Genomic DNA, 56,209 nt, shown 5'->3' with positions numbered 1-56,209 from the left:
TGCACCGGGCCGATTTCTGCCACACGGCCGGCATACATCACCGCGACCCGGTCACAGGTCTCTGCGATCACGCCCATGTCATGGGTGATCAGCATCACCGCAGCACCGCGGGTGCGGCAGATGTTTTTGAGCAGGCTGATGATCTGCGCCTGGATCGATACGTCCAGCGCGGTGGTGGGCTCGTCGGCGACGATCAGCTTGGGCTCGGCCGCCAGCGCCAGCGCAATCACCACGCGCTGGCGCATGCCGCCGGAGAACTGGTGCGGAAAGTGGTCAATCCGCTCTTCGGCTGCCGGAATGCCGGTGTCCTTGAGCAGCTGGATCGCGCGCTGGCGCGCCTCCGCCGCCGAAAGCTGGAGGTGGGTCTGGATGGTCTCAATCAGCTGGCGGCCCACGGTGTAGAGCGGGTTCAGCGACGTGAGCGGATCCTGGAAGATCGCGCCGATGCGGCGGCCCCGGATGTGGCGCATCTTGTCGGCAGACAGATTGTCGATGCGCTCGCCTTCGAGCACGATCTCGCCCGAGGCCACATGGCCTGGCGGCTCAAGCAGGCCGATGATGGACGCGCCGGTCAGCGACTTGCCCGCGCCCGATTCGCCGACCACGCCCAGGATCTCGCCGGGGGCGATGGAAAAGGAGATGTTGTCCAGCGCCCGCAGCACACCATGGCGATTGGGAAACTCGACCACCAGATTTTTAACTTCCAACAATGACATCGTGGTTGTTCCTTGTTCGTCTTGTGTCCGCACCATCAACGCAGGCGCGGGTTGAGCGCATCGCGCAGCCAGTCGCCCAGCAGGTTGACCGACAGCGCAATCAGCACCAGCATCAGGCCCGGGAAGATCGTGATCCACCACTCACCGGAGAACAGGTAGTCATTGCCCACGCGGATCAGAGTGCCCAGCGATGGCGAGGTGGGCGGTGCGCCCACGCCCAGGAAGGACAGGGTCGCCTCGGTGATGATGGCCGTCGCCACCTGGATGGTGGCCAGCACCATGACGGGGCCCAGCACATTGGGCAGCACATGCTTGACCATGATGCGCAGCGGCGCTACGCCGGTAACGCGGGCGGCCTGCACATATTCCTTGTTGCGCTCCACCATCGTGGAGCCGCGCACCGTGCGCGCATACTGCACCCAGCCGGTCAGCGAGATCGAGAGGATCAGCACGCCAAAGGCCAGCGATTCGTTGGCATTGGGAAACACCGCGCGGCCGACACCAGCGATCAGCAAGGCCACCAGAATGGCTGGGAAGGACAGCATCACATCGCACAGGCGCATCAGCACCGAATCGATCCAGCCGCCCTTGAAGCCTGCAAGCAGGCCCAGGCCCACGCCAACCACCACGGACAAGGCCACCGAGGCCAGGCCGACGATCAGCGAAATGCGCGCGCCATACATCAGCGCCGACAGAATGTCGCGGCCCTGGTCGTCGGTGCCCAGAATGTACTTCCAGCCACCCTCTTCGCTCCAGACCGGCGGAATGCGCGCATCGCTCAGCTCCAGGGTGGTCAGGTCAAAGGGGTTGTGGGGCGCCACCCAGCCGGCAAACAGCGCGCAGAACACGCATACCGCCGCAATGAGCGCCGCCACAATGGCTGTGGGCGAGTTGCGAAAGCTGTAGCCCACATCGCTGTCCATCCAGCGCCTGATTCGGTTTTTCATCGTCATCTTCTCTCTCTAATCGCTGGCCGCTGCAGCGCAGCGGCCCGGGCATTTACTTCTTCACCGTCATCCACTTGAAGGGCATGAAGCCATCGGCCATCTGCACCAGCTCCACGTTCTTGCTGACACCCCAGTTCATGAACTGCTGGTGCAGCGGCAGGTAGCCCACGTCGTCGGCTACGGTCTGCAGCGCTTCATGGATCGCCTGGTTGCGCTTGGCCGTATCGGTCTCGGACTGCACCTGGCGGGTCAGCGCATCGACCTTGGGGTTGCAGTAGTTGCCGTAGTTGAACGCGCCCGCACCCTTGCCGTCATTGCAGTTCATCAGGGCCAGCAGCGGGTTGTGTGCGTCGTAGGTTGATGGCGTCCAGCCGAGGATGTAGAAGGCGGTTTCATGGCGCATGATGCGCGGAAAATAGGTGCCCTTGGTCTCGGCATTGAGCTGCACCTTGATGCCGATCTTGGCCAGATTGGCAGACACGGCCTGGCAGATGCGGCTGTCGTTGATGTAGCGGTCGTTCGAGCAGTTCAAGGTCAGCGAAAAGCCATCCGGGTAGCCCGCCTCGGTCAGCAGCTTCTTGGCGGCGGCAGGATCGTAGGGCAGGCGCTTGATGTCTTCGGCGTAGCCATTGACGCCCTTGCCGATCAAGGTGGCCAGATTGCCCGATGCCCCGCGCATCACCTGCTTGTGCAGGCCTTCGATATCGATGGCCTGGTAGAAGGCCTGGCGCACGCGCTTGTCCTTGAACGGGTTCTTGCCCTTGACGCTGGCGTTCAGCAGTTCATCGCGCTTCTGGTCCATGCCCATGAAGATGGCGCGCAGCTCCGGCCCGGACACCACGCGGGTGCTGCCCGTGTTGGCCACGCGGTCCAGATCCTGCACCGGCACCGGATCGATCACATCGACCTGGCCCGACAGCAGCGCCGCCACGCGGGTGGCATCGTTGGCCACAGGCGTGTAGACGACTTCCTGCACATTGCCGTCGATCTTGTCCCAGTAGTTGGCGCTGCGGTTGAAGACGGTGCGCACATTGGGCTGGCGCTCGCGCACGCGGTACGGCCCGGTGCCATTGGCCTTGAACGATGCCGTGTTCTCGATGCCCTTGCGGCGGTCCACCGGATTGACGGCATTGTTGGCCTCGGACCAGGCCTTGCTCATGATGTAGACCTGCGAGATCATGCTCGGCAGGATCGGGGCTGGATCCTTGGTCTCGATATCGACCGTGTAGTCGTCGACCTTGCGGGTCTCCTTGATCGGATTGGTGTAGGACTTCATGTCCGAGCCCTCGAGCTGCGTGCGCATCATCGAGAACACCACATCATCGGCCGTGAACGGCGTGCCATCATGGAACTGCACCCCCTTGCGCAAGGTAAAGCGCCAGACCGTGGGCGAGGTCTGCTCCCATTGGGTGGCCAGCACCGGGCGCAGGCTCAGATCCTTGTTGCGGCCGGCCAGCGGCTCGTAGACATTGCCGGTCACGCTCAGCTGTACCGTCTCGTTGAAGGAATGCGGGTCCATGGACAGCGCATCGCCCTGGGAACCGATGCGCACGGTCTGCGCGCCGGCGGAAACATAGGCGGCAGCCAACATCGATACCAACAAGGTCTTGCTCATCGTGTGCTTCATGTTTTCCCCTTTTTGTGAAATCCGGCTCTGGAGGAGCCGGGTGCCGAGGCCTCAGCCCAATGCAAGCGGCATGCCACGCTCGACGATGCCGGCATGCAGCGCTGCCCCCAGTGGCAGCACATCGTCATTGAAGTCATAGCGGTTGTTGTGCAGTGGGATGATGTCGTCACCGACGGCCTGTCCCAGGCGCAGATAGGCCCCCAGCTTTTGCTGCAGCATGAAGGAGAAGTCCTCGGCGCCCATGCTCGGGTCCATGTCGCGCACCACCAGCGCTTCGCCGACCAGCTCGGAGGCGACATCACCGGCAAAGAGGGCCTCTTCAGGCGTATTGATGGTGGCGGGGTACGAGCGCTCGTACTGCAGCTGCGCGTTCACGCCAAAGGCCAGGCCCAGCGCCTGGCACAGCTCGCCCAGCCGGCGCTCGACCATGTTCTGCACATCGGGGTTGAAAGTGCGCACCGTGCCCACCAGGGTCGAGGAGCCCGGCGTCACGCTGAACGCAGCCAGGTCACCGGATTGCACTGCACAGATGCTGATGACGGCAGAATCGATCGCGCGCACATTGCGCGAGACGATGGACTGGATCGCGGTGATCAGGTGGGCCGACGCCAGCACCACATCGTTGGTCTGGTAGGGGTGCGCGCCATGCCCGCCCTTGCCGGTGATATTGATCTGGATGCGGTCGGCCGCCGCCATCATTGCGCCCGGGTTGATGCCGATCATGCCCTGGCGCATCGCCGGCCAGTTGTGCATCGCATAGACCGAATCGACCGGAAAGCGCTCGAACAGGCCGTCCTGGATCATTTCGCGCGCACCGGCATAACCTTCCTCGCCCGGTTGGAAGATCAGCACGGCGGTGCCGTCAAAGTTGCGGGTCTCGGCCAGGTAGCGGGCCGCGCCCACCAGCATCGCCGTGTGGCCGTCATGGCCGCAGGCATGCATCAGCCCCTGCTTGCCCGAACGCCAGCTGCAGTTGCCCTGCTCGGTGATCGGCAGCGCATCCATGTCGGCCCGCAGGCCGATCATGCGGCCGCTGCCGTGCTTGTGGCCACGGATCACACCGACCACGCCGGTCTTGCCGATGCCCTGGTGGATCTCGTCCACGCCGCAGAGGCGCAAGGCCTCGCTCACGCGGGCAGCGGTGTATTTTTCTTCGAAACCCAGCTCCGGGTTGGCATGCAGGTCACGGCGGAAGGCCGTCAGCTCCGGATGGATCTGGGCGAGGTGAGAAAAAGCGCGCGAGCTCGCGCTGTAAGGCAGACGTGGCATCTCAGTGCCCTCCCGATTTCTCGACGCGCAGGCGCGGGTCGACAGCGAAATACAACAGATCGACCACGAGGTTGATCACGACAAAAATCAGCGCAATCAGGCACAGGTAGGCGGCCATGACGGGGATATCGGCAAAGGTGACCGCCTGGATGAACAGCAGTCCCATGCCGGGCCACTGGAACACGGTCTCGGTGATGATCGCGAAGGCAATCAGGCCGCCCAGCTGCAGACCGGTGATGGTCATCACCGGCACCAGCGTGTTCTTCAGTGCGTGGCCAAAGTAGATGGTGCGGTTGCTCAGACCCCGGGCCTTGGCAAACTTGATGTAGTCGGTGCGCAGCACCTCCAGCATCTCGGCACGCACCAGGCGCATGATCAACGTGAGCTGGAACACCGCCAACGTGATGGCCGGCAGGATGATGTGGTGCCAGCCCTTGGCGCTCAGCAGGCCGGTGCTCCAAAAGCCCAGCTGCATCGTCGTGCCACGGCCAAAGCTCGGGAACCAGCCCAGGTGCACCGAGAAGATCAGGATCAGCAAGATGCCGATCAGGAAGGTGGGCAAGGACACGCCCAGCAGGGACAAAGTCATGAACACCTGGCTCATGAAACTGCCACGGCGCAGCGCCGCATACACGCCCATCGGCACGCCGATGACCAGGGCCAGCAACGCGGCGACCATGGCTAGTTCAAAGGTCGCCGGGAAGCGCTCGGCAATCAGTGAGGAGACCTTGGCACCCTGGCGCAGGCTGATGCCGAACTCGCCCTGGGCGGCATTCACCAGAAAGTGCCAGAACTGCACGAAAAAGGGTTTGTCCAGCCCCAGTGCGCTGCGCAACTCGGCAATTTGCTGGGGGGTGGCATCCTGGCCCAGCAGGAAGGTGACCGGGTCACCGACATACTGGAACAACATGAAGGAGATGAACGCCACGGCGATCATCACGATCACCGCCTGTATCAATCGGCGCAATATGAATGCAAACATGGCTGACTCTCATCGTGACAAACAGAGGGAAGGTGCCCAGGACCCTTTGCAAAACGCTCCGCCATGGTCTGAACGCAGGCCCGGGCGAGCCGCTGGCGTCTCGTCCCGATCGGTGTCCATCCCGTTTTGGCGAGGGCTCTGCAGAGGATCCCCAGCACCCGTGTTGTCTGCCTATTCTTCTTTCGCTTTTTATGGAACAGCCTGCCACCCTATCGGGCGGCAGGCCTGCAAACGGCTCGCCGCTGGTCAGCGGACTGTCACCAGCTTGATGTCGACCCGGTTGTCAGCACGGTGCACCAGGTCGATGTTCTTCTTCATCGCCCAGGGGATCACCTGGTCATACAGTGGCAGGTGGGAGACCGTGTCGTTGGACAGCTGCAAGCCCTCGGTCAGCATGCGGGTGCGCACGGGCTGGTCGGTTTCCGTTTTGACGCGATCGACCAGGTAGTCCATGCGTTCATTGCTGTAGCGGCCGACATTGTAGTTTCCGTCGCCGCCCTTGCCGACGGTGCGCACCAGCGACTGCAGGCTGTAGAGCGAATCGAAGGTAGGCACGCCCCAGCCCAGCATGTAGATGCTCGCTTCGTTGCGCTGGATCATCGGGAAGTAGGTGACCATCGGCAAGGTGCGCAGCTTGGCCTTGACCCCTACCTTGGCCCACATCGCGGTGACCGCCTGGCAGATCGCCTCGTCGCTGATATAGCGGTTGTTGGGGCAGGCAAAGTCCACCTCAAAACCATCGGGGTAACCCGCTTGAACCAGCAGCTTCTTGGCGGCCTCCTGGTCATAGGGCAGACGCTGACCGACTGCCTCGGTCCAGCCGTTGACCTGAGGCGCCACCAGGGTGCCGGTGGGCTTGCCCAGGCCACGCAGGATGGTCTTGGTGATCGCCTGGATATCGATGGACTGGTACAGCGCCTGGCGCACCTTCTGGTCCTTGAGCGGGTTCTTGCCTTTGACGTTCGACCCGGGCAGCTCGTCACGGAACTGGTCCATGCCGAAGAAAATCGTACGGTTCTCCAGGCCTTCGAGGATCTTCAGATCCGGGCTGGCGCGCAGGCGGTTCAGGTCCTGGGGTGTGGGATCGAGCACCATGTCCACTTCACCCGACAGCAGCGCCGCCATGCGGGTGGGCGCCGACTTGATCGGGGTATAGGTGATCGAAGTCACATTGCCCGGCATCTGTCCCCACCAGTTGGGGTTCTTCTTGAGCACCATGCGTACATCGGGCTGCCAGGATTCGAGGATGAAAGGCCCCGTGCCCATCGCATTGCGGTGGGCAAAATTCTCGTCGGACTTCTTGATGTCCATCGGTTCAGTGGACTTGTTCTTCTCGGACCAGGCCTTGCTCATCATGCGCAGCTCGGTCATCTGGCGCAGCAGCACCGGGTTGGGGTCCACCATGAAGATGTCGATGGTCGCGTCATCGACCTTGACGACCTTCTCGATGCCCTGCACAAAGGGGCCATAGTTCGAGGTCTTGGCCATCGCACGCGTGATCGAGAACACCGCATCATCGGCGGTGAAGCTCGATCCGTCCTGGAACTTCACGCCCTGGCGCAACGCAAAGCGCATCTGCTTGGGGGTGACTTCTTTCCACGAGGTAGCCAGCAGCGGCTCGACCTGAAAGGTCTTGCTGTTATAGGTGACCAGGGTCTCGTAGACGTAAGGGTGAATGGCGTTGTGCAGGCCATTGTTTTGCGCATGGATATCCCAGCTGGCGACGTCGGCCTGGCTGGCCCATTTGAAGGGCTTGGCCTGGGCCACGCCAGCTGACAAAACGGTGGCTACCGCTATCGCAACCAGAGCAAGAGAAGGCTGTTTCATAAGTCCTCGCAGAATAGTAGTGCCCCACTATGCCGCAAGGAACCGATCTTCCGCATGGTGCTTCCCCCAAGCAGGGGATATTCCCGAGTTCGGCTTATTTCTGCTAGGTGACCGGCAAAAGCAGGTGTTTTGTCGGGCAAAACACGGCTTCTTCTGGCAAAACTGAAAATGCCTGCACAGCAGGGCGATGAGCGACGCCAACGCAGGCTGCTGGTGGAACGCGGTACAACGGCATCTTGGGGGCTATCAACAGCGATACAGCGTGCGGCCTGTAGGAAGGCTGCAACAAGGCACCTGGCAGTTCCTTCTCAACGTTGGCAGAAAGGAACAAAACCCAGGATCAAGCGCCAATCCGACGCCTTGCGCCCAGCCCCAGCGCGCTGCGGGGGCATTCAAGCTGCAGCGGCGAGCACCATTGATGCTGCCGCAACGATGGCGGTGCGCGGCCTTGGCCAGTGCCGGGCGCGTGGCTCGCGCAGGCATAAAAAAAGCCCGTCTTTCGACGGGCTTTTTGCTTTTCAGGTTGAGTAGCTAGGAAACCCTAGCCATTCATTAGAAAGCGTGACGCACACCAACGGTGATAGCGTTTTGGTTCTTGCCAGCGCGGGCTGGGTCGATGCCCAGGCCGTTAGCCGACAGGCTCATGGTTTCGCTCTTCTGGTTCTTCAGGAAAGCGTAGGTGCCGTACAGAGCGGTGCGCTTCGACAGGTTGTGGACATAGCCCAGCGACAGCTGGTGAGCCTTGCCTTCGATTTCCTTGTTGTCGTAGTAGTTGTAAGCCAGACGTGCTTCGCCAGCAGCGCCGACAGCAGCCGTTGCGCCCAGACCAGCGGACTGGAACTTAGCCTTGCTGCCACCACCCACTGGGGTGCTTTGCACTTGACGGATCAGACCCGACAGCTTGAAAGCGCCGAAGTTGTAAGCAGCGCCCAGACCCAGGCTTTGTGCCTTTTCGTAGCTGGTCGTTGGGTCGTTTTGCTGGTCGAAACCAATGCCGGCGCTCAGAGGGCCGTTGTTGTAAGCAGCGGTCACGCCAACATAACGCTTAGCGGAGCTGTCACCAGCGGTTTCGCCGAAGCCGTAGTTCACGCCAGCGGTGAAGCCGGAGATGTTAGGCGTGTAGTACGAAACCATGTTGCCCACGCGAACTGGGTCGCCGAAGCCGTAGGTGCCGTTGCCGAAGCTGAAGTTTTGGCCGATACCAACTTGGCCGAACACGTCGTAGCCGGAAACCACGTTGTAAGCGCTGGTCAGTTCACGACCCAGACGCACTTCACCGAAGTTGCCGATCAGGGACACGGTGGAACGACGCTTGAACTCGAAGCCAGGACCTGCAGCGCCGCCGCCGGAAGCGGTACCGCTGTCGTTCTGGATTGCGCCTTCCAGCCAGAAACCAGCCTTCAGACCGCCACCCAGATCTTCCACGCCGCGGAAGCCCAGACGGCTGGTGGCGTTACCGGAGTTGGTCAGACCGTAGTTGCTTTCGCCACCGCTGGTCTTAGCGTAGGTCACGCCAGCATCAACGATACCGAACAGGGTCACGGAAGATTGAGCCATTGCGGCGCCGGAAGCGGCCAGCACTGCCAAGGCAACAAGAGATTTTTTCATTGCGAGTTACTCCAAGGTTTAACAGACGGCGCTGGTACGGGGGGGTTGATGTCAGCCTCACGGTTCTGCACAACTTCTACCTGCTCCCGCGCCAACCTCCTAGTGTGGAAGTTCTCTCTATTTCAACAGACCGCAGGCGGTTGCGCAAACAAATTCCCCCACTTGAGGACCTATTCGCTGTAAATCGTTGCTTGAGTGCAACGTTTAACGAATGTCAGCCGCCGTCCAATTTTTCGACAAAAAATTTGCTGCAAAACAAGCCGTTTCAGAGGAGATTCGCCATGTTTGCAGCGGGGTGTATTCTACTGGTTAGCATGACACCCTATGCAAGAACGACTCCTTTGCGCAGCAGATACTGCGCTGCGCACCCTGTTTGCAACACCCCGTGCGGCCACCCCTTCGCCTGCCACGGGCATGGACGAGCCCGATCTCAGTTCTGAGGAGAAGAAGCTCTCCGCTTCCTATATGCGTGTCAACCATGTGGGCGAGGTCTGCGCACAGGCGCTCTACACCGCCCAGGCCATGGTCACCCGCGACGCGCATCTGCGCGAACACCTGCTGGACGCCGCCCAGGAAGAAATGGACCACCTGGCCTGGACCCATCAGCGCCTGCAGGATCTGGGCGAGCGCCCCAGCCTGCTCAACCCGCTGTGGTTTGCCGGCGCTTTCGTGATTGGCACCGTGGCCGCCACGGTCAGCGACCGCGCTAGCCTGGGTTTTGTCGAAGAGACCGAGAACCAGGTGTCCTTGCACCTGCAATCGCACCTGGAGCTGTTGCCCGCACACGACGCACCTTCGCGCGCCGTCGTCAGCCAGATGAAAGCCGACGAAGAACGCCATGCCGCCGCGGCGGTGGACGCCGGCGCCCTGCCCGTGCCCCTGCCCGCCCGGATGCTGATGAAGATCGCCTCCAAGGTGATGACGGTGACGGCGCACCATATATAGACAAGGATGGAAGGCCGCCTCTGAGGCGGCCGGCAAGCATTCTTAAGCCAACCAGTCAGGCTGCTGCGCCAGCAGCCAGGCATGCACATGGCCCCGCAAGGCCATGGCATTGGTCAGACAGCTGTCTACCGCTGCCTGGGTCACCAAGTCTCCTGAGTAGTCCGTCAAATTGCGCTGCTTGCGCAAGGCGTCCAGCGGCCAGATCTTCTGACTGGGCCACTGCACAGTAAGCGCGAGCGTCTGGATGGCGGTCTGGTGGTGGCCGGGTTTGCTGGTCAGTGGGCGGTAGCCATTGGCAATCAGGCCCAGCATGGCCAACTGCATGATAGCCTTATAGGCAGCATCAAACTGGTTTTCTTCGCTTAAGCCGGTGAGGTGTGCGTCGGCAATGTTGCGGTCGGCCGCAGCGAGCAAAGACCGCACTTGCTGCGCATTGGGCTCGACGGTCTCAAGACTGATGCCGACCAAGTTTTGCAAGCTCATCGTCGCTCCCCATCACAAAGATCTTGGGTTTGGACAGCACATCGCGCATGAACGCCTCCTGGGAGCGCGCTGCGAACTCTTGCTGGTCCAGCACGTGCGGATTGATCTCTCTGCCCAACTCGGCTTGAAGCGGCCACAGCAACTGCACCGCCTCGTCAAATCCTAGTTGACCGACCAGCATCAGGTCAATGTCGCTGCCCGCAGTCTCTTTTCCGCGCGCCACAGAACCATAGATAAAGGCCACATCGATCTTGTCTGCAACAGGCGCCAGGGCGGTTGCCAACACATCGGCCACGCCTGATGTCTTGCGCAAGATACTGGCCAGCTCTGTAAAAACAGGGCAGCCCTTGTCTGCGCGGTACAGCTGTTGGTTGCCCCGTTTTTCTCGTTGCAACAAGCCCACCGACGTGAGCTTGCCAAGTTCTCGGGTGATGGTGCCCGCCGGAAGCCCCGTGCGTCTGGCAATTTCTCGCCCGTGCAGCTGCGTATCAGGGTGCAGCAGCAACAGCCCCAGGACACGTCGCCGGTACTCCGGCAGCAGCAAGGCAATCAAAGATTGATTCATATAAGGCGTCAATTGTCGCCTTTTTTGCATCGAACTACAAGGCCAGTTGACATCCTGCACAGCTGCCCCAGGGCATTGCGGAATGTCAACACCCCTGCTTAGCCTTCCACCAGGTCAAACCCCGTGGTGATCTCGGCCGTCTTGCCAAGCATGATGCTGGCCGAGCAGTATTTCTCGTGGCTCATCGCGATCGCACGTTCCACGGCCGCTGGCGGAATGCCCTTGCCGGTGACGGTGAACTGCATATGGATCTTGGTGAACACCTTAGGCTCGGTGTCGGCGCGCTCGGCCTTCAGGGCCACGGTGCAGTTTTTCACATCGTGGCGGCCGCGCTTGAGGATCAGCACCACGTCATAGGCCGTGCAGCCGCCGGTGCCGGCCAGCAGCAGCTCCATCGGGCGGGCTGCGAAGTTCTGGCCGCCGTTGGCCGGGTTGGCCGCGTCGGGCGCGCCATCCATGGCCACCACATGGCCGCTGCCGGTTTCCGCCACAAAGCCCATTCCCGAGCGGGCGCCGCTCGCACCCGTCCATGTCACCGTGCATTCCATTGCATCTCTCCAAAAATCAGACGCCACAAGTGTGGCAGATCTGCCCTAACCCCTGCTATTTGTTGCTGTCTATCAACAGCATTGGAGAAAAAAATGGTTGCGGGCATTATTTTGCTGCATCGCAGCAGAAACATCGCTATACTTGGACCCATCTGCTGCTCCACAGCCAGGCGATGCCAAAACTGCTGGATGTAGCTTGCAAGTTGTCTCCTCCACCTCTCAAATGGTGGTTTCAAGCCCCTGATTCACATCAGGGGCTTTTTTTCTGCCCGTCGCTGGCGCAAATCCACTGCCGGTCCGCTCCAGTGAACGCCAGCGGTTATAGTGCAGCGGTCTTTCGATCACCTGATGCCCGCCACCCCCGCCCATGCCGCCACCCGCGCATGTCTTGCGGGCTGGCGCATCAACCAGGCGCGCCATCCGCATGCGCTACCTTCTCGTTGCCTCATTTCTCTAGCGTGCATCCCTATGCCCACCAAGACTGCTGCCGCGCTGACGCCGGCCGATTACCTGAAGAAAATTCTCACTGCGCGTGTCTATGACGTGGCCATTGAATCCAGCCTGGACTCGGCCAAGAACCTCAGCCGCCGCCTGCACAACAAGGTGCTGCTCAAGCGCGAAGACCAGCAGCCGGTATTCAGCTTCAAGCTGCGGGGTGCCTATAACAAGATGGCCCATCTGACGGCCGAACAGCTCAAGGCGGGTGTCATTTGCGCCTCGGCAGGCAACCATGCCCAGGGTGTGGCGCTGTCGGCCAGCCGCATGGGCACCCGTGCCGTCATTGTGATGCCGACCACCACGCCGCAGGTCAAGGTCGATGCCGTCAAGGGCCTGGGGGGCGAGGTGGTGCTGATGGGCGAGAGCTTCAGCGATGCCTACGAGCACTCGTTGACGCTGCAAAAGGAACAAGGCCTGACTTTTGTCCATCCTTTCGACGACCCCGACGTGATCGCCGGCCAGGGCACGATCGCGATGGAGATCATGCGCCAGGTGCAGAAAATCGGCTCCTCGCCGCTGAACGCCGTCTTTGTCGCGATTGGCGGCGGCGGCCTGATCGCCGGGGTGGCCAACTACATCAAGGCCGTACGGCCCGAGATCAAGGTCATCGGCGTGCAGATGAACGATTCGGACGCGATGATCCAGTCGGCCCGCGAAGGCAAGCGCGTGGCACTGAACGATGTGGGCCTGTTTGCCGATGGCACTGCCGTCAAGCTGGTGGGCGAGGAGACCTTCCGCGTTGCCCATGGCCTAGTCGATGAATACATCACGGTCGACACCGATGCCGTCTGTGCTGCGATCAAGGACATCTTTGTCGACACCCGCTCCATCGTCGAGCCCTCCGGCGCACTGGCCGTGGCCGGCATCAAGCAGTATGTGGCCAGGAACAAGACCAAGGGCGAGACGTATGCCGCGATCCTGAGCGGCGCCAACATGAACTTCGACCGCCTGCGCTTTGTCGCCGAGCGCGCCGATGTGGGCGAGGAAAAGGAAGCGCTGTTTGCCGTCACCATTCCGGAGGAGCGCGGCAGCTTCAAGCGTTTCTGCGAAGTCATTGGCAACCTGCCCGGTGGCGCACGCAGCGTGACCGAATTCAACTACCGCATCAGCGATGACCGGCGCGCCCATGTCTTTGTTGGCATTTCGACCAACAGCAAGGGCGAGTCGGAAAAGATCTGCCGCAACTTCCAGAAAAACGGCTTTGAAGCGCTGGACCTGACCTTTGACGAGCTGGCCAAGGAGCATGTGCGCCATATGGTCGGCGGGCGCTCGCAGCTCGCGCAGGATGAGCGCCTGCTGCGCTTCATCTTCCCCGAGCGGCCCGGCGCACTGTTCAAGTTCCTGAGCCTGATGGCCCCGAACTGGAACATCTCGCTGTTCCACTACCGCAACCAGGGTGCAGACTACGGGCGCATCCTTGTCGGCATGCAGGTGCCCAAGGAAGATTCGCACAGCTTTGAGCAGTTCCTGAACAACCTGGGCTACCCCTGGATCGAAGAGACCCAGAACCCGGCCTACCGCTTGTTCCTGCAGGCGTAAAACCGAACGAGCCCAGCCGCAGCATGCAAGCCTTGCGCCATTTTCTGTTGGCGGTGCAGTTTTTCACCCGCATTCCCATCACCGGCAAGCTGGGCGACTGGGTGGGTTACAGCCCCGAGATGCTGCGCGCCAGCGCCGGCCATTTCCCCGGCGTGGGCTGGATCGTGGGCCTGGTGGCCGCCGGTGTGCTGGCCGCCAGCAGCTTGCTGCTGCCGTCTGGCAACGGCTACAGCCCACTGGTCGCTGCCGTGCTCAGCACCTTGGCCACCGTGCTGCTCACCGGCTGCTTCCATGAGGATGGTTTGAGCGATGTGGTCGATGGCCTGGGCGGCAGCCACCAGCGTGAGCGCGCGCTGGAGATCATGAAGGACTCGCGCATCGGTGCCTATGGCGCGATGGCCATGGTGCTGGCCGTGCTCAGCAAGACCGCCCTCATCGCGCTGCTCGCCAGCCACAGCCTGTCCTTGGCCATGGCGAGCTTGGTGGCCGCCCATGTCATCGCCCGCCTCTGGCCCATGTTTGTGGTGCGCAGCCTGCCCCATGTGGGCGACAGCGCCTCGTCCAAAAGCAAGCCGCTGGCGGCCTTTATCAGCCGCAAAGGCCTGGCTTGCTGTGTAGCCTGGTCCTTGCCCGCCGCCCTGCTGCTGGGCCTGGCCCAAGGCTGGGTGGTGCTGCTGCTGGCGCTGGTGCTCAGCGCCGCCGCTGCGCTGTGGATGCGCCAGTGGCTGCAGCGCCGCCTGCAAGGCTTCACCGGCGACGGCCTGGGCGCTGCCGAGCAGGTCAGCGAAATCGCGTTCTACCTGGGTGCAGCGCTGTCGCTGGGCCCTGCCGGCAGTTGGCTGGCCCAGGCGCTGGCATGAGCGCGCTGTGGCTGCAGCGCCATGCCCAGCCGCTGGTGGCGCCGGGCGTTTGCTACGGCCGCACGGACATGGCGGCTGACGACAAGGCCACCGCCGCCGCCGCACAAGCGCTGCAAAGCGCCTGGACGGCCGAGGCGCTGCCGGCCGGCACCGTCTGGCACTCCCCGCTGCAGCGCTGCACGCAGCTGGCCGCCGCCTTGCAGACGCAGGCACCGGCATTCCAGCTGCGCGCCTGCAACGATCTGGCAGAAATGGACTTTGGCGCCTGGGAAGGCCAGCGCTGGGATGGCATTGCCCGCGAGGAGATGCAGGCCTGGACGGCCGACTTCATGGCCTATCCGCCAGGCGGCGGCGAATCGCTGGCCACGATGATGGCGCGCATCACGCGTGCGCTGGATGCCGCGCGCCAGCAGGCGCGGGAAACCGGCCAGCCCGTTCTCTGGATCAGCCACGCTGGTGTCGCACAATGCGCGCATTGGCTGCTGACCAGGGGCCAACGGCTGCCGCTGGCCAAGGACTGGCCCTCGGTCAAACTCGCTTATGGGGAATGGCTCCGATTGCCGCTGTTCGGCGATCTGTAAGAACCCTCAGCCGCCCAACAAACTTTTACGTAAAGCGCCCGCGATCAGTCGCGCAGCGAACCCGTGCTGCGGTCCACATTCGCCGCTGTGGCCGGCACAGGCGCTGGCACAGAAGCAGCCGCTTGCGGGGCCGCAGCCACGGTATTGGGTGCGGTAGCCGGGACCGGCGCAGCCACGGCATCCACCGGGCGCAACGCAGGCAGGTTGATGGTGACAGCGGCCGGGCCATCGACACCAGCGCCCAGGCTCACGGCGCGCGGGGCATCACTGCGCAGCGCCTGCAGCACCAGGCCATCGGCAACGGTCGCGCCCACACGGAACACCTTGGCAGGCTGGTCATCCACGGCGATGACGGCAGCGCCCCCGCCGCTGTCCTTGCCCACCATCACACCCAGCAGACGCCAACGGGTGGGGGCAGCGGGCGCCGCAACGGGAGCGCCATCCTGCACACCCAAGAGGCGCGCCATCGCGGCGCCATCGACCTGCACCGGGGCAGGCCCACCGGCCTGGGGGGCCGACAGCACCTGGCCCGGCGCCGACAGCTTGAGCCCCCAGAACACCGCCAATGCCGCAGCGCCAGCCCACAAAAGGCCGGCCGCCAACCGAGGAGACCAGGGGTTGCGTGATAGTGTCACCATTCGCAGATTATGATGCACCCAGATGTCAGTTTCACCACTTTGCCCCCTGAGACCTGAGAGCATGATGTTTTCCTTACGTCCGCAGTCTGCTGCACGCCGCATCCAAGCCAACCTCCAGCGCGGCTTTACCCTGATCGAGCTGATGGTGGTGCTGGTCATCATCGGCGTGCTGGCCGCGCTGATCGTGCCTAATGTGATTGGCGCTGCCGACGAGGCACGCGTGACCGCCGCGCGCACCGATATCACCAACATCAGCGGCGCGCTCAAGCGCTACCGGCTGGACAACCAGCGCTACCCCACCGCCGAGCAAGGCCTGGCTGCGCTGATCAACCGCCCCACCTCCGGCCCCGCGCCGATGAACTGGAAACCCTATCTGGAAAAGCTGCCCAATGACCCCTGGGGCCACCCCTACCAGTACCTGAACCCTGGCGTCAAAGGCGAGGTCGATGTGATGAGCTTTGGCGCCGATGGCCAGGCCGGCGGTGAAGGCAACAATGCCGACATCGGCAGCTGGCAATAAGCCTGCCTGATTCCTGCTTTCTGCCCTTTCCCGCTGCCCCGCTCTCCGGCCTCCATGCCCCGCCCCCTTCCACACCCCTTCCAGCCGCGCCGCCAGCGCGGCTTTACCTTGATGGAGCTGCTGGTCGTCATCACGTTGATGGCGCTGGCCAGCGCCGGCGTGGTGTTTGCGATGGGCGACAACAGCCAGGACCAGCTTCAGCGCGAAGGCCAGCGCCTGGCCGCGCAGCTGGAGGCCGCCCGGGCCCAGTCCCGCGCCAGCGGCCAGCCAGTGCGCTGGCGGGCCGACAGCCAGGGCTTTGTGATCGAAGGCCTGCAAGGCGGCACCCGCCAGGGCGCCTGGCTGCACCTGCCGGTGGCAGTGCGCAGCAGTGGCGATATCATCCTGGGGCCCGAGGCACTGATCGGCCCCCAGACGGTGGTGCTGGCCTACCCCAACCGCAGCGCGGGCAGTATTGCCGTGGCCACCGATGGGGTGCGCCCCTTTGCGCTGCAGGCCCCCTGAACCCTTTCCCGACAAGCACCGCGTGCGCAGCAAGTCCTCGCCCCACTCCGGCTTCACCCTGATCGAGGTGCTGGTCGCGCTCGCCATTGTCGCGATCGCCTTGCTCGCCGGCGGCAAGGCGATGAACGCGCTGACCCAGACCGCAGGGCGCCAAAGCGATGTGATGCTCGCGCAGATCTGCGCCGAAAACCAGCTGATCGCCGCGCGCCTCTCCCAGCAACTGCCCGGGCTGGGCACCACCAGCGTGGCCTGCGAGCAGGCTGGCCGCCTGTTCGATGTGCGCGTGGGCGTGTTTGCCACGCCGAACCCGGATTTCCGCCGCATCGATGCCCATGTGTTCTCCGGTGGCGCACCTTTGCTGCGCCTCAGCACCATTGTGGGGAGGTACTGATGCAGCGCGTCCCCCGAATCAGCCAGCAGCGCAGCCAGGGCTTTACCCTGATCGAGCTGCTGATCGCCATCTCCATCCTGGCCGTGATGACCATTGCCAGCTGGCGCGGCATCGATGGCATGGTGCGCGCCCAGCAGCAGGCCCGCGATTACAGCGAAGAGGTGATGGTGGTGCAGGCTGCACTGTCGCAGTGGAACACCGACCTCCATGGCATCGAGCGCGTCTCCAGCACCACCCCGTTGGACTGGGATGGCCGCGTGCTGCGGCTCACGCGCCGCAGCAGCGACATCAACGAGCAAGGCCTGCGCGTCGTCAGCTGGGCCCAGCGCCGCCTGGGCAACCGCGACTACTGGGTGCGCTGGCAATCCTCGCCAGTGCGTGATCTGCAGCAATGGCAGCAGGCCTGGGACATGGCCGCCCATGCCGTCACCAACAGCGCCATCACCAACAATTCCGGCGACGGCGGCCCGCAGCAAACCGTGCTGATGCCCATCAGCGGCTGGCAGCTGCTGTATTTCCGGGGCAACAGCTGGAGCAACCCGCTGTCCAGCCAGGGCGCCAATCCCCAGACCGATGCCAACAACCCCACGACGGTGGCGCTGCCCGATGGCATCCGCCTGCGCCTGGAGCTGCCTGCACCGGGCGCGCTGTCGGGCGTCATCACCAACGACTGGGTCAACCCCATCGTGTCGGGCAACAAATCATGAAGCCGCTCCGCATCCCCGCTCGCGGCCAGCGCGGTGCAGCACTGCTGGCCGCCATGCTCACCGTCACCCTGGTGGCCACCATTGCCGCCAGTGCCGTCTGGCAGCAATGGCGCAATCTGGAGGTCGAAGGCGCCGAGCGCACCCGCGTGCAGGCCGCCTGGTTGCTGCTGGGCGGTCTGGATTTTTCTCGCCAGGTGCTGCGCCAGGATGCGCGCGTGGGCGGCCCTGATTCGCTGTCCGAGCCCTGGTCGGTGCCGCTGGCCGAAGCACGGCTTTCCACCTTTTTGCAGGCCTCCAACAACCAGAGCAATGCCGATGACAGCAGCATCGATGCCGCGCAGGCCTTTCTGTCGGGCGCAATTGTCGATGCCCAGGCGCGCCTCAACATCCGCAACCTCGTCTCCAACAACCAGATCAATACCGTTGCGCTGCGCCAGTTCCAGCGCCTGTTCGAGCGCCTGGGTCTGCCCGGTGCCGAGCTGACCGTCCTCAGCCAGCAGGCGCTGGCCGCGCTGCGCAGCGAGGGCAAGGCCGCCAATGCGCCGCTGCTGCCCCGCACCTACAAGGAGCTGGCCTGGTGGGGCCTGTCGCCGTCCACCCTGACCCAGCTGGAGCCCTATGTGGTGCTGCTGCCCCAGGAGAGCAGGGTCAACGTCAATACCGCCTCGGCCACCGTCATCTGGGCCGCCGTGGAGGGCCTGGATTTTGCAACGGCCCAGCAAATCACCCAGATGCGGCTGAACAAGGCTTTCGAGAGCACCGCCGAGCTGCAGCAGCGCTTCAGCAGCAACACCGCGCTCACCAATGCCAACGCACTGCTCGATGTCAAATCGGTGTATTTCGAAGTCTGGGCGCGCCTGCGCTTTGACGACCTGGTGGTGCAGGAGAAATCCCTGGTCTACCGCCAGGGGCTGAATGTAACGACGGTGGTGCGCGAGCGCGGTGCCGCGCTGGCCACCAGCCTGATGGGCGATGGCAGCGGCAACCCGGTGGCGGCGCGCTAACAGAAACATGATGACAAACGTATTGCAGTTTGGTGAAGCCGAGCCCTCTACAATGCAGCGCACAACACGCTCATGAGTACCTTACTGATTTCACTGCCGCCGGCCGCTGGGCCGGACACGGCGCCCAGCGCAGCCGGAAGCTATAGCTACGCCCTGTCTCCGGATGGCGTGGCCATCAGCCAGCAAGGCAGCACCACCGCCGGCCTGCTGCCCCAACCTGGCCGCGCCGGTGAGGTGGTGGCCGTGGTACCGGCGGCCTTGCTGTCGTGGCAACGGGTCAGCCTGCCCCAAGGCGTGGGCCCGGGCTCGCCCCGGCTGCGTGCCGTACTCGAGGGCCTGCTCGAAGAGCGCCTGCTGGACGACCCGGCCCAATTGCACTTCGCGTTGCAACCCGATACCCGTGCCACCGGCCAGGGCGAACCGATCTGGGTTGCCTGCTGCCCACGCCAGTGGCTGCGCGAGCACTTGCAGGTGCTCGAAGCCGCAGGCCGCGCCGTAGCCCGCGTGGTGCCCAGCCATGCGCCAGGCGAGCCGTCGCCCGATGGCGCGCAGCTCCTGGTCACCGGCAGCCCTGAGCTGGCGCAGGCCGTGGTCTATGGCACCGGCAGCGCCGATGCGGTGCTGGTGCTGCCCGTCTCGCGCGAGAGCGCAGCACTGCTGCCCTCGCTCGGCCCCGACAGCATTGTGCATGCCGAGCCGGCCGTGGTCAGCACCGCCGAGCACTGGCTGCAGCGCCCGGTGCAGCTCTACAGCCCTGCACAGACCATGCGCGATGCTGCACGCAGCGACTGGGACCTGGCGCAGCTCGAATTTGCCAACAGTGGGCGCAACCGCCTGCAACGGCGCCTGGGCAGCGGCCTCAATGATGTGCTCCATGCCCCGGCATGGCGCCCGGCGCGCTGGGCCGTGCTGGCGCTGGTGGTGCTCAGCCTGGTGGGCGCCAATATCTGGGCCTGGCAAGAGCGCCAGCAGTTGCAGGCCAAGGCCGCACTGGTGCGCAGCACCTTGACCCAGGCCTTCCCCAACGTGCAAGTCGTGGTCGATGCGCCCGTGCAGATGGCACGCGAAGTCGCCAACCTGCGCCAGGCCTCGGGCGGCTTGTCGCCGTCAGACGCCGAACCGCTGCTGGCCGCTGCCGGCCAGGCGCTGTCCAGCCTGCCCGCAGGTACGGTGCCGAGCACGGTCGAATACAGTGGCGGCGAGCTGCGCCTGCGCGGCCTGCCCACCGATGGCTTTGATGCCTTCCGCCAGAAACTGCAAGCCCAGGGCCTGCAGGCCCAGATGCAAAACGACCAGTGGGTCATCCGCGCGCAGGCCCAGCCATGAAGAAACACTCCTCCCGCCCGCCGGCATCTGCAGCGGCCTCGTCCTCCGCAGCCCAACTGCTGCGCCAACGCTGGCGCGCGCTGGATGCGCGTGAGCGCCGGGGCGTCAGCCTGGCCGCTGGCGTGGTGCTGATCGCGCTCCTGTGGTGGCTGGCCATTGCGCCGGTGCTGCAGACCTGGCACAGCGCGCCCGCCGCACATGCGCAGCTGGACCAGCAGCTCGCCCGCATGCAGGCCTTGCAGGCCGAAGCGCGCCAGCTGCAATCGGCCACTACGATCACCGCCACGCAGGCACGCCAGCAGCTCGAAGCCTCGCTCACGCAGCAGCTGGGCACCAGCGCCAAACTGACGGTGCTCGGCGAGCGCGTGACGGTCACGTTGAGCCGCGCCTCGGCCGCCTCCACCCAGCGCTGGCTGGGCCAGGTGCGGGCCAATGCGCATGCGATTGCCACCGAGCTGCGCCTGACCCGCGACGAGCCGGCCAAGGGCGCAGGCCCCGCTGCCGCGCCCACCTGGTCGGGCAACATCGTCTTGCAGTTGCCGGCCCAGTAAGCGGCACACAGCGCATGGCCCGGCAACGCTTGAACCCCACCCTGCCCCACGGCAGCGCCCGTGCGCCCTGGCGCTGGGCAGTATTGGGCGCCTGCACGGGCGGCCTGGCCGCGCTGGTGCTGTTTGCGCCCGCACACTGGTTGGCGCAAGGCCTGGCCTGGGCCAGCCAGGGCCAGTTGCAGCTACGCGAGCCGCGTGGCACGGTCTGGAACGGTTCCGCCCAGTGGGTGTTGACCGGCGGACAGGCCAGCCGCGACCAGATGGCCCTGCCCGGCCGGGTGGACTGGGCATTGCGCCCCGGCCTGCGGGGCCTGAACATGCGCTGGAATGCCAGCTGCTGCATGGCCGCGCCCCTGCCCATCCGCATCCAGCCCCATTGGGGCGGTGCCAAGGTGCAACTGGGCGCGCATGAAAGCCGCTGGCCGGCATCGCTGCTGGTGGGTCTGGGTACGCCCTGGAACACCCTCCAGCCCCAAGGCCAGCTGCTGCTCAAAACCCATGATCTGTCGCTGGCACTCAATGCCGGGCGCCTGCAGGTCGAAGGCGGCGCCGATCTCGATGTGATGGCGGTGACCTCCCGCCTGTCGACGATACAGCCGCTGGGCAGCTACCGCCTGCAACTGCAAGGCGGTGACAGCACCAGCTTGCAGCTGACCACCCTGGATGGCGCGCTCCAGCTCAAAGGCCAGGGCCAATGGGTGGGCCAGCGCCTGCGTTTTCAGGGGGAAGCCTGGGCCGCCGAAGGGCGCGAGGCGGCTCTCGCAAATCTATTGACTATGATCGGGCAGCGCAGCGGAAGCCGCGTGCTGCTCTCGGTTGGTTGAACATATGATGCATTACCACTCTCCCATTTATCGATTTGCGCTGCACTCCATTGCGGCGAGCGTCCTTTTAATGGGCGGCAATGGCGCGGCGCTTGCGCAGACGGCTGTCAACGCCGGCACTGCCAGCATTCGCCCCGGCGAGCCGGTGACCCTGAACTTTGCCAATGCCGACATCGAGTCCATCGCGCGCACGATGGCCACCATCACCGGCAAGAGCGTGGTGGTGGACCCGCGCATCAAGGGCACGATGAACCTGGTGACCGACAAACCCGTCTCGCCCCAGGCTGCGTTCGAGCAGTTCCTCGCCGCCTTGCGGCTGCAGAACTACACCGTGGTCGAGGCCGCAGGCCTCTACAAGGTGGTGCCCGAGGCCGATGCCAAGCTCCAGGGCGGCACGGTGCGCATCACCCAGGGCGGCGCCGGCGGGCAGGTGCCCGGTGGCGGCCAGATCGTCACCCAGATCTTCAAGCTCAATTTCGAGAGCGCCAACAACCTGGTGCCGGTGCTGCGTCCGCTGATCAGCCCCAATAACACCATCAATGTGAACCCGGGCAACAACTCCCTGGTCATCACCGACTACGCCGACAACCTGCAGCGCCTCTCGCGCATCATCGCGTCGATGGATGTGGCCAACGCCAGCGATGTGGAAGTGGTGCCGCTCGAGCATGCGGTGGCTACCGACATCGTGCCCATGCTGCAGCGCCTGCTGGAAGGCGGCCAGACCGTGTCCGCCAGCGGCACGGCCACTGCCGGCGCAGCCCCGGGCGCCGCGCAGACCGACAACGCCTACCGCACCTCGGTGCTGGCCGACCCGCGCACCAACAGCATCCTGCTGCGCGCGGCCAACCCGGCACGCCTGTCGCAGGCCAAGATGCTGATCGGCAAGCTCGACAGCCCCAGCCGGGGCGCCAACGCCTCGGGCAACATCCATGTGGTCTACCTGCGCAATGCCGATGCCACCGCGCTGGCGACGACCTTGCGCGCCGCACTGGCCGGCCAGGACGGCAACAGTGCAAGCCCCTCCACCAACCTGTCGAGCAGCGGCAGCAGCGGTGGGCTCAGCACCAACACGCGCAGCGGCCTCACCTCGCTCGGTGGCAGCACCAGCGGCACACTGGGCAACAGCGCCAGCAACAGCAGCGCTGGTGGCCTGGGCTCGGGCGCGCGCCTGGGCACGGGCACCTCACTGGGCACCTCGGGCGACAGCGGCAGCGCCACCGGCGGCATCATCCAGGCCGACACGGCCACCAACTCGCTGATCATCACCGCGCCCGAGCCGCTGTACCGCCAGATCCGCTCGGTCATCGACCAGCTCGACAGCCGCCGCGCCCAGGTGCTGGTCGAGAGCCTGATCGTCGAAGTCAGCGCCGAGAAGGCTGCGCAGTTTGGCGTGCAGTGGCAAAGCCTGCTGGGCCAGGGCAACAACGTGGTCGGCGTCATCGGCAACAACTTCACCGTGGGCGGGGCCAACCTGTTCAACCTGGCCGCCGGCATTGCCAACGGCACCTACAGCACCCTGCCCAGCGCCGGCATGAATGCCGGTATCGCCTTCAAGCACAACGGCGAGTATGTGCTGGGCGCGCTGGCCAACCTGCTGCAGACCAATGCCGATGGCAATGTGCTGGCCACCCCCAACCTGCTGACCCTGGACAACCAGGAAGCGCAGATCCTGGTCGGCCAGAACGTGCCCTTCGTCACCGGCTCCTACGCCAACAGCACGGGCAGCAGCACCGTCAACCCCTTCACCACGGTGGAGCGCAAGGACGTGGGCCTGACCCTGCGCGTGCGCCCGCAAATCAATGCCAACGGCACCGTCAAGCTGACGATCTACCAAGAAACCTCCAACGTGCTTGACGGCACGACCACCAATGCCAATGGCCCCACCACCAACAAGCGCTCGATCGAATCGACCGTGCTGGTGGACGACGGCTCGGTGATCGTGATCGGCGGCCTGCTGCAAGACCAGTACTCCGGCTCGGTGCAGAAAGTGCCTTACCTGGGCGATATCCCCGGCATTGGCGCGCTGTTCCGCAGTGACACCCGCTCGCGCAAGAAGACCAACCTGATGGTCTTCCTGCGCCCCGTGGTGATGCGCGATGCCGCCGCCACCCAGCAGGTCAGCATGGACCGCTACGAGCTGATGCGCGGCGCGCAGATTGCCGCCCAGCCCGAGCAAAGCACGCGCGTGCCGATCAACGATTCGTCCATCATCACGCCGATGGGCCAGCAGACCTCGGGCACGCCACTGGGCTACTCCGAAACACCGGTGATCGAGTCCCGCCCGCTGACCGTGACGCCGCAAGGCATGCGCTTCGAGCCCTGATAGCGCGCACAGAGAGCCGAACCCATGCGCCACCCCCTGCCCTATGCCTTTGCGCGCAGCAGCCAGCTGCTGCTGGAAGAAGATGCCGGCCAGCACCTGCTGTGGCACGGCGCGCAGCCCCAGGGCTCCGCGCTGTCCGAGGTGCTGCGCAAGTACCCCGTGCAGCACCTGGCCCAGCTGGACGATGCCGAACTGGCCCAGCGCATCAGCGCCGCCTATTCGCACAGCGAATCGAATGCCGCCACCGTGATCAGCGAGGTGGAAGAAGGCACCGACCTCTCGCGCATGATGCAGGACATCCCCGCCGTCGAGGACTTGCTCGAATCGGCTGGCGATGCACCCATCATCCGCATGCTCAACGCGCTGCTCACGCAGGCAGCGCGCGACGGCGCCTCGGACATCCACATCGAGCCCTATGAGCGCCATTCCAGTGTGCGCTTTCGCATCGATGGCTCGCTGCGCGAAGTGGTGCAACCCCACCGCGCGCTGCATGCGGCGCTGATCTCGCGCCTCAAGATCATGGCCGATCTGGACATCTCGGAAAAACGCCTGCCCCAGGACGGCCGCATCAGCCTGCGCCTGGGCACCCGCGCCATCGATGTGCGGGTCTCCACCCTGCCCAGCGCCCATGGCGAGCGCGCCGTGCTGCGTCTGCTCGACAAGAGCGAATCCAAGCTCAGCCTGGGCTCGGTCGGCATGCAGGGCGAAACGCTGGCGCGCTTTGAAAAACTGGTGGCCCAGCCGCACGGCATCGTGCTGGTGACCGGCCCCACCGGCTCGGGCAAGACCACCACCTTGTATGCGGCGCTCAGCGGGCTCGATGCCAGCCAGGGCAACATCATGACGGTGGAAGACCCTATCGAGTACGAGCTGTCGGGCATCGGCCAGACCCAGGTCAACCCCAAGATCGACCTGACCTTTGCCAAGGCGCTGCGCGCCATCCTGCGCCAGGACCCGGACATCATCATGATTGGTGAAATCCGCGATTTCGAAACCGCGCAGATCGCCATCCAAGCCTCGCTGACCGGTCACCTGGTATTGGCCACTTTGCACACCAACGATGCGACAAGCGCCATCACCCGCCTGACCGACATGGGCGTCGAGCCGTTTCTGCTGTCCTCCTCGCTGCTGGGCGTGCTGGCCCAGCGCCTGGTGCGCCGCATCGACGACAGCGACCCCAGCGGCTACCGGGGCCGCACCGGCATCTTTGAGCTGCTGGTGGTGGACGAGGCCATCCGCGCCCAGATCCACGCCCAGGCACCCGAGTCCGAGATCCGCAACCAGGCGATGGCCAACGGCATGCACCTGATGCGCGAGGACGGCGAGCGCCTGGTGCGCGAAGGCATCACCAGCGCAGAAGAAGTCGTGCGCGTCACCCGCGATTGACAACGCCCCTCCCCATACCCTGGCGGCGCCGACCGCGCCAACGGGTATTGGCGATTTGACACAATCGCCCCATGTTGGAATCGCTCAATACCCTCGTCGCGCCCTACGGCGGCATGTTGTTTCTCTGGCTCACCGTGCTGGCCATCGCCAGCCTGGCTGCGCTGCGCCATTTTCAGCCGCGCATGTCCACCGCGCAGCTGCGCCGGCTGATGCGCATCGCTGGCCTGATGGCGCTGGTGATCTCATGGTTTGCGATGCAGCAAGGCGAGCACTACCTGGCGACGGCGCTGCTGGTGCTGCTCTGGGGAATTCTGGTGGGGATCAGCTGCGCGCGGGCGATTCGGCAGCGTTGAATTCAGGCAGCTTTTGCGCCGCCTCGGTCTGACTAAAACAAGGCTCCGGCCTACGCATTTCCCCCATACCCACAGTCAGCAAAGGATATTTGCCTAGGCAAGAATGTCCGCATGACTGAGACGAAAACACCCCCCGCGCTTTCGATGTTGGACCTGGTGGCTGTGCGCGAAGGCGGCACCGTTGCCCAGGCTTTGCAACTGGCCGTGCGCACGGCGCAGCATGTCGAGTCGCTCGGCTTTACGCGCTACTGGATGGCCGAACACCACAATATGCCGGGCATTGCGAGCTCGTCCACGGCCGTGCTGATCGGCCATGTGGCGGGGGAGACCCAGCACATCCGTGTGGGCTCGGGCGGCATCATGCTGCCCAACCATGCACCGCTGGTGGTGGCCGAGGCCTTTGGCACCCTGGCCGAGCTCTACCCGGGCCGTATTGACCTGGGCCTGGGCCGCGCGCCGGGCACCGATGGCATGACGATGCGGGCACTGCGCCGAGACCGGGTCGAAACCGAAGAGGATTTCCCCCGCGATGTGATGGAGCTGCAGCGCTTGCTGGGCCCCGCCCAGCCTGGGCAAAAGCTGGTGGCCACGCCGGGTGCTGGCACTAATGTGCCGCTGTGGTTGCTGGGATCGAGCCTGTTCTCGGCCCAGTTGGCCGCGCACCTGGGCCTGCCCTATGCCTTTGCCTCGCACTTTGCGCCGCGCATGCTGCAGCAGGCCGTGCAGCTGTACCGCGACCTGTTCAAGCCCTCGGCCACCCTGGACAAGCCCTATGTGATCGTCGGCGCGCCGGTGATTGCAGCGCCTACCGACAGCGAGGCCGAGTTCCTCGCCAGCAGCACCTACCAGCGCGTGCTGGGCATTGTGACCGGCAAGCGCGGTCTGCTGCCGCCACCGGTTGAAGGCTTTATGGACAGCCTGAACATGGCCGAGCGCCAGGCGATCGAAGGCTTTTTGGCCGTGGCCTCCATTGGCGGGCCCGAGCGGGTGCAGCAGCGTCTGAAGGTGCTGGCCCAGCACACCGGGGCCGACGAGCTGATGCTGGTTTGCGATGTCTATGATGGCGATTTGCGTCTGCGCTCGCTCGATATTGCCACGCAGGCCTTGCGTGCAGGCTACGCCGCCTAAGCAGCGGCTTAACCTGCGCCTTTCGCCCTGATCAGCGCCCTTTTTTCAGCAAAAGCGGCGCCGGTCCCGCCTCACCCAGGCTATGCTTGCGCCATGTCTGCTCCCTCTAGAACCACCCTGCCAGCGGCACTGACGGCCTGCACCCTGCTGGCCGGCTGCCTGCAGCAGCCCCCCGACGATCCACCGCCACCCACGCCCCAGGCCCAGGAGGCCGCGCCGGCCATGGCCCCGGCTGCAGCGGCCGGCCAGCCCCCAACCAGCGCCGGCAACGAAGACCCCGCGCTGGCGGCGCACATGCAAACGCCCGAGTTCCGCCGCGAATACCGCACCAAGCAAGAGCAATTGCAAACCGAGGCCGACGTTCAGGAGAAGGCTCCCTGGCTGGGCAGCACCGGGTTGACGGAGGCCCAGGAGCGCTCCGTGCCGCGCTATGTGCGCATGGAACTGGGCCAGTCGCTGGCCAGCGCCGACCCGGTGCTGGCGGAGGATTTGCAGTACATCGGCCACTTTGCCGAGCTGGACGGCACCGTCTACTACTGGCGCATTCCCGACAAGGCCCATGCCCATGGCGACACCCATGCCGGCCCGGCCTATGTCTACATCCGCAAGGACACGGCGGGCGTGTTCTACACCGACTGGGGCAACCGCACGCCACCGGGCTAGATCGCGCAGCTGTACAGCCGTGGCCAGGAATAACGTCTATTCCACCTGCGCCCGCAGGCTGGTTTGATAATGGCCAGCGGAGACCTACCGCATGAGCCACACCCCATCCCCAGCGCTGGCCGATCCCCGGCGCGATCCCCAGCAGTTTCTTCTGGACCTGTACCAGCGCGCGGTGCAGCGCGCCCAGCCGCTGCACAGCATGTCGCAGTACCTGCCGCCACCGCCCAAAGGCCGCACCGTGGTGCTGGGCGCCGGCAAGGCGGGCGGCTCGATGGCGCAGGCGCTCGAGGCCCTGTGGCCCCAGGATGCACCACTGTCGGGCCTGGTCGTCACCCGCTACGGGCATATTCCGCCCCGCCCGCCTGGGCTGGCCCAGCGCCTGGAAGTAGTCGAAGCCGCACATCCGGTACCCGATGCCGCCGGCTTGGCCGCGGCTGAACGCATACTGGCGCTGACCCAAGGCCTGACCGCCGATGACCTGGTGCTCTGCCTGGTCTCGGGCGGCGGCTCCGCCCTGCTGACCTTGCCCGCCGAGGGCATGGACCTGCAGGACAAGCAGCGCATCAACCAGGCTTTGCTGGAGAGCGGTGCGGCCATTGGCGAGATGAACTGCGTGCGCAAGCACCTCTCGCGCATCAAGGGCGGGCGCCTGGCTGCTGCCTGCTACCCCGCCAAGGTGGTGACCCTGACCATCAGCGATGTGCCTGGCGACGACCCCTCGGTCATCGCCAGCGGCCCCACGGTGCCCGATGCCTCGACCTGCGCCGAGGCACTGGCGATTCTGAACCGCTACCAGATCCCGCTGCCCGACAGTCTGCGTGCCGCGCTGGAAGATGGCGCGCTGGAGACGCCCAAGCCCGGCGATCCACGCTTTGCCAGCCACGAGGTGCATTTGATCGCCACGCCCCAGCAATCGCTGGATGCGGCGGCCGAAGCCGCCGTTGCCGCCGGTATTGCCGCCCATGTGCTGTCCGACGAGATCGAGGGCGAATCGCGCGAGATCGGCAAGATGCATGCAGCGCTGGCACGCGCCGTGGCCCGCCATGGCAGCCCCTTTGCCAAACCTTGCGTCATCCTGTCCGGAGGCGAGACCACGGTCACCATCCGACCGCGTCAGCCCTGCGCGGCCAAGGGGCGCGGTGGACGCGCTGGCGAATTCTGCATGGGCCTCGCACAGGCGCTGCAAGGCCAGGGCGGTGTCTGGGCGCTGGCGGCCGATACCGACGGCATCGATGGCGTCGAAGACAATGCCGGCGCGCGCGTGGCGCCCGACACATTGCAGCGCGCCGCTGCGCTGCAGCTGCGCCTGAGCGACCACCTGGACCGCAACGATGCCTATGGCTTTTTCGAGGCGCTGGGCGACCTGGTGGTGACCGGGCCGACGCACACCAACGTCAACGATTTTCGCGCCATTCTGATTCTGTGATCCGGGCTGCCAGGCTGGGCGGACGCTCCGCGCCTAGCCGCCTTGGGGCAGGTTCTCCCACCAGGCGGCATCAAAGCTGCCCTGCAGGAACGCGATAAAGGACTGCACCTTTTGTGGCACCAGGCGCGGCGAGGGGTAGACGGCGTGGATCTCCTGCTCCGGCAGGCGGCAGGTCTTGAGCACCTCGACCACGCGGCCCGCCTTCAGCGACTCATGCGCCACATAGCGCGGCAGCGCGGCGACGCCCATGTGCGAGCGCGCCGCAGCCAGCAAGGCCGAGAGGTTGTTGGAGCGCAGCCGCCCGGTGACCGGCACGGAAACGGACTCGCCACTGGCATTGCGCAGCCGCCAGACATCATTGCCCTGCACACTGCTGTAGATCAGCGCCGAATGCTCTTTCAGTTCCGACGGCTTTCGGGGCGTGCCGTGCTTGCGCAGGTAGGCGGGCGAGGCCACCAGCACCCAGGGATTGACCCCCAGCATGCGCGCGCCCAGCGATGAATCGGCCAGCTTGCCCAGGCGCAGCGCCACATCGATGCCCTGGGCCACCAGGTCGGTGTAGCGGTCTTCAAAGCTCAGGTCCACCTGCACCTGCGGGTTGTGCTGCATGAACTCCATCGCCAGCGGAATCAGCACGCGCCGCCCAAACGCCACCGAGCTGCCAATGCGCAGCTGGCCCTGCACCTGCGTCTGCCGCACCTGCACCACATTGTCGGCATCGGCCACATCGCTGACGATGCGCTTGCATTTCTCGTAGTACAGCGCGCCCGCTTCGGTCAGGCTCACGCCGCGCGTATTGCGGTTGAGCAGGCGCACTTTGAGCCGCGCCTCCATCGCTGCGACCTGCTTGGTCACCGTGGGCTGGGTCGATGAAAACTCCTGCGCCACCTTGGTGAAGCTGCCCGTTTCCACCACGCGCACGAACATGTGCATGGCATCGAGTCGGTCCATGGTTGTGTCTCCTGGGATAGCTGCGGCCCCGCAGGCCGCATGTCACATGCGGGGCGCTTTTTTGAACAGGTTCATAGCACCTCTGCGCCCGATGATGCGGCATGCAGCGCACCGCCGTCCATTCCTGGCTGGAATAAATTTTATGGTCCGCCTGCGCCTTCCGGCAAACGCCCGCCTTCCCTACAGTCGATCCCAGCTGTAAAGGAGACCCCATGGCCAAAATGAAAGCGATCGAAGCCGCCGTCCGCGTGCTGGAAAAAGAAGGTGTGAGCGTCACATTCGGCGTTCCCGGCGCTGCCATCAACCCGCTGTACGCGGCGATGAAGGAGCATGGCGGCATCGGCCATATCCTCGCCCGCCATGTCGAAGGTGCCAGCCACATGGCCGAGGGTTATACCCGCGCTGTGGCAGGCCATATCGGCGTCTGCATCGGCACCAGCGGGCCGGCCGGCACCGACATGATCACCGGGCTGTACTCGGCCAGCGCCGATTCGATCCCGATCCTGTGCATCACCGGCCAGGCGCCGCGCGCCCGGTTGCACAAGGAAGACTTCCAGGCCGTGGACATTGCCTCCATCGCCAAGACCGTGACCAAGTGGGCGGCCACCGTGCTGGAGCCCGCCCAGGTGCCCGGCGCCTTCCAGCAGGCCTTCCACCTGATGCGCTCCGGCCGCCCCGGCCCGGTGCTGATTGACCTGCCCATCGATGTGCAGCTGGCCGAGATCGAGTTCGACATCGACACCTACGAGCCTCTGCCCGTCTACAAGCCCGCCGCCACGCGCAAGCAGGCAGAGAAGGCCATCGCGATGCTCAATGCCGCCGAGCGCCCGTTGATCGTCAGCGGCGGCGGCGTCATCAATGCCGATGCCGCAGACCTGCTGGTGGAACTGGCCGAGACCCTCGATCTGCCGGTGATCCCCACGTTGATGGGCTGGGGCAGCATCCCCGATGACCACCCGTTGATGGCCGGCATGTGCGGCCTGCAGACCAGCCACCGCTATGGCAACGCCAGCATGCTGGCCTCGGATTTTGTGCTGGGCATCGGCAACCGCTGGGCCAACCGCCATACCGGCTCGGTCGATGTCTATACCAAGGGCCGCAAGTTCATCCATGTCGATATCGAGCCTACCCAGATCGGCCGCGTGTTTGCGCCTGACTTCGGCATCGTCTCGGATGCGAAGGCCGCGCTGGAGCAGTTCGTTGCTGTCGCCAAGGACTGGAAGGCCGCAGGCAAGCTGCGCGACCGCAGCGCCTGGGTGGCCGACTGCCAGGGCCGCAAGAACAGCATCGACTACCTGCGCAAGACCCACTTCGACAACGTGCCGATGAAGCCCCAGCGCGTCTACCAGTGCATGAACCAGACCCTGGACCGCGACACCACCTATGTCTCCACCATCGGCCTGTCGCAGATTGCCGGGGCGCAGTTTCTGCATGTCTACAAGCCGCGCCACTGGATCAACTGCGGCCAGGCCGGCCCCTTGGGCTGGACCACGCCGGCCGCGCTGGGCGTGCGCGTGGCCGATCCGCAGCGCAAGATCGTCGCGCTGTCGGGCGACTACGACTTCCAGTTCATGATCGAGGAGCTGGCCGTGGGCGCGCAGTTCAAGCTGCCCTACATCCATGTGCTGGTCAACAACAGCTACCTGGGCCTGATCCGCCAGGCGCAACGCGCCTTCAGCATCGACTACTGCGTGCAGCTCGCCTTTGACAACATCAACATGGACGCCGGCGAGGCCGCGCGCGGCTATGGCGTGGACCACATCAAGGTGGTCGAAGGCCTGGGCTGCAAGGCCATCCGCGTGCACCGCCCCGAAGACTTTGCGCCCGCGATGGAGCAGGCCGAGGCCTGGATGGCCGAGCACCGCACGCCGGTCGTCATCGAATGCATTCTGGAGCGGGTGACCAATATCGCGATGGGCACCGAGATCGACAACGTCGTCGAGTTCGAAGGCCTGGCCACCGGCAAGGCCGATGTCCCCAGCGCCCTCGCGATGCTGGATTGAAGAGCCCCTCGTTTTTTAACCGGAGTTTTGCCATGCCCCGTTTTGCTGCCAACCTCAGCATGCTGTTTACCGAAGTGCCCTTTCTCGACCGCTTCGAGCGCGCCGCCCAGGCCGGCTTTGAGGCCGAGGAGTTTCTGTTTCCCTATGCCCATAGCGTCGATGAGATCCAGCAGCGGCTCGATGCGACGGGCCTGCAGATTGTGTTGCACAACCTGCCTGCGGGCGATTGGGAGGCCGGCGAGCGCGGCATTGCCTGCGATCCCCGGCGGGTGGATGAATTCCGCGCCGGCGTTGCCAAGGCCGTCACCTATGCCCATGCGCTGGGCGTGCCCCAGCTCAACTGCCTGGCCGGCAAGGCGCCCGCCGGTGTGGATGCCGCCACCCTGCGCCGCACCCTGGTCGACAACCTGCGCTTTGCCGCAGCGGCGCTGAAGATGGCCAACCTGCGCCTGCTGGTCGAGCCCATCAATGCCTTCGACATTCCCGGCTTTTATCTCAACCGCACCGACCAGGCGCTGGCCATTCTGGACGAAGTAGGCGCCGCCAACGCCTTTGTGCAGTACGACATCTACCATGCCCAGCGCAGCGAAGGCGAGCTGGCCGCCACCCTGCAAAAGCACCTGGCCCGCATCGGCCATGTGCAGCTGGCCGACAACCCGGGCCGCCACGAGCCGGGCACCGGCGAGATTCACTACCCCTATCTGTTCGCGCACCTGGACCGCATCGGCTACAGCGGCTGGGTGGGCTGCGAATACAAGCCCGCGCAAAGCACCGAGGCGGGCCTGCACTGGCTGCAGACCGTGGCAGGCCAGAAGCGCGCGGCGGCCACCGCCTGATCGCCCCGGGACTGACACCCACACATCGATAAAAACCAAGGAGATTTCCGCATGCATGCAACGCCACTCAAACTGGGCTTTATCGGCCTGGGCATCATGGGCGCGCCCATGTGCAGCCACCTGATCGCCGCCGGCCACCAACTGTTCATCAACACGCGCGGCAAGGTGCCCGCCGCCATCGCCGAGAGCAGCGCCACCCAATGCACATCGGTGCGCGGTGTGGCCGAGCGGGCCGACATCGTCTTTGTGATGGTGCCCGACACGCCCGACGTCGAGCAAGTGCTGTTTGCGGCTGATGGCCTGGCCGCCGGCCTCAAGGGCAGCAGCGGCAAGATTGTGGTCGATATGTCGTCCATCTCGCCGGTAGCGACCAAGGACTTTGCCAAGCGCATCACGGCACTGGGCGCGCAGTACCTGGATGCGCCGGTATCGGGCGGCGAGGTCGGGGCCAGGAATGCCACCCTGTCCATCATGGTCGGAGGCCCGGAGGCAGCCTTCGAGCGGGTCAAGCCGCTGTTCGAGACCCTGGGCAAGAACATCACCCTGGTAGGAGGCCATGGCGACGGCCAGACCGCCAAGGTGGCCAACCAGATCATCGTGGCGCTGAACATCGAGGCGGTGGCCGAGGCGCTGCTGTTTGCATCGCGTGCCGGTGCCGATCCGGCCCGGGTGCGCCAGGCGCTGCTGGGCGGCTTTGCATCGTCCAGGATTCTGGAAGTGCATGCCGAGCGCATGATCCAGCGTACGTTTGATCCGGGCTTCCGCATCGCGCTGCACCAAAAGGACCTGAACCTGGCGCTGTCCAGCGCGCGCCAGCTCGGCGTGTCACTGCCCAACACCGCCCAGGCGCAGGAGCTGTTCAACAGCTGCGTGGCCCATGGCGGTGCGGGCTGGGACCATTCCGGCCTGGTACGTGCGCTGGAGATCCAGGCCAATTTCGAGATCGGGCAAAAAGCGCCGGGCTGAGCCAGCCGCAGGCCCGGCAGACCGGCTATGCTTGCGCGATGTCCCGCCCTGCCCGCCTGCTCCGCCTGCTCGATCTGTTGCGCCGCGCCCGCCAGCCCCAAACCGGCCCGGCGCTGGCCCAGACCCTGGAGGTGAGCCTGCGCACCCTCTACCGCGATATCGCCAGCCTGCGCGAGCAAGGCGCGGCCATTGAGGGCGATCCGGGCATTGGCTTTGAGATGCGGCCCGGCTTTTTGCTGCCGCCGCTGATGTTCAATGCCGATGAGCTCGAAGCCTTGCTGCTGGGCGCGCGCTGGGCCAGCCTGCAGGCCGACCCGCAACTGGCCAGTGCCGCCAGCGCCGCGATGGACCGCATCCGCAGCGCCTTGCCGCTGGAGCTGCGCATCGCAGTCGATACCAGCGGCCTGATGGTGCCCAACATGCAGCCCAACCCCCAACCCGAGCCCTGGCAGACCGCGCTGCGCCGCGCGATCCGTGCCGAGCACAAGGTGGTGCTGCACTATAAGGACCAGCACGGCTGCCTGACCGAGCGCCTGGTCTGGCCGTTTGCCATGGCCTATTTCGACCGCAGCCGGGTGGTCTCTGCCTGGTGCGAGCTGCGCCAGGGCTTTCGCCATTTTCGGGCCGACCGGGTGCATGCGATGCAGGAGCTGCAGGAGCGCTACCCGCAAAGCCGGCACCGCCTCATCCAGCGGTGGCTGGCGGAGACGGGCTATACGTTGGAAGGCTGGTCCTGAGCGCCTGCGCCCGGATCGGAAACAGGTGCCCGGCACGGACCTGCGCCCCATGTCAGCTGCTGACAGTTTCTGTCAGCCCCCCTGTCTAACCTGCAGGGCATGGCGATCTTGCCAAGCCCTGAAAGGAACACGACATGACCCCCCACAACGCCCCGCTGCGCTTTTTCTACCACCCCCAGTCCCGCGCCCGTATCGTGCGCTGGATGCTGGAAGAGTGCGGCGCCGTCTATGAACCGGTGCGGCTGGAGTTTGGCGGCACGATGAAGGCGCCCTGCTATCTGGCGCTCAACCCCATGGGCAAGGTGCCGGCGCTGCAGCATGGCAACACGGTGGTGAGCGAGACCGGCGCGATCCTGGCCTACCTGGCCGACCTCTACCCCGAAAAAAAGCTGGCACCGGCGCTGGACAGCCCCGAGCGCGGCAGCTACTACCGCTGGCTGTTCTTTGTCGCCGGACCGGTCGAGGCCGTGTCCACTGCCAAGGCGGAGGGCTGGCTGCAGAACCAGACCGAGCGCCAGGCGCTGTCGGCCGGCTATGGCCGGTTTGACGATGTGCTGCGCAGCCTGCAGCTGGCGGTGACCGGCAAGCGCTATGCCTGTGGCGACCACTTCACCGCGGCCGATCTGTACCTGGCCAGCTACATCGGCTGGAGCATGCAGGAAGGCACCCTGCCAAGCCTGCCCGCCTTCCAGGACTACGCGCTGCCGCTGCTGCAGCGCCCGGCTGCCCAGCGTGCCGATGCGCTCGATGGCCCCGTGCAGATGCCCGGCGCAGCGGCTGCCTGATCGGGCCGCTGCCATCGGCATGCCATGTGGATCAGGCACAATAGCCCGGGGTGGCCGTGGCGCCACCTTGTTATATCCACCAGTCCATGCCCGCTTTTTCGTACGAAGTTCTTGACGCCCAGGGCCAGACCCGCAAGGGCATGATCGAAGCCGACAGCGCCAAGGCGGCACGCAGCCTGCTGCGTGCCCAGGCCATGGTGCCGCTGGCGGTCGAGCCGCTGGGCGATGTCGACGACAGCGGTGCCAGCACGGTGCGCAGCCGGCGCGCGGTCTTCAATGCCACGAGCCTGGCGGTCTGGACGCGCCAGCTCGCCGGCCTCATCAGCTCCGGCCTGCCGCTGGAGCGCGCGCTGACTGCCCTGATCGAAGAGATCGACAGCGAGCCCCAGCGCCAGCTGGTCGCCAGCCTGCGCGCCGAGGTCAATGGCGGCTCCACCTTCGCCAAGTCGCTGGCCCTCTATCCCCGTGATTTTTCGCAGATCTACCGCGCCGTGATCGATGCGGGCGAGCACAGCGGCCACCTGGACCAGGTGCTGTCGCGGCTGGCCGATGATCTGGAAGAGCGCGACCAGCTCAAGAACAGCCTCATCGGTGCCTCGCTCTACCCGGCCATCGTCACCTGCTTTGCGTTTGTCGTGGTGATGGTGCTGATGAGCTATGTGGTGCCCCAGGTGGCCGAGGTGTTCTCGGGCACCAAGCATGCGCTGCCGCTGCTGACCCGCATCATGCTGGGCTTCAGCGACCTGATCCGCCACTGGTGGTGGCTGGGCGCGGGCCTGGCCATTGTCGGCACCGTGATGCTGCGCCTGTCGCTGCGCCAGCCGGCCTTTCGCCAGCGCTTTGATGCCGGCTGGCTGCAGTTGCCGGTCATCGGCAAGCTCTCGCGCAACTACAATGCCGCCCGTTTTGCCTCGACCCTGGCGATGCTCAGCAATGCCGGCGTTCCCATCTTGAAGGCGCTGCAGGCCGCTGCGCAAACCGTCTCCAACCAGGCCATGCGCCAGGACGCCATCGATGCGCTGGACATGGTGCGCGAGGGCGCGCCGCTGGCATCGGCCCTGGCCCAGAAAAAGCGCTACCCGGCGCTGCTGTCGATGTTTGCCCGCCTGGGCGAGCAGACCGGCGAGCTGCCGCAGATGCTGCAGCGCGTGGCCAACCAGCTGGCCGGCGATGTGAAGCGCCGCGCGATGCGCCTGGCCACCATCCTGGAGCCGCTGCTGATCGTCGGCATGGGCATCATCGTCGGCATCATCGTGATGGCGGTGCTCATGCCCATCATCCAGCTCAACCAGTTTGTGCGCTGAGAGCCGATAACACAATCCTTGATACGTCGTTGCCTGGCCGGCCGCGCCCTGCCTTGTCGTACTACTGTACTGCCTGCGGCAGGACGCCTGGTCGGGGGCGCCCAGCCTCAACCGCAAACCTTCGGTTTGCTGGGCCGTGTTACCGGCTCTGAAAAACCGGTTGGACCCCGCTTGGCCCGGGCAGGCTAGCGGGGCCCAGTTTCACTCCGCGTGGATCTTGTTGGCCTTGACCACATCGCCCCAGAGCTTGTACTGCGCGCGCGTCATCGCATCGAGCTGCTCGGGCGTGCCGCCGCCCGGCTGGTCGCCGCGCTCCTGAAAGCTGCGGATCACCGCAGGCTCCTTCAGCACCGTGTTGATGGCGGCATTGAGCTTTTGCACCACCTCGGGGCGGGTGCCGGGCGGGCCGTACATGCCGATGAAGGAGATGATCTCGAAATCCTTCAGGCCCACCTCGGCAGGGGTCGGCACATCGGGCAGAGATGCCACTCGGCTGCTGCTGGTCACCAGGATGGGGCGCACCTTGCCGGATTTGATGTACGGATCAAACACCGAGGTGGCATCGAACATCGCCTCGATACGGCCGGCCATCAGATCGATCACCGCCGGGCCGCTGCCCTTGTAGGGCACATGGTTCATCGCCGGGCTGCCCAGGCGCTCGCGCATCAGCTCGGTGGTCACATGCACCAGCGAGCCGGCACCGGGGGTGCCATAGTCCACACCCTTGCCGGCCTTGGCGCGCTCCTTGACGAGGGCCGCAAACTGCGCAAAGTCCTTCACCGGCGATGCAGCCGGCACCACCAGCACCAGCGGCGACTGCAGCAGAATACCGACCGGCACAAACTTGGTCGGGTCGACAATGCCCAAGGTCGGGAAGACATGCGGGGTCACGGTCATCGAGCCGTTGCCCACCAGCATGCGGTAGCCATCGGGCGCCGAGCGCATGATGTCGGCCGAGCCCAGGTTGCCGTTGACGCCGGCCTTGTTCTCGATGACCACGCCCTGGCCCAGGTTGGCCGCGAGGCTGTTGCTGATCACACGGGCAGCAAAGTCGGTTTGCCCCCCCGGCGGAAAGCCCACCATCAATGTGACCGGCTTGGTCGGATAGGCACCTTGCGCCAGCGCTGGCGCGCTGGCCCAGCCGGCACCCAGCGCCAGGCCCAGGGTCAGACCCTGGGTGATCTTGCGGCGCAGCATCGCGTGCGGTGTGGTCTTGGTCTTCATTGTTATGTCTCCTTGGTTTGAAATCAGACTGCAGCAGGCGCTGCGCTGTCTTGCTGCCCGGGTGAGAACTTGTCCACCGCTTCCCACAGGCCGTTGATGTAGACGGCGCCCAGTGCCCGGTCGTAGAGGCCATAGCCGGGCTTGCCGGTTTCGCCCCAGATCATGCGGCCGTGGTCCGGGCGCACATAGCCTTCAAAGCCCACATCGTGGTAGGCCTTGACGATGGCCGCGATATCGAGCGAGCCGCAGGTCGAGAGGTGGGCGGTTTCCTCGAAATCGCCGTCGGGCGAGACCTTGACATTGCGGATATGCGCAAAGTGGATGCGGCCGCGGCCGCCAAACTCGCGCACCAGCGCCTCGACATTGTTCTGCGGGCCGGCGCCCAGCGAGCCCGAGCACAGGGTCAGGCCATTGGCGGGGCTGTCGATCAGGTCGACGATACGGGCCAGGTCGTCGCGGTTCTTCACGATGCGCGGCAGGCCAAAGATCGGGCGCGGCGGGTCATCGGGGTGGATGGCCATCTTGATGCCGCACTCCTCGGCCACCGGGATGACCGCCTGCAGAAAATAGGCCAGGTTCTGCCAGAGCTGCTCGGCATCGACCTGGCGGTAGGCCTGCAGCAGGCCTTGCAGCTCATCGCTGCGGTAGCTGCTGTCCCAGCCGGGCAGCGAGATGCCTTTTTCCGCATCGATGCTGTCGGCCATGCGGCTGTCAAAGGCCAGGCAGGTGGAGCCATCGGGCAATTGCTTGGCCAGCTCGGTGCGCGTCCAGTCAAACACCGGCATGAAGTTGTAGCAGACGACCTGCACGCCGGCGGCAGCCAGATGGCGCAGGGTTTGCTGGTAGTTGGCGATCAGCTGGTCGCGGCTGTCGCGGCCGAGCTTGATGTCCTCGTGCACCGGCACCGATTCCACCAGTTCAAAAGCCAGGCCGGCGCCTTCGATCTGCTGCTTGAGCGCCTCGATCTTGGCCAGCGGCCAGACGGCGCCCACCGGCTCGTCATAGATCGCCGAGACGATATGGGTGACCCCGGGGATCTGGCGGATATAGGCCAGGGACACCGGGTCCGAGCTGCCAAACCAACGAAACGACATCTTCATGGATGCACCTTTCCTGCAATCAAAAATCTGGTTAGACCAATTCTACAAACTGGCTAGACCATTTTGATTGATGGTTTACCACTATGTCCGGTATTTGCCGCTTTGGGGCCAGACGGCGGCTTACACTGCTGCTGGCCCTTCCGGTTTTGGCGGACCGGCCGATGAACGGAATACGGAATACGCGCAAGATGCCCCACAAGCTGGTCCCTCCGGTTGACGATGACAGCCGCACCACCGGTGTCAGGTCCTACCAAGACCTCGCCAGAAAAATCCTCGAAGAAACCGCCGCAGGCAGCGCGGCAGCCGACCAGCGCCTGCCGTCGGAGCGCACCCTGGCCGACATGTTTGGCGTCAGCCGCACTGCCGTGCGCGAGGCCATCATTGCGCTGGAGGTGCAAGGCCTCGTCGAGGTGCGCCTGGGCTCGGGCATCTACCTGCAGCCAAACGGCGCCAATGGCCCTAGCCGCCTGCCCGCCTTTGATGTGCCCACCGGCCCCGGCCCGCTGGAAACCCTGCGTGCCCGCGTGCTGGTCGAGGCCGAGATTGCCGCAGCCGCTGCCAGCGAGCGCCGCGATGCCGACCTGGACCGCATGCTCGACGCCCTCGCCACCATGCGCCTGCAACTGGCCGACAAGGACGCCTACGACGCGGCCGACCGGCGTTTTCACCTCGCCATTGCCGAGGCCACCGGCAACCGCGTGCTGCAGCACATGGTGGAAGCGATGTGGGACAACGCCCGCCAGGACCCGCGCTGGGACAAGATCGAGCAGCATTTCCACTCCGAGCAGCTGCGCGAGGCCAGCCTCAAGGACCACCAGGCCATCTTCGCCGCGATTGCCGAGCGCCAGCCCGAGCAAGCACGCCAGGCGATGCAGCAGCATCTCGGCCGGGTCATTTCGCAATTCTCCCAAGCCTGGTATTGAGTAAAAACTGCGCTGCCACTGCGCTATATTGGCCCCAGTTCAGCAACAAGGACGGCCATGGCTGCCACTCTCGACAACAAGCTGGTGGTCGCGATCTCGTCGCGGGCGCTGTTCAACTTTGAAGAAGAAAACCGGGTTTTCGAGCAGGACAAGGACCAGGCCTATGCCCGGCTGCAGCTGCAGCGGCTGGATATTCCGGCGCCGCCGGGGGTGGCATTCTCCTTGGTGCGCAAGCTGCTGGCCTTCAACAGCGGCACGGTGCAAAAGGTCGAGGTGGTGCTGCTGTCGCGCAATGACCCGGTCAGCGGCATGCGGGTGTTCCGCAGCTGCAAGGCCCATGGGCTGCATTCGATCCAGCGCGGGGTGTTCACCCAGGGGCGCGACCCTTTCCGCTACCTCAAGCCGCTGGGCGCGCATTTGTTCCTGTCGGCCAATGCCACCGATGTGCAGCAGGCGCTGCAGCTGGGCTTTCCGGCCGCGCGGGTGCTGACCGAATCGGCCCAGGCGCAGGACAGCCACCCCGATGAAGTGCGCATTGCCTTCGACGGCGATGCCGTGCTGTTCTCCGATGAGGCTGAGCGGGTCTTCCAGGCCCAGGGGCTGGATGCGTTCCAGCGCCATGAGATCGAACATGCCACCCGGCCGCTGCCCGATGGCCCTTTCAAACCGCTGCTGGCCGCGCTGCACCGGCTGCAGCAGGATGTGCAAAGCCAGATGCGCATCCGCACTGCACTGGTCACCGCCCGCAGCGCGCCTGCGCATGAGCGCGCGATCCGCACCCTGATGGACTGGAACATCGGTGTCGATGAAACCATGTTCCTCGGCGGCCTGGCCAAGGGCGAGTTCCTGCGCGAGTTCGAGCCCGATTTCTTCTTTGACGACCAGACCGGCCATGTGACCAGCGCAGCGGCCCATGTGCCGGCCGGGCATGTGAGCAGCGGCATCTCCAACCTCTGATCACCTGCGCGCCCGCGCCCCCACCCAGGCGTGAAAAAGCCGCTGGCTCCTGGTGGAGACAGCGGCTTTGGCGCTCAGGCTTCTACAGCCTGCTGCTTAGAACTGCTTGATAAAACCCAGCGAGACCGCACGGCCCTGCAGCGGCGCCGCGTTCTTGATGAACGAGGTGTGCACGTAGGCCAGCTTGTTGGTCAGGTTGTCCAGCTTCAGGTAGATCTGCCATGGCGTGCCATCGCTGGAGGTCTGGTGGTAGCTCACGCGCCAGTTCAGCATGCCGTAGCCCGGGGTCTCGGTTTCATAGTCCGCCACCTTGTTCTGGCGCTTGACCAGCTGCCACTGCGCCTCGCTGCGCCAATTGGCCCATTTGCCGGCCACGCGCAAGCCGACGCGGGCAGGGGCCAGGCGCGGGATCTTGCTGCCGTCTTCGAGCTTGGCATGCACCAGGTCACCGGTGGCGCCTACCGTCCAGTTCGCATCGATGCGGTGCTGGATCTGGCCTTCCAGACCGGTGAAGGTAGCGGTCTGCTGCGCATACTGCAGCAGCTGCAGGCCGTCATGCTCATCGACGGTGCGGCCGTAGATGTAGTTGTTCACCCGGTTGCGGTAGACATTGACCGAATAGGTCGTGTCGCCCGCGGTGCGTGCAATGCCAATGTCGATATTGCCCGAGCGCTCCTTGCGCAGGTCGGGGTTGCCCAGCTCATAGGTCGAGGTGGCCATGTGCAGGCCCCTCGCATACAGCTCCTCGGCGGTGGGCAGGCGGCTGGCCGAGGTGACATGGGCGCTCAGGCGGTAACCGGGCATAAAGCGCCAGCTGCCGCCCAGCGACACCGAGTTGCCCTTGTGCTTGCGCACCAGACCGTCGTCGTTCGCATAAACGCTTTGCCAGTCGTGGCGCAGCGCGGCTTCCACCCCAAAATCGCCAAAGCGGCGCTCTTCGAGCAGGTAGACGCCCTGGCTTTGCGTGCGGGTCGGCTGCACATAGGCTTCTTCACCGGTGGCGCTGAAGCGGCGCTGCGCGGCCTCAAAACCGACCAGACCGGTCCAGCCGGCAATCGGTTCATGCAGCACATCGACACGCATGTCATGCGCGCGGTTCTTGAAGCTGGTGGAAATCTCGCTGCCCTCGATCTCGTCGTGGTGGTAGCGCGTCACGCCACCGCGCAGGCGGATGGCCGAGACGCCGGCAAAGGGCTGGCGCCACTCGGAGCGCAGGTCATAGCGCTCGCTGTGCATGTCCACCACCGGCACGCCTTCTTCCTCGTGGTCGTGGTCATGGCCTTCCTCGCCGTGGTCATGGTCATCATGGCCGCCGCAGTGCAAGTGCAGGCCATGGGTGTGGCAGCCTTCAAAGCTGTGGTTGTGGCCGGGCAGGCCGTAGCGTGCCTGGGTGCGGGTGTAGGCCAGGCCCACATAGCCACTGTCGCCGATCCAGGACAGGCCAATGCTGCCGCCTGCATTGCGCGCGCGGCTGCCGTCCACCTTGTTGCCCAGGCCCCAGCCGCTGCCCACGCGGTAGTCATCGGCATTGCGGGCCATGCCCTCCACATGCAACGCAAAAGGGCCCGAGCCTGCGGTCAGCGACAGCGCCGTTGCTGCATCGTTGGCGCCCGTGCCGGCACGCACTTCGACCTGGCCTTCATAGCCCTTCTCCGGCACCTTGGTGGGGATCTTGTTGTCCAGCACATTGACCACACCGCCAATCGCGCCGGCGCCATAGATCAGCGCCGAGGGGCCACGCAGCACCTCGATCTGGGTGGCCAGCATCGGTTCACTCACCACCGCATGGTCGGGGCTGATGGTCGAGGCGTCCTGAATCACCGCACCATCGTTCAGCACCTTGACCCGCGCACCGTCCATGCCGCGAATCACCGGGCGGCTGGCACCCGCACCAAAGTGCGTGGCCTGGATGCCGGGCTCATTGGCCAGGGTCTCGCCCAGGCTGGCCCCGCGTTGTTGCACCAGCGCATCGCCTTGCAGCACCGTCACCGGCGTGGTCATGTCATCCACGGTGCGGTTGGTGCCGCTGGCCGATACCGTCACCTCCGGCAACGTGGTGGTCGCAGTGGTGGCGGCCGTTGCCGGCGTGCTGTCTTCGGCGTTCTGTGCCAGTGCGGCGCTGCTCAGCAGCAGGTCAATCACCGCGGCTGCGACCGGGCGCAAGTCCCGCGCCTGTGGCTTCAAAATCGGTGCGCGCGCCATCAGCGGCTGCGCCTGTTGTGCATGGAAACCCATCATCTACCCCTCGAAAAGCACATGCATCCCCAGCATGTGCAGGCGCAGCCCCGCACGGCGGGCTGAACCGGCCAGGCGCCATAACGCCCGGCAGCTGCGCGGAAAAACAAGACAGACCGGCCTGCGCTAGCCTGCACCGTCGAAGGTCAGGGCCAGCGGCCGTGTCACTGGAACAAGGAGGGAGTCAGAGAGGGAGGGCCACGCGCAAAGAACAGCGCGGGGCTTTGCCGCAGCAAGATGGCCAACACCGTTGGTGCCGCATCCTGCACCGCCCGCAGCAACGGCGCATGCAGCCCCTCGCAGAGCAGACCGGCGCCCAAGGCCATGTGCGAGAAGCCCTGGCAATCGGCCTCGGAGTGCTTGCCAAACAGGTCATGCACACCGTGGCCAGGGATGACGACGGTATCGCTGCTGTCGCGTTCGCCCACCGTGGTTGATGAAGACGCTAGGACAGCGGCCTGCAGCGCTCGGGCGTAGAGATGGCTGATGTCATGCAGCTTGCCCAGCAGCGGCATGGACAGCTGCGCCAGGCACAGCCAGATCAGCAGCGCGATCGCCCAGCCACGCAGCGGCCTCGGCGCATGCGCCGAGACAGAGAGGGGATGGAAGAAGCGCAGCGGAGACACAGGCCAAACAGTGGATCGAACCAGCGGCGCGCGCCCCGGAAAGCCGGGGAAATTGCGCACGATTATTGCAAATGAATTGCATTATGCCTGCAAATCGCAGGCCGGCCAGCGCGCCAGCCCTGCATGTCCCCCACTTTGCCCATCGGCGGGGCGCGAACCGCGATGGGCGGCAAGGCGGGGTCTGCAGCCGGGAGGCCGCTATCGGCGGCCCACACCGGGCGGCTCGGAAAGCGCGGCGGCGTAGATCGCGGGGGCCTCCAACACCGGCGTGGCTGCGCCGTGGCGCGCCATCTGGAGCATGGCCTGACCGATGATCTCGGTGCTCAGCACACGCGATGGGAACCACCTGCGGCCCAGGGTCAGCAACGGGCCAGACAGCCGGTAGAAGAGGCGGTACGAGCCCGTCTTGGAAACAGCGTTGTTGAGCGGCTGTATGATGCCCGGCCGGATGGCATGCACCCGCTTGAACGGCAGCCGAAACAGCGCGTTCTCCGTTTTACCGCGCACGCGTGCCCACATCACCGAGCCCTGCTCGCTGCTGTCGGCGCCAGCCCCTGAGACGTAGACAAAAGTCGCGTTGGGGCTCAGCGCGGACAAGCGCTCCGCGATGGCCAGCGTCAGCCGGTAGGTCACTGCGGTGTACTGCTCCTCGGTCATGCCGGAGGACGACACCCCCAGGCAAAAGAAGCAGGCATCTATCGCTGTCAGGTCCTCGTCCGGTATCGTGCTCGGATCCACTGCAAAATCAGGCCGCAGCCGCTGCACCAGCTTGGGGTCCTGCGATGGAAGCGCCGAACGCCCCACCGAGACGACCTGATCGATATCCGGGGCCAGCAAGCATTCGCGCAATACGCCGCCGCCCACCATTCCCGAGGCACCCAGCAACAACACCCGCATCATCGTATTCCTTCACTGTCCATCTGTTTACCCTGCGACCGGAGAGCGAGCAGTCAGCCCGCAAGGCTCGTGCCGTCCGGTTCTGCCTGGCCCGCTCTCGGCACGCCCCAGCCACCTCCGGCGGTATTCCGGCTACGATTGGAGGCAGCACATGCCATTGTCGCGACCCCAGGCGCGTGGCGGCAGGCCCACAAATGCGACGGCGGGGTTATTGCTGATAGAGTGCAGCCAGACCCGGCCCGCTGTGGACTGATCAGCAAGCGGATGCTGGCCGCGCATCCAGAGCTGCGCGCACGCCACGGGCGGCTTCTTGCTTGCCGCCAGTGATAACACCCGTCTCCGCCATCCGGCTCGGGAAGGCACAGCAAGGCATGCTGCCCCCGGTTGCGCCCTCCCCCGGCAAACCACGGCTCTTATAACGGCAAGGCCCGCGATCGCGGGCCCTGGCTGGTGGATGGTGGACACGTCGCTTACAGAAAGCGCTCCAGCAGCTTGCGCGAGGCCTTGTCCAGCCGGGTGGTATCGGGCAGGCGGTAGTGCACGCCATCGGCCGAGGTGATCAGCAGGTTCTGGCGGCCCTGCAGCTTGCGGATGTCCTCTTCGGCCTTCAGGGTCATCTGGACCGGCCCCCGGTCGGTTTCCAAAGTCCAGATGCTCGGCACCGAGAACGTCGAGACGCTGACAATGCGCTCAATCAGCGGCTGGAACTCCCGCGCAGCCAGGTCTTCGTCGAGCAGCGCACGGGCGGCCGGGTCCACGGCCGCCATATCGGCGATCCACAGCACTTCCTTGCCGTCTTCACCGACCAAAGAGATGCCGAGCAGCGGGGCCGACAGCGGAAAGGCACGCACCGGGTTGACCTGGTGCGCTGCGCCATCCTTGAAAAATACCAGGCGGCCAAAGGCATTGCGGCTGAGCGGCAGCGAAGCGGGAGTGTGAGTCGAAGTCATGGGAAGGCTTTCCTGGCTGCAGATCAGCGGTTGTCATCGGACCCGTCCACATGGGACTTGGGCAGGGGCTGGATGTCATAGGTCACGCCCGCAGCACGCGCAGTGACCACGCCAGCGGCTTCGGCATCCTCTTCGGCCCGGCGCGCCTGCGCCATGTACAGCCGCCAGTAGGCGCCTTCCTGGGCCATCAGCGCGTCGTGCGATCCGACCTCGACAATCTCGCCGCGGTCCATCACCACCAGGCGGTCAGCCTTGCGCAGCGTCGAGAGGCGGTGGGCAATCGCAATCGTCGTGCGGCCTTGCACCAGGTTGTCCAGCGCACGCTGGATTTCCTTTTCGGTCTCGGTATCGACGGCCGAGGTTGCCTCGTCCAGGATCAGGATGCGCGGGTCGATCAGCAGTGCGCGCGCAATCGAGATGCGCTGGCGTTCACCGCCGGACAGGCCCTGGCCGCGCTCGCCGACCAGCGAGTCATAGCCGTGGGGCAGGCGCAGGATGAACTCATGCGCATGGGCAGCGCGGGCAGCAGCAACAATCTCTTCACGCGTCGCATCGGGCTTGCCGTAGGCAATGTTCTCGGCAATCGTGCCGAAGAACAGGAAGGGTTCCTGCAGCACCAGGCCGATGTTGCGGCGGTAGTCGGACACCGCAATGCGGCGCACATCGACGCCATCGAGCTGGATCGAGCCATCGGTCACGTCGTAGAAGCGGCTGATCAGGTTGACCAGGGTGCTCTTGCCCGAGCCGCTGTGGCCCACCAGGCCGATCATCTCGCCGGGGCGGATCTGCAGGTTCAGGTCCTTGATGACGGTGCGGCTGCCATAGCGGAAACCGACGTTTTCCATCGTGATCGCGCCCTGCACCTTGCCCAGCTTGACCGGGTTGACCGGGTCAGGCACGTTGCTCACATGGTCGAGGATGTCGAAGATGCGCTTGGCGCCGGCGGCCGCCTTTTGCGTTACCGAGACGATGCGGCTCATCGAATCGAGGCGCGTGTAGAAGCGGCCGATGTAGGCGATGAACGCGGTCAGCACACCCACGGTGATCGAGCCGCCCGCGACCAGGTAGATACCAAAGGCCCAGACGATCAACAGACCCACTTCGGTCAGCAAGGTGACCGTGGGGGTGAACAGCGACCAGGTCTTGTTGACCCGGTCATTGGCTTCCAGGTTGACCTGGTTGGCGGCCGCAAAGCGGTCGGCTTCGCGCTGCTCCTGCGCAAAGGCCTTGACGACGCGGATACCGGGAATCGTATCTGCCAAGACATTGGTCACCTCGGACCAGACGCGGTCGATCTTCTCGAAACCGGTGCGCAGCTTGTCGCGCACCGTGTGGATCATCCAGGCGATGAACGGCAGCGGCACCAAGGTGACCAGCGCGAGCCAGGGGTTGATCGAGAACAGGATGGCCGAGGTCATCACGATCATCAGCACATCGGTCGCAAAGTCCAGCGCGTTGAGCGACAGAAACAGGTTGATGCGGTCCGTTTCTGCGCCGATACGGGCCATCAGGTCACCGGTGCGCTTGCTGCCGTAAAAATCGAGCGAGAGTTTCAGCAGGTGGTTGTAAGTCGTCGTGCGCAGGTTGGCACCAATGCGCTCCGATACGCGCGCCAGCACAAAGGTGCGCGCCCAGCCCAGCAGCCAGGCAATCAGCGCCGAGATCAGCAGTGCGCCCAGGTAGAACCGCACCAGGCCGGCATCGATCTTCTCCCCGTTCTGGAACGGGATCAGGATCTTGTCCATCAGCGGAATCGTCAGGTACGGCGCGACCAGTTGGGCGGCCGTGGTGCACAAGGTCAATGCGAAACCCAACAACAATTGCATTTTGTAGGGTTTGGCAAAGCGCCACAGCCGCAGCAGCACCCAGCTGGATGTCGGTGCATTCTGCTGGCGGGCGCAGGCCGGGCATTCCTCGCTGTCCGGGGGCAGCACGCTGCCACAGACCGGGCAGAGCGCGCGCTCGTCCTCCACCACCTGGTAGGCCTCGTTGCGCAGCAAGCGCTCACGTTGGCGCTCGAACTGCTGCATCAGCCCCAGCACTGCCGTCTGGTGGCTCAGTGTGATGCGCCACAGGCCCAAACGCCGGGTGCTGTCATGCAACTCCAGGCTGCCCACGCCTCCATGGTCGAAAAAACGCAGCGAAAGATCCGGCGCTAGTACCCACTCACTCCACTGCTGGGCTGCAGGATCAAAGGCCAGCAGGCGCTCGGAGGTCAGCACCACCTGACCGCTGCCAAAGCGCAAATCGGAGGTCAGGTCAACGGGAGTGGCGGCAAGCACGTTTTCCAGAGTATTGAGCTTCGCTCGCAATTGGGTTCCTAGCGGACCCGCAAAGAATGCTGACGCGTCCGCGGAATGTTGATGTTGCATATGGCGTTTTTCTCTCCGCACGGGGCGGTGGCAGTGGTCCGGTGAACAACCGCATATTATTGTGGCGAACGGCGGCCTGGGCCGCCCTGCCGTCATCTGTCTTTAACGTCTGACATGGCCGATAGGCTGACAGCGATTAATCTGCCTCATTTGGGCGCACAATGCTTTCCCATCTACGGCGATTCCCCCCGGAATTGTTACTTATGTTTATCCGTTGATCGATATGGCGAAATTCAATACCATCCAACTCTTGCGCACCACGTTTTTGCGCGGCCCCAGCGTCTGGACCTACCGCCCTGTTCTGGAGGTCTGGCTGGACCTGGGAGAGTTGGAGGACTATCCCTCGAACAAGATCCCCGGGCTGAACGAACGCCTCACCACCTGGCTGCCCGACCTGATCGAGCACACCTGCGGCGTCGGTGAGCGCGGCGGCTTCATCCAGCGCCTCGAAGGCGGCACCTGGATGGGCCATGTGATGGAACACGTGATCATCGAGCTGCTGAACCTGGCGGGCATGCCGGCCGAGTTCGGCCAGACGCGCGAGATCTCCAAGCGCGGCGTCTACCGCATGGTGTTCCGCTGCCCCGAAGAGGCCGTCGCCCGCGTCGCACTGGAACACGGCCACCAGCTGCTGATGGCCGCAATCAACGACGAGCCCTACGACATCAAGCCGGCGGTCCATGCGATCAAGACGGCAATCAACGACCGCTACCTGGGCCCCTCGACCGGCTGCATCGTCGATGCCGCCAGCGAGCGCCGCATTCCCCATATCCGCCTCAATGACGGCAACCTGGTCCAACTGGGCTATGGCGCCGCGCAGCGCCGCATCTGGACGGCCGAATCCGACCAGACCAGCGCGATTGCCGAGGGCATTGCCCAGGACAAGGACTTCACCAAGCGCCTGCTGGCCGCCTGCGGCGTGCCGGTGCCCGAAGGCCAGATCGTCGCCAGCCCTGAAGAAGCCTGGGAAGTGGCGCAAGAGATCGGCTTCCCCGTCACCGTCAAGCCCTCCGACGGCAACCATGCCCGTGGCGTGACGCTGGAGCTGTCGCAGGAGGCCGACATCAAGGCCGCGTTCGCACTGGCCCAGCCCGAAGGCTCCGACGTCATCGTCGAGAAGTTCATTGACGGCGTCGAACACCGCCTGCTGGTGGTGGGCGACAAGGTGGTTGCGGCCACGAAGGGCGAGACCGTCAGCGTCTACGGCAATGGCAAGTCCACGTTGCGCGAGCTGGTGGCCGTGCTCAATGAAGACCCGCGCCGTGGCCCCGAGCAGGAGTACCCGCTCGACTGGATCAATCTGGAAGCCGGTGCGGTCAAGCTCGAACTCAACCGCCAGAACGTCACGCCCGACAGCGTGATCGCCCAGGGCCAGGGTGTGCTGCTGCAACGCAATGGCAATATGGCGATCGACTGCCTCGATGACGTGCACCCCGACGTCGCCTACTACGCCGTGCTGGCGGCCAAGATCGTCGGCCTGGATATCGCCGGCATGGACATGATCCTCAAGGATGTCTCCCAGCCGATGCAGGGCCAGGGCGCCATCCTGGAAGTCAATGCCGGCCCCGGCCTGCTGATGCACCTCAAGCCCACCAGCGGCGCGCCGCGCCCGGTCGGCATGGCCATTGCAGACCACCTCTTCCCCCGCGAAGACGGTGCCGGCGCAGGCCGCATCCCCGTGGTGGGCATTGTCGGCACGCAGAACAATGCCTTCATCGCACGCCTGGTGGGCTGGTTGCTGCAGCTGTCGGGCAAGCTCACCGGTGTGGCCAGCGACGAGGGCATGTACCTGTCGAACCGCCAGACCCAGAAGACCAATACCGCCAACTGGGCGGGTGCCCACCGCCTGCTGACCAACCGCCTGGCGCAGGCTGCGGTGATCCAGACGACCGCCCGCTCCATCCTGGAAGAAGGCCTGGCCTACGACCGCTGCCTGGTCGGTGTGGTGACCGACATGCAAGGCTTTGAGAGCCTGGCGGACCATGACGTGCTCGAACCTGGCCAGATGCGCCGCGTGATGCGCACCCAGATCGATGTGGTGCTGGACGAAGGCGCCGGGGTACTCAATGCCGACCTGCCCGAGGTGGCCGATCTGGCCGAGCTCTGCGATGGCGAAGTAGTCCTGTACTCGGCCCAGGCGGACAACGAAGCGGTGGCCGCCCACCGTGCCAACACCGAAGCCCAGCACGAAGGCGGCCGCGCCGTCGTCATCAAGGGCAACAACGTGGTACTGGCCACCGGCGCGCAAGAGCGCGTGCTGGGCACCCTCGATGCGCTGAGCCTGCCGGGCGGCAAGAAGCCCGACACCTCGGCTCTGCTTGCCGCCATCGCCACGGCCTGGGCGCTGGATATCACCCCCGATCTGATCGGTGCCGGTATCAAGACCTTCGAGTACAACGCCTGACACGCCGGACACGGCTCCCCACGACGACAAGCATGCACGGCCCGCTGATTCAGCGGGCCCTCCATCTGAAAGAAACACTATGCAGCTCTCCCGCACCCGTGCCTTGCGTGGCCCCAACCTCTGGACCCGCAGCACCGCCATCGAGACCATCGTGCGCTGTGAAGACAGCGAACAGCGCTACAGCACCATCCCCGGTTTTGAAGAAAAACTGCGTGCGCGCTTCCCCAATATCGCCCCCCTGCAGCCCCATGGCGCCGACCAGGCGCTGTCGCTGGCCCATGTGCTCGAGGTTGCCGCGCTGTCGCTGCAGGCGCAAGCCGGCTGCCCGGTCACCTTCAGCCGCACCCATGTCACGACCGAGCCCGGCACCTACCAGGTCGTCGTCGAGTACACCGAGGAAGCCGTGGGCAAGCTGGCGATGGAAAAGGCTGAAGCGCTGATCCAGGCCACACTGAACGACACGCCGTTTGATGCCGACGCCGCCATTGCCGCGCTGCGCGAGCTCGATGAAGACGAGCGCATCGGCCCCTCGACTGGCGCCATCGTCGACGCCGCTGTCGCCCGGGGCATTCCGTTCCGCCGCCTGACGACCGGCTCGCTGGTGCAACTGGGCTGGGGCTCCAAGGCCCGCCGCTTCCAGGCAGCAGAGATTGATTCGACCAGCGCGGTGGCGGAATCCATTGCGCAGGACAAGGATTTGACCAAGCGCCTGCTGCATGCCGCTGGCGTGCCCGTGCCGATGGGCCGCCCGGTGGCCGATGTCGAAGAAGCCTGGCAAGTGGCGCTGGAGGTGGGCCTGCCCGTCGTCGTCAAACCGCAGGATGGCAACCAGGGCAAGGGCGTGGTGGTCAACATCACCACCCGCGAAGGCCTGGAGGCCGCGTACAAGACCGCCAGCGAATTTGGCGACGAGATCATGGTCGAGCGCTTCCTGCCCGGCCACGACTTCCGCCTGCTGGTGGTCGGCGGCCAGCTGGTTGCCGCTGCCCGCCGCGAGCCGCCCCAGGTGCTGGGCGACGGCCAGCACACGATCCGCGAGCTGGTGAACCTGGTCAACCAGGACCCGCGCCGCGGCACCGGCCACGGCACGGCGCTGACCAAGATCCGCCTGGACGACATCGCCATCGCCCGCATCGCCAGCGAAGGCATGACCCCCGACAGCGTGCCCGGCCAGGGCCAGCGCGTGGTGCTGCGCAACAATGCCAACCTGTCCACCGGCGGCAGTGCCACCGATGTGACCGATGACGTGCACCCCGAAATCGCCGCCCGTGCGATCGAAGCGGCCCAGACCATCGGCCTGCACATCTGCGGCGTGGACGTGGTCTGCGAGACCATGCTCAAGCCCCTGGAAGAGCAAAGCGGCGGCATTGTCGAAGTCAACGCCGCCCCCGGCCTGCGCATGCACCTGGCGCCCTCGTTCGGCAAGCCCCGCCATGTCGGGGTGCCGATGGTCGATGAGATGTTCAGTGCCGGCAACGACGGCCGCATCCCGCTGGTCGCCGTGACCGGCACCAATGGCAAGACCACAACCACCCGCGTCATCGCCCATCTGTTCACCTCGCACGGCTGGCGCACGGCGATGACCAACACCGATGGCGTCTACGTCAACGGCCGCCAGATCGACAGCGGCGACTGCTCGGGCCCGCGCAGCGCACGCAACGCGCTGGCCCACCCCGAGACCGATGCCGCCGTGCTCGAATGTGCACGCGGCGGCATTCTGCGCGAAGGCCTGGGTTTTGACCGCTGCCAGGTTGCCGTGGTCACCAACGTCGGCGAAGGCGACCACCTGGGCCTGAACTTCATCACCACCAAGGAAGACGTGGGTGTGTTGAAGCGCGTGATCGTGCAGAACGTGGCACCCACCGGCTACGCGGTGCTGAACGCCGCCGACCCCCTGGTCGCCGCAATGGCCCATGTCTGCCCCGGCAAGGTGATCTTCTTTGCCGCCGACCGCCACCACCCGCTGATGGCCACGCACCGCGCCCAGGGCAGCCGCGTCGTCTATGTCGATGGCGACAGCATCGTGGCCGCCGAAGGCTCCTGGCGCGAATCGATCCCGCTGCGCGAGATCCCGATCACCCGCAATGGCGCGATCACGTTCCAGGTCGAGAATGTCATGGCCTCGATCGGCGCCGCCTGGGCCGCTGGCCTGCCCTGGCAGACAATCCGCCGTGGCCTGGCAGGCTTTGTCAACGACAGCGACAACGCCCCTGGCCGCTTCAACGTGATGGACTACCGGGGTGCGACGATCATCGCCGACTACGGCCACAACCCCGATGCCATCCGCGCGCTGATCCAGGCCGTGGAAGCCATGCCCGCCAACAAGCGCAGCGTGGTCATCAGCGGCGCCGGTGACCGCCGCGACGAAGACATCCGCGTGCAGACCGAAATGCTGGGCGAGGCCTTCGACGACGTCATCCTCTACCAGGATGCCGCCCAGCGCGGCCGCGCCGACGGCGAAGTCATCGCACTGCTGCGCCAAGGCCTGCAAGGCGCCAGCCGCACCAGCTACGTGACCGATATCCACGGCGAGTTCGTCGCGATCGACCATGCACTGGAACGCCTGCAACCCGGCGATCTGTGCCTGGTGCTGGTCGACCAGGTCGAAGAGGCGCTCGCGCATCTGCAGCGCCACGTGGCCCAAGCCGCCGCCCAGGCCTGACCGCCTCCTGCATGCACCGGCCACCGCGCCGGTGCAGCCCCCTCTCCTTTTTCGGACTGCCCTCCATGCTGATCCCTTCTTCCTGGCGCCACGCCGTCGCCGCCGCAGCCTGCCTGGCCGCCACGGCCGCCTCGGCCCAACCGGACACCATCGGCTCGGTGGACACCGTGTTCAAGTTCATCGGCCCCGACCACAAGATCGTTGTCGAGGCCTATGACGACCCGCTGGTCAAAGGCGTGACCTGCTATGTCTCGCGCGCCCGCACCGGTGGCGTCAAAGGCGCGCTGGGCTTGGCCGAGGACCGCTCCGAGGCCTCGATTGCCTGTGTGCAGGCGGGCGCGATCAGCATCGAGAAGCCTTTGAAGCAGCAGGAAGAAGTGTTCAGCGAGCGGACCTCGCTGCTGTTCAAGCGTTTGCGGGTGGTGCGCATGGTGGATGCGGCGCGCAATACTTTGGTCTATATGACGTATTCGGACAAGGTGATTGAGGGCTCGCCGCAGAACAGTGTGACGGCGGTGGCGGTGCCTGCTTCTACGGTTATTCCGGTCAAGTGATTGCTCTTCTTTAGCGCTGATCGCCGCTATGGCTGCGCTTTTTAATTTGCGTTTTTACTACTGGCGTAGGGCTGCTGGCCGGGATGTGCGCCCGGCGGCGCAGTCACTTTCATTTGGCGCCAAATGAAAGTAACCAAAGCAAAGGCGCCCCTGCTGCTTGCGACCCTTCGCTTTGCGAAGGGCAACCTGTGTCGTGGCGTTTGCAAAAGGGGGAATGCAAACACCCCAACAGCCAACACCCGACAGGCCATCGCTACGCTCGGCCTCCCAAACTGGCCGAGCGTAGCGATGGCCTGCATCTGCTCAGACCCCTTCTGAATGCGCCGAGGAGCACAGGGTATGGGCTGGGCAGTTGCACCGCAGAGTGCAACTGCATCGTGGACTGACTCACCGCGTCTGTTTGAACGGAGCGCCTCCGGCGCGTAGTGAGTTTCGCGGTGCAGACCATACCCGAGCACCACAGGTTGCCCGTAGCGAAGCGAAGGGACGCAGTCAGTAGGGGCGGCCTTCTTTTGGGTACTTTTCTTGGCCGCGCAAGAAAAGTACCTCGCCCGCCGGGGCGAGACCCGGCCAGCCGCCCTACGCAGTAGTAAAAAACGCCACAAATAAGCACAACCCAGAGGCCGCTGTGCGACTAAGCAGAGCAAAGCCTAAAGCGCACGCAGCTCCCGCCGCAACGCAGGACTAGCCAGATCATCCAACCGACGAAAGGCTCCCCGCACATACGCCAAATCACGCTCAGATGCACCAAATTGCTCAAACTTCTCCAGCGAAGCGCGTGTAGCCATCCACACATGGTGCATCGCCTCCACGGCTTCAGCACGCGAGTTATGGAACGCCGACCACTGCGACAAGGCGTTGTCCAGGGTGGCTACCCGGCCTTCGTCCCCCACCGACAGATGCAGATAGCGCGTATGGGCCACCGTATTCATCGGCAGCACATCGTACAAAGGGCTCAGACGCCAGCCCTTGGCTGCCACGTCATAAATGAAGGCGTGGTTACGCAGATGGTCATCGTTGTTATTGGCGATGATGTTGAACACCATGCGCTGGAAAATTTCCTTCACATCGCGGTCGATGAATGGCATGGCCACATGCTTGCGGATGGCCTGGCAGATGTCCGCATACGAGCTACTGGGCGCCTCATGCTCGTGCAAACCCATCAGCGTCAACGCAGAACAATAGGCAATCCGGCCTTCTTCGCGCTTGCCTCCGGAGGTAGGCGATGCAGGGTCATAGGCCCAGCTTTCCTCCCCTTGGGCCAAAACCTGTCCTGGCTCTGCCCAGTAGCGGTCAAAGCGACGGATCAGCAAGATGCGTTGGCTGCCGATATCGAGCAGCTTGACCGGAGGGACGCGCAAGCCGGCGGCCCGCGCCAGCTCCAAGGCGCCGGCTTCCAGCACCGCGTTGCAGGCCTTGTCGCCCTTGGAGGGGAACTTGGCCAACCAGAGAACACCGTGTTCATCGCGAATGGTCGCTTTCGGGCGGGCACCGCCGGCTGACCCAAGCCCGTTGAAATAATGAAAGAACGTCTCGGGCACGGGCTCGTCGTTTTCTATGCGGTCGGCGACATCCAACAGACGCTCCAGGTCCACCACGCCATAAGCCTCATCGCTCTGTGGGGAGTTGACCGCCAGCCGGACATCCAGCGCGCCCACCCGGTTGCTGCCAGCCTCCAGCAGGTAGGCCACTTCCGGTAGCGTACCGCTGCGAAGCTTGTTCTCAATAACGCGGCGGCCCCAGGCATCGGGCGCGGCATCACGTAAGCCGCCGAACTCGGACAGCCCAGGCAACACATGGCGTTGCTGGCCGCCTTGCTCGCCAGCCAAAGGCAAGGCAACGGGGTCCACTTCGATCACGTTGTTGCGCTTCACATATTTCTTGCCATAGGCAAAGGTGGGGCTGCGGTCCTGCGCGAGATTCTCCAGCATGCCGGCGGGCACGAACGCATTCTGTTGGCGAACGCCCGCGCCTGCGACATGCGCGAACACCGCCACTTGTTCAGGCGGGTGCGCATATTTGCTGCGCTTAGAAATCGTAGGCATCGGTCTTCTCCTTTTTCCCACGACGGGCGCTAGGGGTGCTTTCGACACCGGGCTTTTCTGGTGTCAGCGACGACGGCGGTTGCCCTTCATGGACTTGGTGACGTCTGGGCATGCGTACGCGCTTGCCAAGGGAGTCCGCCTGCATGTTCTTCACGGCGGCAATGTCGTCAGTGAGCAGCGCCAACAAAGATGTGCGAGGAGAAAGCGCATCCAGGTAGCGCAGTAGCTGGCTCAAGGTGCGGCTCTCGTCCCCCGCTTCAATCAGCACCGCCGTAGAACGAGACAGACCTGCCCGCGCTGCTGCCTCCGCTTGGGTGATGCGCATGGCCATGCGCAGCGCGTGCAGCTTTTTGCCGAGCATCGCTGCTTCTTTGAGCCTGTCTTTAGAGGTCCGGGTGGTTTCGTCGTATTTCATGGTATCGCCTCTGAACGCCGCAACGGTCCGCTTGCATGAAGTTGCTCATTTAATGTTTTTAATAACAGTCGCTATTTTTAGTTAGGACTGAATTTAGAAACAATAAATTAGGGGATCATCCTTCTAAAAATAGGTGTTATATGAACGTAATTTCAGTCTTAAATTTATTTAAGGACTGTTATTGGCTACATTCTATCTGATGCTCGAGTGCATCTGTTAGCGCAGTCAATGCTCGATTGGTGATCGTTGAGAATTGCGCTTCTTTATAGGCGCTGCCTACTACTGGCGTAGGGCTGCTGGCCGGGTCTCGCACCGGCGGGCGAGGTACTTTTCTTGGCGACCCCGGATCGCCGGCCGAAGAAAAGTACCCAAAAGAAGGTCGCCCTGCTGACTGCGTCCCTTCGCTTCGCTGCGGGCAACCTGCGGTGCTCGGGCATGGGCTGCACCGCGAAACTCACTACGCGCCAGGGGCGCTCCGTTCAAACAGACGCGGTGAGTCAGTTCACGATGCAGTTGCACTCTGC

At 64.8% G+C, this 56,209-nt stretch carries 50 protein-coding genes and 1 pseudogene (1 of these 51 cut by a window edge); 30 read left to right on the top strand and 21 right to left on the bottom strand.

Translation table 11 applies throughout. The annotated features are described in order from the left end of the window. The 7 genes from ACCQ08_RS16495 to ACCQ08_RS16465 form a co-directional block, all read right to left on the bottom strand. A protein-coding gene (locus ACCQ08_RS16495) for an ABC transporter ATP-binding protein (protein WP_312412363.1) crosses the window boundary here: on the bottom strand, positions 1–716 show its 5' portion. The gene continues 283 nt to the left of window position 1, outside the view; only the first 716 of its 999 coding nucleotides appear in the window; its start codon is at positions 714–716; its stop codon lies beyond the left edge, outside the window. A 35-nt stretch (positions 717–751) separates the two neighbouring features. Then, positions 752–1,663: an ABC transporter permease gene (locus tag ACCQ08_RS16490; protein WP_239809381.1), complete on the bottom strand. Its 912-nt coding sequence runs from the start codon at positions 1,661–1,663 to the stop codon at positions 752–754. 52 nt (positions 1,664–1,715) lie between these two features. After that, complete coding sequence (locus tag ACCQ08_RS16485; protein WP_312527424.1) at positions 1,716–3,290, bottom strand: ABC transporter substrate-binding protein; 1,575 nt, start codon at positions 3,288–3,290, stop codon at positions 1,716–1,718. Positions 3,291–3,341: 51 nt separating this feature from the next. Beyond that, entirely contained in the window at positions 3,342–4,559 is a 1,218-nt protein-coding gene (locus ACCQ08_RS16480; RefSeq protein WP_373450405.1) for a M20 aminoacylase family protein, read from the bottom strand. Position 4,560: 1 nt separating this feature from the next. Next, a complete protein-coding gene (locus ACCQ08_RS16475) occupies positions 4,561–5,541 on the bottom strand; it encodes an ABC transporter permease (protein WP_133857713.1) in 981 nt (326 codons plus the stop codon). A gap of 246 nt (positions 5,542–5,787) precedes the next feature. After that, positions 5,788–7,368, bottom strand: a complete 1,581-nt coding sequence (locus tag ACCQ08_RS16470; protein WP_312412341.1) for an ABC transporter substrate-binding protein — start codon at positions 7,366–7,368, stop codon at positions 5,788–5,790. A 552-nt stretch (positions 7,369–7,920) separates the two neighbouring features. Then, positions 7,921–8,976 carry a porin gene (locus tag ACCQ08_RS16465; protein ID WP_312461665.1) on the bottom strand — a complete coding sequence of 352 codons (1,056 nt, stop codon included), beginning with the start codon at positions 8,974–8,976 and terminating at the stop codon, positions 7,921–7,923. A 324-nt stretch (positions 8,977–9,300) separates the two neighbouring features. Between ACCQ08_RS16465 and coq7 the strand changes: the two genes are divergently transcribed. Next, entirely contained in the window at positions 9,301–9,921 is a 621-nt protein-coding gene (coq7, locus tag ACCQ08_RS16460; RefSeq protein ID WP_373450404.1) for a 2-polyprenyl-3-methyl-6-methoxy-1,4-benzoquinone monooxygenase, read from the top strand. Between the two features lie 42 nt (positions 9,922–9,963). Here coq7 and ACCQ08_RS16455 read toward each other — a convergent pair whose 3' ends face one another. The 3 genes from ACCQ08_RS16455 to ACCQ08_RS16445 all read right to left on the bottom strand — a co-directional run bounded on the left by ACCQ08_RS16455 (position 9,964) and on the right by ACCQ08_RS16445 (position 11,517). Beyond that, positions 9,964–10,404, bottom strand: a complete 441-nt coding sequence (locus ACCQ08_RS16455) for a DNA-binding protein (RefSeq protein WP_373450403.1) — start codon at positions 10,402–10,404, stop codon at positions 9,964–9,966. After that, positions 10,370–10,969 (bottom strand): MarR family transcriptional regulator, encoded by a 600-nt coding sequence (locus ACCQ08_RS16450; RefSeq protein WP_312412328.1) that lies wholly within the window; start codon positions 10,967–10,969, stop codon positions 10,370–10,372. The genes ACCQ08_RS16455 and ACCQ08_RS16450 overlap by 35 nt, the downstream gene beginning before the upstream one ends. 98 nt (positions 10,970–11,067) lie before the next feature. Beyond that, the gene (locus tag ACCQ08_RS16445; RefSeq protein WP_239809389.1) at positions 11,068–11,517 is read right to left on the bottom strand and encodes an OsmC family protein; all 450 of its coding nucleotides are present in this window, start codon (positions 11,515–11,517) and stop codon (positions 11,068–11,070) included. A gap of 468 nt (positions 11,518–11,985) precedes the next feature. Between ACCQ08_RS16445 and ilvA the strand changes: the two genes are divergently transcribed. Genes ilvA through ACCQ08_RS16430 form a run of 3 tightly spaced genes read left to right on the top strand, consistent with a single transcriptional unit; the run spans position 11,986 to position 14,995 of the window. Then, entirely contained in the window at positions 11,986–13,554 is a 1,569-nt protein-coding gene (gene ilvA / locus ACCQ08_RS16440; RefSeq protein ID WP_239809390.1) for a threonine ammonia-lyase, biosynthetic, read from the top strand. Positions 13,555–13,577: 23 nt separating this feature from the next. Continuing rightward, positions 13,578–14,414: an adenosylcobinamide-GDP ribazoletransferase gene (gene cobS, locus ACCQ08_RS16435; protein WP_373450402.1), complete on the top strand. Its 837-nt coding sequence runs from the start codon at positions 13,578–13,580 to the stop codon at positions 14,412–14,414. Then, the gene (locus ACCQ08_RS16430; protein ID WP_373450401.1) at positions 14,411–14,995 is read left to right on the top strand and encodes a histidine phosphatase family protein; all 585 of its coding nucleotides are present in this window, start codon (positions 14,411–14,413) and stop codon (positions 14,993–14,995) included. The genes cobS and ACCQ08_RS16430 overlap by 4 nt, the downstream gene beginning before the upstream one ends. Positions 14,996–15,039: 44 nt before the next feature. Here ACCQ08_RS16430 and ACCQ08_RS16425 read toward each other — a convergent pair whose 3' ends face one another. After that, complete coding sequence (locus ACCQ08_RS16425) at positions 15,040–15,633, bottom strand: type II secretion system protein N (RefSeq protein WP_373450400.1); 594 nt, start codon at positions 15,631–15,633, stop codon at positions 15,040–15,042. A gap of 64 nt (positions 15,634–15,697) precedes the next feature. Here ACCQ08_RS16425 and gspG point away from each other — a divergent pair, with 64 nt between their 5' ends. From gspG to ACCQ08_RS16355, 14 genes are all read left to right on the top strand, one after another. Next, positions 15,698–16,153: a type II secretion system major pseudopilin GspG gene (gene gspG, locus ACCQ08_RS16420; RefSeq protein ID WP_239809394.1), complete on the top strand. Its 456-nt coding sequence runs from the start codon at positions 15,698–15,700 to the stop codon at positions 16,151–16,153. Positions 16,154–16,207: 54 nt separating this feature from the next. Continuing rightward, positions 16,208–16,657 carry a Tfp pilus assembly protein FimT/FimU gene (locus ACCQ08_RS16415; protein WP_373450399.1) on the top strand — a complete coding sequence of 150 codons (450 nt, stop codon included), beginning with the start codon at positions 16,208–16,210 and terminating at the stop codon, positions 16,655–16,657. Next, entirely contained in the window at positions 16,623–17,048 is a 426-nt protein-coding gene (gene gspI / locus ACCQ08_RS16410; protein WP_373450398.1) for a type II secretion system minor pseudopilin GspI, read from the top strand. The genes ACCQ08_RS16415 and gspI overlap by 35 nt, the downstream gene beginning before the upstream one ends. Further along, positions 17,048–17,755: a prepilin-type N-terminal cleavage/methylation domain-containing protein gene (locus ACCQ08_RS16405; RefSeq protein ID WP_312833987.1), complete on the top strand. Its 708-nt coding sequence runs from the start codon at positions 17,048–17,050 to the stop codon at positions 17,753–17,755. The genes gspI and ACCQ08_RS16405 overlap by 1 nt, the downstream gene beginning before the upstream one ends. Next, positions 17,752–18,759: a type II secretion system minor pseudopilin GspK gene (gspK, locus tag ACCQ08_RS16400; protein WP_312412294.1), complete on the top strand. Its 1,008-nt coding sequence runs from the start codon at positions 17,752–17,754 to the stop codon at positions 18,757–18,759. Before ACCQ08_RS16405 ends, gspK begins: the two co-directional genes overlap by 4 nt. Positions 18,760–18,831: 72 nt before the next feature. Beyond that, positions 18,832–20,085: a type II secretion system protein GspL gene (gene gspL / locus ACCQ08_RS16395; protein ID WP_373450397.1), complete on the top strand. Its 1,254-nt coding sequence runs from the start codon at positions 18,832–18,834 to the stop codon at positions 20,083–20,085. Beyond that, positions 20,082–20,636 (top strand): type II secretion system protein GspM, encoded by a 555-nt coding sequence (gene gspM, locus ACCQ08_RS16390; protein ID WP_373450396.1) that lies wholly within the window; start codon positions 20,082–20,084, stop codon positions 20,634–20,636. The genes gspL and gspM overlap by 4 nt, the downstream gene beginning before the upstream one ends. 14 nt (positions 20,637–20,650) lie before the next feature. Further along, positions 20,651–21,460, top strand: a complete 810-nt coding sequence (gene gspN / locus ACCQ08_RS16385; protein ID WP_373450395.1) for a type II secretion system protein N — start codon at positions 20,651–20,653, stop codon at positions 21,458–21,460. A 4-nt stretch (positions 21,461–21,464) separates the two neighbouring features. After that, entirely contained in the window at positions 21,465–23,783 is a 2,319-nt protein-coding gene (gene gspD, locus ACCQ08_RS16380; protein WP_373450394.1) for a type II secretion system secretin GspD, read from the top strand. Between the two features lie 24 nt (positions 23,784–23,807). Continuing rightward, complete coding sequence (locus ACCQ08_RS16375; RefSeq protein WP_239809402.1) at positions 23,808–25,169, top strand: GspE/PulE family protein; 1,362 nt, start codon at positions 23,808–23,810, stop codon at positions 25,167–25,169. 71 nt (positions 25,170–25,240) lie between these two features. Next, the gene (locus ACCQ08_RS16370; RefSeq protein WP_373450393.1) at positions 25,241–25,522 is read left to right on the top strand and encodes a hypothetical protein; all 282 of its coding nucleotides are present in this window, start codon (positions 25,241–25,243) and stop codon (positions 25,520–25,522) included. Between the two features lie 111 nt (positions 25,523–25,633). Next, the gene (locus ACCQ08_RS16365) at positions 25,634–26,650 is read left to right on the top strand and encodes an LLM class flavin-dependent oxidoreductase (protein ID WP_373450392.1); all 1,017 of its coding nucleotides are present in this window, start codon (positions 25,634–25,636) and stop codon (positions 26,648–26,650) included. A 93-nt stretch (positions 26,651–26,743) separates the two neighbouring features. Next, complete coding sequence (locus ACCQ08_RS16360) at positions 26,744–27,313, top strand: hypothetical protein (RefSeq protein ID WP_373450391.1); 570 nt, start codon at positions 26,744–26,746, stop codon at positions 27,311–27,313. Between the two features lie 91 nt (positions 27,314–27,404). After that, positions 27,405–28,739 carry a glycerate kinase gene (locus ACCQ08_RS16355; RefSeq protein ID WP_373450390.1) on the top strand — a complete coding sequence of 445 codons (1,335 nt, stop codon included), beginning with the start codon at positions 27,405–27,407 and terminating at the stop codon, positions 28,737–28,739. A gap of 33 nt (positions 28,740–28,772) precedes the next feature. Here the strand turns inward: ACCQ08_RS16355 and ACCQ08_RS16350 are convergent, their stop codons facing one another. Beyond that, positions 28,773–29,690: a LysR family transcriptional regulator gene (locus ACCQ08_RS16350; RefSeq protein ID WP_239809406.1), complete on the bottom strand. Its 918-nt coding sequence runs from the start codon at positions 29,688–29,690 to the stop codon at positions 28,773–28,775. 212 nt (positions 29,691–29,902) lie between these two features. Here ACCQ08_RS16350 and gcl point away from each other — a divergent pair, with 212 nt between their 5' ends. From gcl to gspF, 6 genes are all read left to right on the top strand, one after another. Next, complete coding sequence (gene gcl, locus ACCQ08_RS16345) at positions 29,903–31,693, top strand: glyoxylate carboligase (RefSeq protein ID WP_373450389.1); 1,791 nt, start codon at positions 29,903–29,905, stop codon at positions 31,691–31,693. A gap of 32 nt (positions 31,694–31,725) precedes the next feature. Next, the gene (hyi, locus tag ACCQ08_RS16340) at positions 31,726–32,529 is read left to right on the top strand and encodes a hydroxypyruvate isomerase (RefSeq protein WP_373450388.1); all 804 of its coding nucleotides are present in this window, start codon (positions 31,726–31,728) and stop codon (positions 32,527–32,529) included. A 51-nt stretch (positions 32,530–32,580) separates the two neighbouring features. Next, entirely contained in the window at positions 32,581–33,495 is a 915-nt protein-coding gene (gene glxR, locus ACCQ08_RS16335; RefSeq protein WP_312527391.1) for a 2-hydroxy-3-oxopropionate reductase, read from the top strand. Between the two features lie 38 nt (positions 33,496–33,533). Then, on the top strand, positions 33,534–34,232 hold the full coding sequence (locus tag ACCQ08_RS16330; RefSeq protein ID WP_373450387.1) for a helix-turn-helix transcriptional regulator: 699 nt from the start codon (positions 33,534–33,536) through the stop codon (positions 34,230–34,232). A gap of 134 nt (positions 34,233–34,366) precedes the next feature. Then, positions 34,367–35,017 (top strand): glutathione S-transferase family protein, encoded by a 651-nt coding sequence (locus ACCQ08_RS16325; RefSeq protein ID WP_373450386.1) that lies wholly within the window; start codon positions 34,367–34,369, stop codon positions 35,015–35,017. An 86-nt stretch (positions 35,018–35,103) separates the two neighbouring features. Further along, positions 35,104–36,321 carry a type II secretion system inner membrane protein GspF gene (gspF, locus tag ACCQ08_RS16320; RefSeq protein WP_373450385.1) on the top strand — a complete coding sequence of 406 codons (1,218 nt, stop codon included), beginning with the start codon at positions 35,104–35,106 and terminating at the stop codon, positions 36,319–36,321. A gap of 201 nt (positions 36,322–36,522) precedes the next feature. Here the strand turns inward: gspF and ACCQ08_RS16315 are convergent, their stop codons facing one another. Then, positions 36,523–37,545 (bottom strand): tripartite tricarboxylate transporter substrate binding protein, encoded by a 1,023-nt coding sequence (locus ACCQ08_RS16315; RefSeq protein ID WP_312412246.1) that lies wholly within the window; start codon positions 37,543–37,545, stop codon positions 36,523–36,525. 23 nt (positions 37,546–37,568) lie between these two features. Continuing rightward, positions 37,569–38,645: a mannonate dehydratase gene (uxuA, locus tag ACCQ08_RS16310; RefSeq protein WP_313333503.1), complete on the bottom strand. Its 1,077-nt coding sequence runs from the start codon at positions 38,643–38,645 to the stop codon at positions 37,569–37,571. A 188-nt stretch (positions 38,646–38,833) separates the two neighbouring features. Here uxuA and ACCQ08_RS16305 point away from each other — a divergent pair, with 188 nt between their 5' ends. Both ACCQ08_RS16305 and ACCQ08_RS16300 read left to right on the top strand, forming a co-directional pair. Then, the gene (locus ACCQ08_RS16305) at positions 38,834–39,568 is read left to right on the top strand and encodes a FadR/GntR family transcriptional regulator (RefSeq protein WP_312527383.1); all 735 of its coding nucleotides are present in this window, start codon (positions 38,834–38,836) and stop codon (positions 39,566–39,568) included. Between the two features lie 57 nt (positions 39,569–39,625). After that, a complete protein-coding gene (locus ACCQ08_RS16300; RefSeq protein WP_312412238.1) occupies positions 39,626–40,525 on the top strand; it encodes a 5'-nucleotidase in 900 nt (299 codons plus the stop codon). A 96-nt stretch (positions 40,526–40,621) separates the two neighbouring features. On the opposite strand, the gene ACCQ08_RS16295 is transcribed toward ACCQ08_RS16300, so the two are convergent. From ACCQ08_RS16295 to ACCQ08_RS16275, 5 genes are all read right to left on the bottom strand, one after another. After that, complete coding sequence (locus ACCQ08_RS16295) at positions 40,622–42,763, bottom strand: TonB-dependent receptor domain-containing protein (RefSeq protein WP_373450384.1); 2,142 nt, start codon at positions 42,761–42,763, stop codon at positions 40,622–40,624. A 161-nt stretch (positions 42,764–42,924) separates the two neighbouring features. Continuing rightward, entirely contained in the window at positions 42,925–43,386 is a 462-nt protein-coding gene (locus ACCQ08_RS16290; protein ID WP_312461629.1) for a hypothetical protein, read from the bottom strand. A 198-nt stretch (positions 43,387–43,584) separates the two neighbouring features. Further along, positions 43,585–44,286 (bottom strand): epimerase, encoded by a 702-nt coding sequence (locus tag ACCQ08_RS16285; protein WP_373450383.1) that lies wholly within the window; start codon positions 44,284–44,286, stop codon positions 43,585–43,587. Positions 44,287–44,753: 467 nt separating this feature from the next. Further along, on the bottom strand, positions 44,754–45,233 hold the full coding sequence (locus ACCQ08_RS16280) for a DUF1854 domain-containing protein (RefSeq protein ID WP_239809419.1): 480 nt from the start codon (positions 45,231–45,233) through the stop codon (positions 44,754–44,756). A 23-nt stretch (positions 45,234–45,256) separates the two neighbouring features. Continuing rightward, a complete protein-coding gene (locus tag ACCQ08_RS16275) occupies positions 45,257–47,605 on the bottom strand; it encodes an ABC transporter ATP-binding protein (protein WP_313333512.1) in 2,349 nt (782 codons plus the stop codon). A 223-nt stretch (positions 47,606–47,828) separates the two neighbouring features. Here ACCQ08_RS16275 and cphA (ACCQ08_RS16270) point away from each other — a divergent pair, with 223 nt between their 5' ends. From cphA (ACCQ08_RS16270) to ACCQ08_RS16260, 3 genes are all read left to right on the top strand, one after another. Beyond that, positions 47,829–50,009, top strand: a complete 2,181-nt coding sequence (gene cphA, locus ACCQ08_RS16270; protein WP_239809421.1) for a cyanophycin synthetase — start codon at positions 47,829–47,831, stop codon at positions 50,007–50,009. A 79-nt stretch (positions 50,010–50,088) separates the two neighbouring features. Then, positions 50,089–52,671, top strand: a complete 2,583-nt coding sequence (gene cphA, locus ACCQ08_RS16265; protein WP_312527373.1) for a cyanophycin synthetase — start codon at positions 50,089–50,091, stop codon at positions 52,669–52,671. A 65-nt stretch (positions 52,672–52,736) separates the two neighbouring features. Beyond that, positions 52,737–53,225: a CreA family protein gene (locus ACCQ08_RS16260; protein ID WP_373450382.1), complete on the top strand. Its 489-nt coding sequence runs from the start codon at positions 52,737–52,739 to the stop codon at positions 53,223–53,225. A 650-nt stretch (positions 53,226–53,875) separates the two neighbouring features. On the opposite strand, the gene ACCQ08_RS16255 is transcribed toward ACCQ08_RS16260, so the two are convergent. Both ACCQ08_RS16255 and ACCQ08_RS16250 read right to left on the bottom strand, forming a co-directional pair. Continuing rightward, entirely contained in the window at positions 53,876–55,270 is a 1,395-nt protein-coding gene (locus ACCQ08_RS16255; RefSeq protein ID WP_373450381.1) for a type II toxin-antitoxin system HipA family toxin, read from the bottom strand. Continuing rightward, entirely contained in the window at positions 55,254–55,685 is a 432-nt protein-coding gene (locus ACCQ08_RS16250) for a helix-turn-helix transcriptional regulator (protein ID WP_313336984.1), read from the bottom strand. Before ACCQ08_RS16250 ends, ACCQ08_RS16255 begins: the two co-directional genes overlap by 17 nt. 333 nt (positions 55,686–56,018) lie before the next feature. Here ACCQ08_RS16250 and ACCQ08_RS16245 point away from each other — a divergent pair. Next, positions 56,019–56,209: pseudogene (locus tag ACCQ08_RS16245) on the top strand (hypothetical protein); the annotation flags it as partial.

This window comes from Comamonas sp. SY3 (assembly GCF_041730275.1).
Classification (GTDB): Bacteria; Pseudomonadota; Gammaproteobacteria; order Burkholderiales; family Burkholderiaceae_C; genus Comamonas; species Comamonas sediminis.
This window is presented reverse-complemented; position numbering and strand designations above follow the sequence as displayed.

Excerpts from the sequence above, each read along its gene's own strand:
- ACCQ08_RS16490 (WP_239809381.1), bottom strand. The coding sequence starts at position 1,663 with ATGAAAAACCGAATCAGGCGCTGGATGGACAGCGATGTGGGCTACAGC.
- ACCQ08_RS16485 (WP_312527424.1), bottom strand. The coding sequence starts at position 3,290 with ATGAAGCACACGATGAGCAAGACCTTGTTGGTATCGATGTTGGCTGCC.
- ACCQ08_RS16480 (WP_373450405.1), bottom strand. The coding sequence starts at position 4,559 with ATGCCACGTCTGCCTTACAGCGCGAGCTCGCGCGCTTTTTCTCACCTC.
- ACCQ08_RS16475 (WP_133857713.1), bottom strand. The coding sequence starts at position 5,541 with ATGTTTGCATTCATATTGCGCCGATTGATACAGGCGGTGATCGTGATG.
- ACCQ08_RS16470 (WP_312412341.1), bottom strand. The coding sequence starts at position 7,368 with ATGAAACAGCCTTCTCTTGCTCTGGTTGCGATAGCGGTAGCCACCGTT.
- ACCQ08_RS16465 (WP_312461665.1), bottom strand. The coding sequence starts at position 8,976 with ATGAAAAAATCTCTTGTTGCCTTGGCAGTGCTGGCCGCTTCCGGCGCC.
- coq7 (WP_373450404.1), top strand. The coding sequence starts at position 9,301 with ATGCAAGAACGACTCCTTTGCGCAGCAGATACTGCGCTGCGCACCCTG.
- ACCQ08_RS16455 (WP_373450403.1), bottom strand. The coding sequence starts at position 10,404 with ATGAGCTTGCAAAACTTGGTCGGCATCAGTCTTGAGACCGTCGAGCCC.
- ACCQ08_RS16450 (WP_312412328.1), bottom strand. The coding sequence starts at position 10,969 with ATGAATCAATCTTTGATTGCCTTGCTGCTGCCGGAGTACCGGCGACGT.
- ACCQ08_RS16445 (WP_239809389.1), bottom strand. The coding sequence starts at position 11,517 with ATGGAATGCACGGTGACATGGACGGGTGCGAGCGGCGCCCGCTCGGGA.
- ilvA (WP_239809390.1), top strand. The coding sequence starts at position 11,986 with ATGCCCACCAAGACTGCTGCCGCGCTGACGCCGGCCGATTACCTGAAG.
- cobS (WP_373450402.1), top strand. The coding sequence starts at position 13,578 with ATGCAAGCCTTGCGCCATTTTCTGTTGGCGGTGCAGTTTTTCACCCGC.
- ACCQ08_RS16430 (WP_373450401.1), top strand. The coding sequence starts at position 14,411 with ATGAGCGCGCTGTGGCTGCAGCGCCATGCCCAGCCGCTGGTGGCGCCG.
- ACCQ08_RS16425 (WP_373450400.1), bottom strand. The coding sequence starts at position 15,633 with ATGGTGACACTATCACGCAACCCCTGGTCTCCTCGGTTGGCGGCCGGC.
- gspG (WP_239809394.1), top strand. The coding sequence starts at position 15,698 with ATGTTTTCCTTACGTCCGCAGTCTGCTGCACGCCGCATCCAAGCCAAC.
- ACCQ08_RS16415 (WP_373450399.1), top strand. The coding sequence starts at position 16,208 with ATGCCCCGCCCCCTTCCACACCCCTTCCAGCCGCGCCGCCAGCGCGGC.
- gspI (WP_373450398.1), top strand. The coding sequence starts at position 16,623 with ATGGGGTGCGCCCCTTTGCGCTGCAGGCCCCCTGAACCCTTTCCCGAC.
- ACCQ08_RS16405 (WP_312833987.1), top strand. The coding sequence starts at position 17,048 with ATGCAGCGCGTCCCCCGAATCAGCCAGCAGCGCAGCCAGGGCTTTACC.
- gspK (WP_312412294.1), top strand. The coding sequence starts at position 17,752 with ATGAAGCCGCTCCGCATCCCCGCTCGCGGCCAGCGCGGTGCAGCACTG.
- gspL (WP_373450397.1), top strand. The coding sequence starts at position 18,832 with ATGAGTACCTTACTGATTTCACTGCCGCCGGCCGCTGGGCCGGACACG.
- gspM (WP_373450396.1), top strand. The coding sequence starts at position 20,082 with ATGAAGAAACACTCCTCCCGCCCGCCGGCATCTGCAGCGGCCTCGTCC.
- gspN (WP_373450395.1), top strand. The coding sequence starts at position 20,651 with ATGGCCCGGCAACGCTTGAACCCCACCCTGCCCCACGGCAGCGCCCGT.
- gspD (WP_373450394.1), top strand. The coding sequence starts at position 21,465 with ATGATGCATTACCACTCTCCCATTTATCGATTTGCGCTGCACTCCATT.
- ACCQ08_RS16375 (WP_239809402.1), top strand. The coding sequence starts at position 23,808 with ATGCGCCACCCCCTGCCCTATGCCTTTGCGCGCAGCAGCCAGCTGCTG.
- ACCQ08_RS16370 (WP_373450393.1), top strand. The coding sequence starts at position 25,241 with ATGTTGGAATCGCTCAATACCCTCGTCGCGCCCTACGGCGGCATGTTG.
- ACCQ08_RS16365 (WP_373450392.1), top strand. The coding sequence starts at position 25,634 with ATGACTGAGACGAAAACACCCCCCGCGCTTTCGATGTTGGACCTGGTG.
- ACCQ08_RS16360 (WP_373450391.1), top strand. The coding sequence starts at position 26,744 with ATGTCTGCTCCCTCTAGAACCACCCTGCCAGCGGCACTGACGGCCTGC.
- ACCQ08_RS16355 (WP_373450390.1), top strand. The coding sequence starts at position 27,405 with ATGAGCCACACCCCATCCCCAGCGCTGGCCGATCCCCGGCGCGATCCC.
- ACCQ08_RS16350 (WP_239809406.1), bottom strand. The coding sequence starts at position 29,690 with ATGGACCGACTCGATGCCATGCACATGTTCGTGCGCGTGGTGGAAACG.
- gcl (WP_373450389.1), top strand. The coding sequence starts at position 29,903 with ATGGCCAAAATGAAAGCGATCGAAGCCGCCGTCCGCGTGCTGGAAAAA.
- hyi (WP_373450388.1), top strand. The coding sequence starts at position 31,726 with ATGCCCCGTTTTGCTGCCAACCTCAGCATGCTGTTTACCGAAGTGCCC.
- glxR (WP_312527391.1), top strand. The coding sequence starts at position 32,581 with ATGCATGCAACGCCACTCAAACTGGGCTTTATCGGCCTGGGCATCATG.
- ACCQ08_RS16330 (WP_373450387.1), top strand. The coding sequence starts at position 33,534 with ATGTCCCGCCCTGCCCGCCTGCTCCGCCTGCTCGATCTGTTGCGCCGC.
- ACCQ08_RS16325 (WP_373450386.1), top strand. The coding sequence starts at position 34,367 with ATGACCCCCCACAACGCCCCGCTGCGCTTTTTCTACCACCCCCAGTCC.
- gspF (WP_373450385.1), top strand. The coding sequence starts at position 35,104 with ATGCCCGCTTTTTCGTACGAAGTTCTTGACGCCCAGGGCCAGACCCGC.
- ACCQ08_RS16315 (WP_312412246.1), bottom strand. The coding sequence starts at position 37,545 with ATGAAGACCAAGACCACACCGCACGCGATGCTGCGCCGCAAGATCACC.
- uxuA (WP_313333503.1), bottom strand. The coding sequence starts at position 38,645 with ATGAAGATGTCGTTTCGTTGGTTTGGCAGCTCGGACCCGGTGTCCCTG.
- ACCQ08_RS16305 (WP_312527383.1), top strand. The coding sequence starts at position 38,834 with ATGCCCCACAAGCTGGTCCCTCCGGTTGACGATGACAGCCGCACCACC.
- ACCQ08_RS16300 (WP_312412238.1), top strand. The coding sequence starts at position 39,626 with ATGGCTGCCACTCTCGACAACAAGCTGGTGGTCGCGATCTCGTCGCGG.
- ACCQ08_RS16295 (WP_373450384.1), bottom strand. The coding sequence starts at position 42,763 with ATGATGGGTTTCCATGCACAACAGGCGCAGCCGCTGATGGCGCGCGCA.
- ACCQ08_RS16285 (WP_373450383.1), bottom strand. The coding sequence starts at position 44,286 with ATGATGCGGGTGTTGTTGCTGGGTGCCTCGGGAATGGTGGGCGGCGGC.
- ACCQ08_RS16280 (WP_239809419.1), bottom strand. The coding sequence starts at position 45,233 with ATGACTTCGACTCACACTCCCGCTTCGCTGCCGCTCAGCCGCAATGCC.
- ACCQ08_RS16275 (WP_313333512.1), bottom strand. The coding sequence starts at position 47,605 with ATGCAACATCAACATTCCGCGGACGCGTCAGCATTCTTTGCGGGTCCG.
- cphA (WP_239809421.1), top strand. The coding sequence starts at position 47,829 with ATGGCGAAATTCAATACCATCCAACTCTTGCGCACCACGTTTTTGCGC.
- cphA (WP_312527373.1), top strand. The coding sequence starts at position 50,089 with ATGCAGCTCTCCCGCACCCGTGCCTTGCGTGGCCCCAACCTCTGGACC.
- ACCQ08_RS16260 (WP_373450382.1), top strand. The coding sequence starts at position 52,737 with ATGCTGATCCCTTCTTCCTGGCGCCACGCCGTCGCCGCCGCAGCCTGC.
- ACCQ08_RS16255 (WP_373450381.1), bottom strand. The coding sequence starts at position 55,270 with ATGCCTACGATTTCTAAGCGCAGCAAATATGCGCACCCGCCTGAACAA.
- ACCQ08_RS16250 (WP_313336984.1), bottom strand. The coding sequence starts at position 55,685 with ATGAAATACGACGAAACCACCCGGACCTCTAAAGACAGGCTCAAAGAA.